The following is a 56,190-nucleotide window of genomic DNA, read 5'->3' as shown; positions in this document are numbered from 1 at the left end:
CCACTCGGAGGCTAACCCAGCCGTCGGCGGCAGGCCAATTGCCGCCGTGCACGGTCTACAGTGATGCTTGTCGACAAGCCGCCCCGAGCCCGGACACACTCAACCCATGGATTTCAGCTACCTGCAAACCCTGCGCCGCACCCACCCCGCCTGGCGGCTGCTGCGCGCCGAGCACGCGCCCTTCGTCGGCGCCTTCCTGCACGAGTGCTTCATCGCCCCCAACCTGCGCAGCCTGCCCGAGGACGAGGCCGTGGCGCGGCTGGACGATCATCTGTTCACCTTGCGCGAGCAGCTCGGCGAGGAGGCCTACCCCCGGCGGGCACTGGAGTACCTCAACGAGTGGGCCGATGACGAGCACGGCTGGCTGCGCAAGTATTACCGGGACGGCAGCGATGAGCCGGTGTTCGACCTGACGCCCGCCGCCGAGCAGGCCATTCGCTGGCTGCAGGCGCTGGAGCGGCCGCGCTTCGTGGGCACCGAATCCCGGCTGATGACGGTGTTCGAGCTGCTGCGCCAGATCGCCGAGGGCACGGACACCGACCCGGCGCGGCGCATCGCCGAGCTGCAGCGACGCAAGGCCGAGCTGGAAGCGCAGATCGGGCGGATCCGCGGCGGCGAGCTGCCGCTGATGGACGCCACCCAGCTCAAGGAGCGTTATCTGCAGCTCGCCGGGGTGGCCCGTGAGCTGCTGGCGGATTTTCGCCAGGTGGAGCAGAACTTTCGCGGCCTGGACCGGGAGGTGCGCATGCGCATCGCCACCTGGGAGGGGAGCAAGGGCGAGTTGCTCGACGAGGTCTTCGGCGAGCAGGACGCCATCAGCGATTCCGACCAGGGCAAGAGCTTTCGCGCCTTCTGGGACTTTCTCATGTCGCCGGCCCGCCAGGAGGAGCTCACCGAGCGCCTGCAGGCCCTGCTCGAGCGGCCCGAGATCGCCGACCTGGAGCCCGACCGGCGCCTGGCCCGCGTGCACCACGACTGGCTGCAGGCCGGCGAGGCTACCCAGCGCACCGTGGCCCGGCTCTCCGAGCAGCTGCGCCGCTACCTGGATGACCAGGCCTGGCTGGAGAACCGCCGCATCATGGAGCTGCTGCGCGAGCTCGAGCAGCACGCCCTGGCCCTGCGCGACGAACCGCCGGACAATCTGGGCCTGAGCCTGGAAGAGAGCGCGCCGCGGCTGGAGATGCCCATGGAGCGTCCGCTCTATGCGCCGCCGGTGAAACCGCGCATCGAGCAGCAGGTATTGGAACAGGGCACGGCCGATACCGACGCCGATGCGCTCTTCGAGCAGGTGTACGTGGACAAGCAGCGGCTGCGCGCCCATATCCGCCGCGCCCTGCAGGCCCGTGCCCAGGTGTCGCTGCCGGAGCTGGTGGAAGCCGAGCCGCTGCGCCAGGGGCTGGCCGAGCTGGTGGCCTATCTCAGCCTGGCGGCCGAGGAGCCCGGTGGGGTGATCGACGAGGACCGCCCTCAGCGGATCGCCTGGGTGGATGCCGAAGGGCGCCACCGCCGGGCCACCCTGCCCACCGTGATCTACACCCGCTAATGCGGCACAATCCGGCCATGACCGAAGAGACCACCGACGATCGGCTTTCCACCGTGCTGATCGCGCTTTTCAAGGGCGTGCTCTACCAGGACCAGGCCCCCGAGACCTGGCAGGGGCTGCTGGACTTGCAGGCCCGCGTGCGTGATTACGTGGCGGTGCTCGGCCTGGAGCTGAACCTGGACGAGGCCGAGGGCTACGCCTACCTGGGCCAGCGCCGCGAAGACGCGGACGGCGCCGCGCTGCCGCGGCTGGTGCCGCGCCGGGCGCTGAGCTACCCGGTGAGCCTGCTGCTGGCGCTGCTGCGCAAGAAGCTCGCCGAGCATGACGCCGGCGGCGGCGACCCGCGGCTGATCCTGGCCCGTGAGCAGATCGTCGAGCTGATGCGGGTGTTCCTGCCCGAGAGCGCCAACGAGGCGAAGCTGGTGGACCGCATCGACAGCCACATCAACAAGGCCGTCGAGCTGGGTTTTCTGCGCCGCCTGCGCGGCCAGCCCGACCAGCTGGAAGTGCGCCGCATTCTCAAGGCCTATGTGGACGCCCAGTGGCTGTCGGAGTTCCAGGACCGGCTGGCGGAGTATCGCGCCCATGCCGGGGAGGGCGGCTGATGCAGGAAGAGCTGCTGGATTTCGCCGCCTCCAACGCCCGCGCCGGCTTTCGCCTGCAGCGCTTCGAGCTGTTCAACTGGGGCACCTTCCACCAACGGGTCTGGCGCCTGCCGCCGGGGGGCGAGAACGCCCTGCTCACCGGCGACATCGGCTCGGGCAAATCCACCGTGGTGGACGCGCTCACCACCCTGCTGGTGCCCGCCCAGCGCATCACCTACAACAAGGCGGCCGGCGCCGAGGCGAAGGAGCGCTCGCTGCGCTCCTACGTGCTCGGCTACTACAAGACCGAGCGCGAGGCCGCCGGCGCCGCGGCCCGGGCCGTGGCCCTGCGGGATCACAACAGTTATTCGGTGATCCTGGGGCACTTCTACAACGAGGGCTTCGACCGCCACGTCACCTTGGCCCAGGTGTTCTGGATGAAGGACACCCAGGGCCAGCCGGCGCGCTTTTACGTGGTGGCCGACCGGGCGCTGAGCATCGCCGAGGATTTCGCCGGTTTCGGCACCGACATCAACGACCTGCGCAAGCGCCTGCGTGCCGCCGAGGGGATGGAGCTACACGATGCCTTCCCGCCCTACGGCGCCGCCTTCCGCCGCCGCTTCGGGCTGGACAACGAGCAGGCCCTGGAGCTGTTCAATCAGACGGTGTCCATGAAGTCGGTGGGTAACCTCACCGAGTTCGTGCGCAGCCACATGCTCGAGGCCTTCCCCGTGGAGCAGCGCATCGAGGCCCTGATCGGGCATTTCGATGATCTGAACCGGGCCCACGCCGCGGTGGCCAAGGCCCGCGCCCAGATCGAGTTGCTGGAGCCGCTGGTGGCCGACGCCGAGCGCCACGCCGAGCTGGCCGCCGAGGCGGCGCTGCTGCGCGCCTGCCGCGAGGCGCTGCGGCCCTGGTTTGCCCGGCTCAAGGGCGAGTTGCTGGAGGCGCGGCTGGAAAAGCTCGCCCGGGAGCTGGAGCGGGCCCAGGCGCGCATCGACGAGCAGAGCCGGCTGCGCCGTGAGCGCCAGGCCCGGCGCGACGAGCTCAAGCGGGCCATCGCCGATAACGGCGGCGACCGTCTGGAACGCATTCGCACCGAACTCGCCACCCGGGCCGAGCAGCAACAGGCGCGCCGGCAGAAGGCGCAGGACTACGCGCGGCTGGCCGAGCGGCTGGAGCTGCCCGCCGCCAGCATGGCCGACACCTTCCTCGCCAACCGCCGCGCGCTGGAAGCGCAGCGCGAGAGCATCGCGCCGCGCCGTGACGCGGCCCAGAACGCGATCACCGAGACCGGCTTCGAGCTGCGCGAGCTGAAAAAACGCCACGATGAACTGCAGGAGGAGCTGGATTCGCTGCGCCGGCGCCGCTCCAATCTGCCCGCCCACATGCTGGCCCTGCGCGAGCGCCTGTGCGCGGACCTGGCGCTGGACGAGCAGGCCCTGCCCTTCGCCGGCGAGCTCATCCAGGTGCGCGAGGACCAAGGCGACTGGGAGGGGGCGGCCGAGCGGCTGCTGCACGGCTTCGGGCTCTCGCTGCTGGTGCCCGACGAGCACTACGCCCGGGTGGCCGACTGGGTGGAGCGCACCCACCTGCGCGGGCGATTGGTGTATTTCCGGATACGCCCGCCGCGCCGGCAGGAGCCCGCGGAGCGGCATCCGGCCTCATTGGTGCGCAAGCTCGTCATCCGCCCGGACTCGGCCTTCTACCCCTGGCTGGAGGCGGAGCTGGCCCGGCGCTTCGACTACGCCTGCTGCGAGGAGATGGCGGATTTCCGCCGCGAGCGCCGTGCCATCACCCGGGCCGGGCAGATCAAGACCGAGGGCGGCCGCCACGAGAAGGACGACCGCCACCGCATCGACGATCGCAGCCGCTACGTGCTCGGCTGGAGCAACGAGGCCAAGATCGCCGTGCTGGCGCGTCAGGCGCAGGACCTGCAGCGGCGCATGGGCGAACTGGCCGAGGCCATCGCCCGGCATCAGGCGGAGCAGAAGCGCTTGCAGGCGCGGCTGGAGGATCTGGGCCGGCTGGAGATGTTCGCCGACTATCAGGAGCTGGACTGGCGGGCGCTGGCCGTGGAGATCGAGCGGCTGGAGCGGGAGCGCCGGGAGCTGGAGGCCGAGTCGGACCTGCTGCGCGCCCTGGGAGCGCAGCTCGCCGAACTGGAGCGCGACATTGACACCGGCGAACAGGCGCTGGCCGCCGCCCAGCGCGAACAGGCCACCGCCCAGGCCAAGCAGGAAGACGCCGAGCGCGCCCGCGACGAGGCCGACGCACTGCTGGCCGCCGCCACCGACGCGCAGCGCGAGCGCTGCTTCCCGCGCCTGGCCGCCATGCGCGAAGAGGCCCTGGGCGATGCCCGCCTGACGGTGGAGTCCTGCGACAACCGCCAGCAGGACCTGCGCGACTGGCTGCAAAAGCGCCTGGACGCCGAGGAAAAGCGCATCCAGCGGCTGCGCGAGCGCATCATCGACGCCATGCGGGTGTACAAGGACCGTTACCCGCTGGACGCCCAGGACGTGGATGTGGACATCGCCGCCGCCGAGGAATTCGCACGGATGCTCCAGGCCCTGCGCGACGACGGCCTGCCGCGCTTCGAGGCGCGCTTCAAGGCTCTCCTCAACGAGAACACCATCCGCGAGGTGGCCGGCTTCCAGGCCCAGCTCAACCGTCAGCGCGAGGTGATCCGCGAGCGGATGGAATCCATCAACCGCTCGCTGCACCAGATCGACTACAACCCGGGCCGCTACATCGCCCTGCTGGCCGAGCCGGCCGGCGATGCGGATGTGCGCGACTTCCAGCAGGAACTGCGGGCCTGCACCGAGGGCGCGCTCACCGGCTCCGAGGACGAGCAGTACTCCGAGGCCAAGTTCCTGCAGGTGCAGCGCGTCATCGAACGCTTCCGCGGCCGGGAGGGGACGGCGGAGCTGGACCGGCGCTGGACCCGCAAGGTCACCGATGTGCGCAACTGGTTCAGCTTCTCCGCCTCCGAGCGCTGGCGCGAGGACGACGCCGAGCACGAGCACTACACCGACTCCGGCGGCAAGTCCGGCGGCCAGAAGGAAAAGCTCGCCTACACCGTGCTGGCGGCGAGCCTCGCCTATCAGTTCGGTCTGGAGTGGGGCGAGACCCGCTCGCGCTCCTTCCGCTTCGTGGTCATCGACGAGGCCTTCGGCCGCGGCTCCGACGAATCCGCCCGCTACGGGCTGGAGCTGTTCCGGCGGCTGGACCTGCAGCTGCTCATCGTCACCCCGCTGCAGAAAATCCACATCATCGAACCCTTCGTGGCCAACGTGGGCTTCGTGCACAACGTGGACGGGCGCGAATCACGGCTGCGCAACTTGAGCATCGAGGAATACCGGGCCGAGAAGGCGGCGCGGGGGCTGGTCCACGCGGAGAGCGAGCAGCCGTGAGCTGGAGCGGCCCCGCGGAGCTGCGCCGCCAGGTGCAGCGGCTGTGGGATTCGGGCGAGCTGCTGCGCGCCCGGCTGCTGGGCGAGCCCCTGTTCCCCCGCGCGCTGCGTCTCAAGCGGCCGAACTCGGCCGAGATCGCCGAGCATTTCACCGAAGTGCGCGACTGGATTCGCGCGCTGCAAGCCGGCGAACGCGCCGAGGGCGGCCTGGGCTACGAACTGCAATGGCAGCAGGTTCGCCACCGGGTGCACGGCGCCAACCACCTGCCGGTGGCCGCCCGGGTGCCCGCCGAGGCCGACGCCCTGGCGCTGATCGGCCGGCGCAAGGACGCGGCGCGTTTCGATGCGCTGGCGGAGGACACCTTGAGGCGCTTTCCGATGCTCCGCGACTGGCTCGCCCGGCGCCCGCTGTGGGTACTGGAGCAGGCGGATGCCTGGTCGCGGGTGCTTGCGGTGCTGGACTGGTTCGTCGCCCACCCGCGCCCCGGCGTGTACCTGCGGCAACTGGAGGTGCCGGGGGTGGACACCAAGTTCATCGAGGCGCGGCGGAAATTGTTCACCGAGCTGCTGGACGGCGTGCTGCCGGCAAGCGCGGTGAACAGGGCCCACAGCGGTGCCCGGGGCTTCGAGGCCCGTTACGGCCTGCGCGGCAAACCGCCGCTGCTGCGTTTTCGGCTGCTGGACCCGGCGCTCTATCTGCATGGCCTGAGTGACCTGGCCGTGCCAGCCGCCGACTTTGCCCGGCTCGACCTCCCGGTCCAGCGCGTCTTCATCACCGAAAACGAGATCAACGGCCTGGCCTTTCCGGACCTGCCGGGCAGCCTGGTGATCTTCGGGCTGGGCTACACCGTGGAACGGCTGGCCGAGATCGGTCGGTTGCGGGACGTGGAGGTCTATTACTGGGGCGATGTGGATACCCACGGCTTCGCCATTCTCGACCGGGTGCGCGGCCTCCTGCCCCGGACCCGCTCCCTGCTCATGGACCGGGACACGCTGCTGGCGCATCGCCTGCTGTGGGGCGAGGAGCCAGCCGGGCAGCGCCATCGGGGTGAGCTCGACCGGCTCACCGCGGACGAGCAGGCCCTTTACCGGGACCTGTGTGAGGATCGGCTGGCCGAACGCCTGCGGCTGGAGCAGGAGCGCATCGGCTATGCGCATCTGCGGCGAGCGCTGAAGGGCGTGTTGTAAGGCCTGAGTGCTCCGCGGCGGTTGTTTTTCGACCGCCGTTTGCCGCGCTGCTCGAAGCGCCCCCGCGCCTGCCCCAATGGCCCCTGTGGTAATCTGCGCCACACAAGACCAACAACTGCCTGCCCCGAGGAGTGGCCGCCATGGAGGCCTCGGTAAATCAGACCGCTGAACAGCGTGCCCGCGACCGCATCGACGCCATGCTTGTCGCCGCCGGCTGGGCGGTGCAGTCGCTGAAGACCCTAAACCCCGTCGCCACGCGGGGTGTCGCGGTGCGCGAATACCCCACCGACACCGGCCCCATGGATTACCTGCTCATGGTCGACGGCGAGCCTGCGGGCGTGCTGGAGGCCAAGCGCGAGGAAGAAGGCCACCGCATCTCCAGCGTGGAGGAGCAATCCGCCCGCTACGCTCAGGCCGCCCTCAAACACCTGGGCGTGCGCCCGCTGCGCTTCGTCTACGAGAGCACCGGCGTCATCACCCGCTTCACCGACCTGCACGACCCGCAGCCCCGCGCCCGGGAGGTGTTCAGCTTCCATCGCCCCGAGACCCTCGCCGAATGGCTCGCCCAGGGGGCATCCCAGCGTGCTCGCTTTGCCGACTTGCCGGTGCTGCAGCCTGACGGCCTGCGCGAGTGTCAGTTCCGCGCCATCGGTAATCTAGAGGCTTCATTGAAGGAGAACCGCCCCCGCGCCCTGATCCAGATGGCGACCGGCGCCGGCAAGACCTTCACCGCCATCACCGCCATCTACCGGTTGCTGCGCCACGGGGGTGCCCGGCGCGTGCTGTTCCTGGTGGACACCCGCAACCTCGGCGAACAGGCTGAAGGCGAGTTTCACCAGTACGTCCCCCAGGACGACAACCGCAAGTTCACCGAGCTCTACACCGTCCAGCGCCTGCGCTCGCCCCACGTGCCCAAGGATGGCCAGGTCTGCATCAGCACCATCCAGCGCCTGTACTCCATCCTCAAGGGCGAGCCCCTGGAGGAGGGCGCGGAAGACTCCCCACCCGCCGGGCTCAAGCGCCGCGAGCCCCTGCCGGTGGTCTACAACCCGGCGATCCCGCCGGAGTTCTTCGACGTCATCGTCATCGACGAATGCCACCGCTCCATCTACAATCTCTGGCGCCAGGTCATCGAGTATTTCGACAGCTTCCTGGTCGGCCTGACCGCCACCCCGGACAAGCGCACCTACGCCTTCTTCAAGGAGAACGTGGTCAGCGAATACCCGCTGGAGCAGTCCGTGGTGGACGGGGTGAACGTGGACCACCTGATCTGGCGCATCGACACCGAGCTCAGCCGCAAGGGCGGACGTATCGAGGCCCGGGAGACCGTCGAGCGGCGCGAGCGCCTGTCCCGGCGCAAGCGCTGGGAGCAGCTCGACGAACCCTTCGAGTACGAGGCCGCCAGGCTCGACCGCAGCGTGGTCAACCCCAGCCAGATCCGCACCGTGATCCGCGCCTTCCGCGACGCCCTGCCGCAGATGTTCCCCGAGCGGCGCATTGACGAGGAAGGCGGCCGCCAGGAAGTGCCCAAGACCCTGATCTTCGCCAAGACCGACAGCCACGCCGACGACATCATCCACACCGTCCGCGAGGAGTTCGGCACCGGCAACGCCTTCTGCAAGAAGGTCACCTTCCGCACCGAGGAAGACCCGCAGAGCGTGCTCAACAGCTTCCGCAACGACTACAACCCTAGAGTCGCAGTCACCGTCGACATGATCGCCACCGGCACCGACGTCAAACCCATCGAGTGCCTGCTGTTCATGCGCGACGTCAAAAGCCGCAACTACTACATGCAGATGGTCGGTCGCGGCACCCGCAGCCTGGACGCCGACGGCCTCAAGCTGGTCAACCGTAGCGCCACCGGCCCCAAGACCCACTTCGTGCTGGTGGACGCCGTCGGCGTCACCGAGTCCGAAAAAATGGACACCGGCAGCCTGGAGCGCAAACCCAGCGAGCCCATGAAAAACCTCATGCAGGCGGTGGCCATGGGCGTGCGGGACGAGGCCACGCTCTCCACCCTGGCCGCCCGCCTGTCGCGCTTCGCGAAAAGGCTCTCCCGCGAAGAACAGACCCGGGTGAGGGAGCTCACCGGCGGCGCCGACCTGAACCAGCTCGCCTCCCAACTGCTGGGGGTGGACGACCCGGACGCCATCGAGGCCCAGGCCCGGGAGTGCTTCGACGTGGCGCCGGGGCTCAACGTGGAGCCGGCCCAGTTCGAGCAGATCCGCGCCGAGCGCGCCAAGGCCGCCGCCGCCCCCATCACAGGTGCGCTCAACACCTTCCTGGAGCAGATCCGCGAGCGCCAGGAACAGGTGGTGGACCATGTGAACCTCGACACGCTCACCGGCAGTGATTGGGAGCAGGATGCCGAGGCCCGGCGCGCCGCCCTGGTGGAGGATTTTCGCGACTGGCTGCAGGCCCACCGGGACGAGTTCACCGCCCTGACCATTTTCTACAGCCAGCCCCATCGCCGCCGGGAGCTCACCCAGCGTATGATTCGGGAGCTGCTGGAAGCGCTGAAAGCGGACAAGCCCGCCTTGGCCCCGGCCCAGGTGTGGGAGGCCTACGCCCGGCTGGACGCGGTGCAGGTGAGCCGGCCGGAGAGCGAACTGGCCCTGCTCATTGCCCTGGTGCGCCGGGCCAGCGGCTGGGATGAGCGGCTAACGCCCTACAAGAGCACCGTGGAGCGCAACTTCCAACGCTGGGTGCTGCGCAAGCATCAGGGCAATGCCCCCAAATTCAGCGAGGACCAGATGAACTGGCTGCGCATGATCCGCGACCACATCGCCGCCAGCTTCCATTTCACACCGGATGACCTGGATTACACCCCCTTCGACGCCCAGGGCGGGCGTGGACGGATGTGGCAGTTGTTCGGTGAGGAGATGGATGCGGTGATTGATGAGATGAATGACGAGATGGCGGCGTGATCCCGCGAGCTAAAATGGCCTCCATGCTGGTGCCTGACTTGAATGAAGAATACCCGGAAGGCTGGATTCAAGCTCCGCTTGGCGAGTTCATTGAGCGCATTGATGCTGGCAAGAGCTTCAAGTGTGAGGAACGGCCGCCTGAAGAGGATGAGGTAGGCGTTACGAAGGTCAGTAGTGTCAGCTGGGGCGACTATCAGGAAGACCAAAGCAAGACCTGTCGAAACGACAGCTTCGTCGAGCCGCGCCTTTTCGTTCGAGACGGCGATTTTTTGTTCAGCCGGGCTAATACGGTCGATCTGGTTGGAGCATGTGTAATCGCTAGGGGCGTGACCAAGAACGTCATGCTCAGTGACAAGATTCTACGAATCGTCTTCGGCGATATCATGCCGACTTACGTGCTTTACTTTCTGCGCTCGCGCCAGGGAAGGCAGCAGATTGAGGCGCTGTGCACCGGCAATCAGGAATCGATGCGTAATATCGGCCAGGACCGGATAAGGCGCATCAGCATTGCATTGCCTCCAATCGCCGAACAACGCCGCATCGTCACCAAGATCGAGGCCCTGTTCTCCGAGCTGGACAAGGGCGTGGAGAGCCTCACCACCGCCCGCGCTCAGCTCAAGACCTACCGCCAGGCCCTGCTCAAGCACGCCTTCGAGGGCAAGCTGACCGAACAATGGCGCAAGGACCACGCCGACGAGCTGACGCCGGTCGAGCATGTGCTCGAAAACATGCCAGCGGTTCCTCGGCCCAACCGCTGGAAAACTCGCAGTAAGGATTTGATCGTCGGCCATTCGGCCCTCGCGGTTGGAAACCCAGGAACCCAGTTGCCCGACGGCTGGTGCTGGGTGCCTGTCGTTGATGTTGCGCGGATGGAGAGCGGCCACACGCCCAGCCGTCGCCATCCCGAATGGTGGGATGGAGATATCCCATGGATCGGTATCGCTGACGCACGCCTAAACGACGGCAAAGTCATTCGCGCTACAGCTCAGCAGACGAATGAAGAGGGTCTCGCGAATTCAGCTGCGCGGCTGCTGCCGCCCGGTACCGTGTGTGTGAGTAGGACTGCGTCGGTGGGCTACGTCGTCGAAATGGGTAGCGCCATGGCGACCAGCCAGGATTTCGTCAACTGGGTACCGACGGGTGCTGTCACCGCAGCTTGGCTGCGGTTGGTGTTCGGTGCTGACCGTGACGCGCTCCGCCGGTTCGGTAAGGGCTCCACTCACACGACGATCTATTTCCCCGAGTGGTTGTCGGTGCATATTGCACTCCCGCCGGTCGAGGAGCAGTGTCAGATCGTTCAGGAAGTGGAAGCGCACCTCTCCCGGTTGGAGCAAATGGAGCAGACGGTCATGAACGCACTCCAACGAACAGAAGCCCTCCGCCAATCCATCCTCAAACGCGCCTTCGAGGGCCGCCTGGTGCCCCAGGACCCCAACGACGAACCCGCCGCCGAGCTGCTGGCCCGCATTCGCCAGGAAACGGCGAAACAGCCCCGCAGCAACCGTCACAAGCCCAAGGCCGAGGCATCCCCATGAGCATGCCGACGGCCCGCGCGCTTCTCGAGCAGCTCCGGCAACTCGATGAGTCCGACCGCATCGAGGCGAAGCGGGGCTCGGCCGTTGGTGGTTCCGCACTGGAAACCGTGTGCGCCTTCGCCAATGAACCCGGCCTCGGCGGTGGCTACCTGTTGCTGGGCGTCGAGAAGCGCTCTGATGCGCCCGGTGACTATGGGGTGACAGGCATAGAGGATCCGGACAAGCTGCTCAATGACCTGCATTCCCGCTGTGCCAGCGTCTTCAATGTGCCGGTGCGCATACAGGCACGAGCGGAGGTGCTGGAAGGGCGCACGGTCATCGTCGTGGATGTGCCGGAGGCTGATCCCGCGTCTCGGCCGGTTCATTTCGCGAAGAGCCCGCTACCGCGCTCGGCCTGGCGACGCGGGCCCAGTGGCGATTATCGGTGCAATCAGGACGATGTGGCCGCGCTGTTTTTGGGGCGGGCCGGTCAAAGTCACGATGCCTCGGTCATGCCCGGCGCCGGGCTGGATGATCTGGATCCCGATGCCTTGGAGCACTACCGTGACGCTCGCCGTGCGGTGAGCCCGGGCGCCGAAGAGCTGAATTTCTCCGATGAGGAGTTGCTGGAGGCGCTGGGCGCTGTGGCGCGGAAGTCAAACCGCCTGCATCCCACGGTAGCCGGTGTGTTGCTTTTTGGCCGTCGCGGTGCCTTGCGCCGTCTGTTCCCCGCCAACCGGGTCGATTACATCCGAATTCCGGGCAAGGAATGGATAGAGGATCCCCACGAGCGCTTCACCACGCTGGATATGCGCGATACCTTGCCCCGGCTGATACAGCGGGCTACGGCAGCGGTGCTGGACGACCTGCCGCGGGCCTTTCAGCTGCCGGAAGGTGAAATCCGGCGCGGCGAGAAGACGGTCCTGCCGGACAAGGTGGTTCGGGAAGCGGTGGTGAATGCCGTGATGCACCGGAACTACCAACGCCAGCAGCCGATCCAGTTGCTGCGCTACAGCAACCGCCTGGAGGTGCAGAACCCGGGGTATTCCCTGAAGGCGCTGGAGAACCTGGGCGAGCCCGGCTCGCAATGGCGTAACCCGGTGATCGCGTCAGTGCTGCATGAGATGGGCCTGGCGGAAACCAAGGGCAGCGGCATCCGTGTTATGCGCCGATTGATGGACGAGGCCGGGCTGTCGCCACCGAGCTTCGATTCGAACCGGCACACGGACCAGTTCGCGGCGACCTATCTGTTCCACCACTTCCTGAGCGAGGCAGATATTGCCTGGCTGGGCCAGTTCCGGCATCTGGGCCTGGGTGAGGACGAGCAGCGGGCGCTGATCTTCATCCGTGAGACCGGCCGGATCACCAACGCCGATTATCGCGACCTGAACCGGGTCGACCCGCTGGCGGCAAGCCAGCGTCTGGCGCACCTGCGGGGGCTGGGGTTGGTGGAGCAGGTGCCACGGGGGTCGGCGACCTACTATGTGCCCGCCGAGTGGCTGGAACTGCCGATGGGTGGAGTGGGCGGCGACCTCTTTGCCAACTTGTCCGGGTCCGGAGGCTTACCTGCGGAGTCCGGAGGCTTACCTGCGGAGTCCGGAGGCTTACCTGCGGAGTCCGGAGGCTTACCTGCGGAGTCCGGAGGCTTACCTGCGGAGTCCGGAGGCTTACCTGCGGAGTCCGGAGGCCTACCTGCGGAGTTGCTGTTGGCGGAATTGCCTGAGCCAATACGTCGGCAGTTGGAGAGCCTGGGCCAGCGGAGCCGAGACACCGGTCAAGTGGAAGAGGCCATACTGGCGCTATGTGCTCTGCGCCCCTGGTCGTTGCGAGAACTCGCCGTACTGACGAAACGCAATTCTGCCTATCTGCGTCAACGCTATCTTGTTCCCATGGTGGCGCAAGGCCAATTGCAGCGCACCTTCCCGAACGAGCCCAACCGCCCTGATCAAGCCTATGTCGTGCCCACCAAGAAAGGCGGGTGAGCGATCGGCGCATAGAAACGCATAGAACGAGACGAGCAAGCAGCCATGAACGCCCAATCCCTGATCTCCAAGGTCTGGAGTTTCTGCCACACCCTGCGCGACGACGGCGTGGGCTATGGTGACTACCTGGAACAGCTCACCTACCTGATTTTCCTCAAGCTCGCCGATGAATACTCACAGCCGCCCTGGAACCGCGCCGTGGGAATCCCGCCCCTGTATGACTGGGACAGCTTGAAGCGGCTGAAGGGCGCGGAGCTGGAGGCGCACTACATCACGTTGCTGCGTGAATTGGGCAAGCAGGACGGCATGCTAGGGCAGATCTTCGTCAAGTCCCAGAACAAGATCCAGGACCCGGCCAAGTTGGCGCGCATCATCGAGATGATCGATGCGGAAACCTGGGCCATGCTCGAGGCGGACGTGAAGGGCGATATTTACGAAGGGCTGCTGGAGAAGAACGCCGAGGACACCCGCTCCGGCGCCGGGCAATACTTCACGCCTCGCTCATTGATTCGCGCCATGGTGGAATGCGTGCGCCCGCGGCCGGGCAAGACCGTCGCGGACCCGGCCTGCGGCACCGGCGGTTTCTTCCTGGCCGCCTACGACTTCATCACCGAGCACCACGGCCGGGAGATGGACGCCGCCGAGAAGCGCTTTCTCAAGCACGACACCTTCCACGGCAACGAGATCGTCGCCAACACCCGCCGCCTGTGCCTGATGAACCTGTTCCTGCACAACATCGGCGAGATCGACGACACCCCCACCATCCTCTCCACCGACGCCCTGCTGGGCCCGGCGCCGCAGCGCTACGACTACGTGCTGGCCAACCCGCCCTTCGGCAAGAAGAGCAGCATGACGGTGAGCAACGCGGCGGGGGAGCAGGAGAAAGAAAATTTCGTCTACAGCCGCCAGGACTTCTGGGCCAGCACCTCGAACAAGCAGCTCAACTTCGTCCAGCACATCCGCACCATGTTGAAGGAAACCGGCCAGGCGGCGGTGGTAGTGCCCGATAACGTGCTGTTCGAAGGCGGAGCGGGCGAAACCGTGCGTCGCAAGCTGCTGGAGACCACCGATCTGCACACCATCCTGCGTCTGCCCACGGGTATCTTCTACGCCCAGGGCGTCAAGGCGAACGTGCTGTTCTTCGACAACCGCCCGGGGCGCGCGGAGCCCTGGACCCGGGAGGTCTGGTTCTACGACTACCGCACCAACGTCCACCACACCCTCAAGCGCAAGCCCATGCGCTACGAGGACCTGCACGACTTCATCGAGTGCTACAAGCCGCAGCAGGACCGCCACACCCGGGAAGAAACCTGGACCGAGGACAATCCGGAGGGCCGCTGGCGGCGCTATTCCCGCGACGAGATTATGAAACGCGACAAGGTCAGCCTCGACATCTTCTGGCTGAAGGACAAGTCGCTGGGGGATCTGGACAACCTGCCCGAGCCCGATGAGTTGGCCGAGGAAATCATCGAGAATGTGGAGGCGGGCTTGGAGAGCTTTCGGCAGGTGTTGGCGGGGCTGGACGCGCAACTCTGAAATTGACGCCTAATTCATGTTGCCTTAGTGTCGCTCTTCCGCCTCGCCACAACAAGGAAGGTCGAATCGGATACCTGATGCTTCGATAAACAAGAAACCGCAAGGGAATGCGAATGAAACCAGAAGAACAGCTGCACAGGCAGTTCCGCGCCAACCATGCCGAACTCCATGTCATGGCCTTGGACGATTTCGTCGAAGTGGCCGAGCGAGTATCCGGTGCCGTCAAATCCGGTAAAGCCAAGAGCACGGTGGGTAATGCGCTATTGGCGCTGGATGTCGTTGCGGCCGGGCGCCTCATCAAGGAATTTGGTTTCACGGGGCGAGCCGTAGCCAAGACCGTCCACGGCAAGACGTACATCATACTGAAGGGCGACCGGCGTCTGCGTAGCCGTTTGCCCGGAACCCGTTACAGCGCTAAGCATCCCAAGCTCGTAAATCTCGGTGTAGGTCATCGAGGCCGATTGGCGTCCTCTGTAAAGGGCTTTCGGTTAACCGTGTTCGCCGCTGTGGGCATGACCGTATTGAGCGAGTGTCTTGCTGACGAGTTCGTCGTCACCCGCTTGCTCATCGGCGTGACGGGCGATGTAGTCAAAGCGGGTATGGCGGCGGCAGCCGGGCTTATCGCCGGCGCCTTGGTCGGGATGGTGACGACAATCGTTGTAGGACCGGTTTTCGTCGCGGTTCTTGTGGGTGCGATGGTTGGCGCGGGTTTGCAGGCACTCGATTCGCGCCTGGGTATAACGGAAACCCTGGTGCAGGGACTCCTGGCGGCGTACGAGCGGGGCACCGGAAAGCTCGAGCAGGATTGGTGGCAGATGGAAAGCACCATTCGGGAGCGATTGCTTCAGGGCAAGGATGTTGGCCGCGGGCTTTTCTACTGATGACTCATTCAAGGCTTTTGTTGTTGGTCACACCGCTGTATCTGATCTGTTTTGCCAGTCTGGGGCTGTTGGCCTGGCTGGTTCAGGATGTTCACGCTGCCATGGCAAGCGGTGACGCGGCCATTCGAACGAGCACCGGGTGGCACTATATGCTGCTGCCAGCAGTGTTGCCGCTGATACATCTGATGGCGGTCATGGAGCATTTCGGCGCCAGGCGCGGCAAGGCCCTGATAAAACGCTATGGCGGGGGAGCTTTGGCGGTGGCTCTGTTGGTTCTGTACGGGGTGGGGTGGGGGCTGGAGTCGCGCCTGGTGACCACGGCGCTGAATGATGCGGGTTATTCGGCCTGCCCGGCGTCGGGCGGCGGCCTTCGCAGTGTAAACATCGAGTACGTACAGCCGGGGACCGCATGCGGAGGACGCTGAGAAAAACGCTGCTGGCGGTCGTCGTGACGGTCATCGCCTCGGCCTGCGCGCTGGCCTCTGATCCGCGCTTTTTTGACCTGGTCGTACCGCACGCCGACCCGGATTTTCCCGACACGTATGACATGACGGCTCTGTTTGACGCAGTGGCTTATTGTGATGAAGAGCGAGTCGGTGTTTTGCTGGCCAAGGGCGCCGACAGGCGTGCCGAGACACGCGACGGCAAGCGCCCCGAGGATTTCGCCAAACGTCTGGGCCGGGAGGCGATGGCGCGCCGTTTGGGCGCGGCCGAATGACCGAAGCGGCCGGAGAACCGCCCCTGGAAACGCTCGGTCATTCACCCTGGCTGGAGCGATGCCTCAATGGCCCGGCCGCCCAGGTGCGCGTGCACTACGCCCTGGCTGCGCTCAGGGCAGCCGATTCAGGGCTTCCATCATTTCCGCCGCCCCGTTCGTACCCCCGGGGATACTGGCGGCCCCCCGTGTGGGAAGCGTCAGCTTCATAGCGCGTTTCAGTCGGCATGACTGGTATGTCTATGCCGCCCTCCTGCTGGTTGCCAGCGACACAAGCCGTCGCGCATGCCCCGCACAATGCCGAAAAAATCGGAGGTACCCCATGCCTACAGCGCAACAAAAATACCGCGGCCCCGACGCCGAGGGCCGTAACGCCGTCATTGCCCTGGCCGCCTATGGCTCCCGCGTCCAGCAATGCCTGGCCCGCGCCCTGGATGACGCCAGCCCCACGTTCTACGCCCAGCCCCGTCCGGGGGCGCCGGTGGACCCCGCCCTGAGCGCGGTGGATCTGCTCTGCCTGGTGGTGGGCGACGACCCCGCCGCCATCGAGCAGGCCCGCGCCCAGCTCCAGGCCCTGCGCGCCGCCGACCGGCTGAGCCTGGTCCTCGCCCCCCGCGATGTGCAGCCGCGGCTGGCGCCCTGGGCCGATGCCCTGGGCGGTTGGCCCGATGGCGCGGGCGAGGAGGATCTGGTCGCCGCCCGCCGCCAGCGTCGGGCCGCCAGCAGCCTGACCGGCTGGATCGCCGGGCTGGAAAGGCTGCTCCGCGATCAGGGTCTGGTCTGCGTGGATTTCGCCGATGTCCGCTGCATCATCCACCGGGCCGGCCCCGCCGCCCTAGCCATCGGCCTGGGCCACGGCCGGCGCCGGCTGGATGACGCCCTGGCGCAGTTGCGCGCCTCGCTCTCCGCCCAGGGGGTGGACCGTCATGCCTACAGCCGGGCCATCCTGAGCATACGCGGTTCGGCGGAACTGTCGGTGGGGGATTTCGACTACATCGCCGGCGCCCTGCGCGAACTGCTGCCCACGGTGGGAACCCAGTGTCTGGGGCTGCGTGTCGATGAAGGCTCGGAGGGGGTGGAGCTGGGTTTGTTGCTGGCGGGGCAGGTGCAAGGCGAGCCGGATCACGACACAAGCCGTCGCCAGGGGAGCTATCGTGTGCCGAAAATCCTGAAGGAGAGCCAATGCTAGGCGCGATTGCAGGCGACATCATCGGCTCGGTCTACGAGTTCGACAACATCAAGACCAAGGACTTCCCGCTGTTCCGCGAAGACAGCGTCTTCACCGACGACACCGTGCTCACGGTGGCGCTGGCGGACAGCATCCTCAGCGGCCGCCCTTACGTGGATCTGCTGCACGAGTACTACCACCGCTACCCGGATGTCAGCTACGGCGGGCGTTTTCGCGCCTGGGCCGAGTCCGGCAGCCGTGAGCCCTACAACAGCTTCGGCAATGGCGCGGCGATGCGGGTCAGCCCGGTGGGCTGGGCCTGCGATGATCTGGACACGGTGCTGCTGGAGGCCGAACGGGCGGCGGCGGTGACCCATGATCACCCGGAAGGGATCAAGGGCGCGCAGGCGACGGCGGCGGCGATATTCCTGGCGCGCACGGGGAGCAGCAAACAGGATATCCAGAGCTGGATCGAACAGCGCTTCGGCTATGACTTGAGCACGCCACTGGATCAGATACGGCCGCATTACCGTTTTGACGAGACCTGCCAGGGGACGGTGCCGCAGGCGATCCGGGCGTTTCTGGAGTCTGAGGACTACGAGGATGCGGTGCGTAATGCCATTTCGCTGGGCGGGGATAGCGATACGCTAGCCTGTATTACCGGGGGCATTGCCGAGGCATGTTTCACTGTGCCCCGCACGGTCGAGGCCGTGGTTTCGCGGTTGCTGGGCGATGAGTTGGCCCGGGTTGTTCGCGGTTTTGAGGCTCGATATATCTCCTCCGCGCTCCAAGGCGGGCTCTCGTAACCTCCACGCCCCCTCCATCGCGACGACAAGGAATGCCGAATCGAATCACCCGCCGCTTTTCTACACCAGTCTGCGGTGCAGCGAGGGGCGGCTTTATTTAACCCGCCGTATAACGATCCCGCCCTTCGGCCTTGGACGCGTACAGGGCGGCATCCGCCCGGGCGACCAACTCATCCAGGGCCTCTCCGGGCCGGTGCTGGGCCATGCCTTGGCTGACCGTGATGGCCAGGGTATCGCGCCCGTAGCTGATCGGTTGCTCGTTTACCGCCTTGCGGATTTTCCCAGCCAGTTGCTCAGCGCCTTCAATCCTGCAGTCGCTCAACAGCACCACGAATTCATCGCCACCCCAGCGGCACAGTACATCGGTCTCGCGTATGCAGCCGCGGACGATCCGGGCGAATTCGCGGATCGCCACGTCGCCGCCCCGGTGGCCGTAGGTGTCGTTGATCGCCTTGAAATGGTCCAGGTCGATGGTGATCACCGAGACCGGCTCGCCCCGGCGCTGGGCGGCTTTCACCGTGCGCTCGAAGATCATGCCGAACACCTGCCGATTGGCGGCGCCGGTCAGCGGGTCGAGCATCGCCATGTCCTCGAGCCGGCGCTGATAACCGCGGATGGTAAAGCGCGCCAGCAGCAGCACGATCACGGTGGCGGTCAGGGCGAACAATACATTGATCAGCAGGGTGTTGAGGATGCGGGTTTCGGTCTGCGAGGAGGTCTGCTCGACGATCAGGTGCCAGTCCAGTTCGGGGATCAGGCGGCTGTTGACGTAGGCCGTCTCGCCGTTGGCTCGCTCATAGCTCAGCGAGGCGCTGGGGGTGGCGAGGATATAGGTGGCCAGGCGCTTGAGTCCGGGCACTTCCTGGATGCGTTCGGCCTCGGCATAGGCGCCGCCTCGCAGGGTGATGCGCCCGGCGCGGTCGATGAAGTAGATGTGCCGCCCGTAGCGCTCCTGGTAGGTCTGGACCAGTTCGGTGACGCGATTCACCGCCAGGCCGATGCCGATGGCGCCCAGGTAGTCGCCCTGGTAATCCAGCACCCGGTAGTTGACGAAGATGCTCACCCGGCTGCGATCGGCGGTGTCCTGGTCGATGTTGACCTCGTAGGGCTCGCGCAGCGCCCGGACCCGGAAGTACCAGGCGTCGGCCGGGTCGTCCTCGTCGATGGTCTTCAGCATGCCGTCCGGGTGGTAATAGCGCCGGGTCCGCTCGGAGACGAAAAAGGCGGTGGTGGTGGCGTACTTGTGCTGGATCGTGTCCAGGTAGCGGATGATGCGTTCGGGCTGCTCTTCGCCGGCCAGCGTCCAGTCGCGCACGAAGGTGTCGTGGGCCATCAGTGACGAGATGAGCGTGGAGCGCAGCAGATCGCGCTCGATCTCCGAGTAGATGTTGTCGCTGGTCAGCGGCAGGGTTTCGTCGGCGATGCGCTCGGTGAGCGAATCCTGGGCCACGAAGTAGCTGATCAGGCTGGTGGCCAGGAAGCCCAGCAACAACAGTGCGGCAAGGCCTAGCGACGCATAGAGTTTTTGTTGCTGCACGGGATGATTCACTCCGGCCGGCTCCACCGCCTCGGCCCCGGCCTCGGCAGGGTCAGGCGCAGAGGGTAAAGGATCGGAGGAATAAAGCCCATCCCGTATGAACCCGGCTTCGAAAGATTGCTTCAGGCCCCTGTCTCGGTAACCCCCGCCGCGAAGCGCGCGCCGCGCAGCCGGTTCAGCGCGGCCATCACCTCCGCCGCCCGGGGCCGGGCCAGATCCCCATCGGGGCGATCAGGGAGTGTCGTCAGGTCCTCGGCCAGCAGCGCCTCGATGGCCGCCACCGGGTCCGCCAGCGTCCCGCCCCGCTCGGCCAACCGCGCCAGCAGCAGGCCGATGGCGCGCAGCTGCGAGGGGTCCACCAGTTGCTCCACCGCCCGCAGGTCGATGTCCTCACGGCCGAACACCAGCGTGTCCAGGCCGCGTACCTTGATCCGGCGTTTGCCGGGCCGGGTGCAGGGGTCCAGGCTGTCGGCCAGCAGGGCTCGCCGGGCCGGGCGCTGCAGGGGGGATTCGGCCTCGGCGCGGCGCCCGGTGTGGTGGCGGGCGGCCACGGCCCGGGCCTCGTCGGTCACATCCAGCGGCAGATAATCCTGCATCTGGATCACCTGATCGGCGCAGTCGAAGTAGTCCCCCGAGCCGCCCATCACCAGCAGGGTTGAGACCCCCAGCCGGTCCCGCAGCTCGGCGATGCGGTCCACGAAGGGAGTGATCGGTTCCTGCGCCTTGGCCACCAGGGCCTGCATGCGCTGGTCGCGGATCATGAAGTTGGTGGCCGAGGTGTCCTCGTCCACCAGCAGGGCGCTGGCGCCGAGCTCCAGCGCTTCCTGCAGGGCGGCGGCCTGGCTGGTGGAGCCGGAGGCCAGTTCGGTGACGAAGGCGCGGGTGGATTTGCCGTAGGGCAGGTGGTTGATGAACGGTGAAAGATCCACCTGCTGCACGGCGCGGCCATCCTCGGCGCGTAGTTTGACGGCGCCGGGGTCGGTGACCACCTGCTCGCGACCGTCGCCGGGGAGGTGGTCGTAAACCCCCTGCTCCAGGGCGTTGAGCAGGGTGGACTTGCCGTGAAAGCCGCCGCCGACGATCAGTGTGATGCCCCGGGGGATGGCCATGCCGGTGAGTGGGCCGGCGTTGGGGGTGTGCAGTGTGATGCGCCGGCTCTCGGGGGATTGAAACGCGATGGCGTCTTTCAGTGGCCGGTCGTCCACGCCGGAGCGCCGCGGCAGCACGGCGCCGTCGCCGACGAAGGCCACCAGGCCGCGCTCGGCGAGTTGGGCGCGCAGGGCGGTCTGGTCTTCCACCGCCGCGCAATGGGCCTCCAGGGCATCCAGATCCAGCGCGTCGGCCTCGGCGCATTGGCGTATCACCTCCGGCAGCACCTCGCAGAGCACCTGCCGGGCGCGCTGGCCGTCGATACTGCGCCCGCGACCGGGCAGCTCCACGGTGTAGCGCAGCTCCACGCCCTCCGGGCGGAACAGCACCGCGGTGCGATCCAGCACGGTCTGGTGGCCGGCGTCCATGGCCAGCTCCCGGCAGTCGCGGGCGGCCTGGCGAAAGCGGCGGGCGATGAAATCCCGGGCGGCGCGCTCCCGTGCGCCGCCGCGGCGGGCGCTGTCCGGCAGCCGTGCCTGTTCCCAGGGCACCAGCGCGCGCAGCCGTGAGGGCGCGGCGTAGGGGTCGGCCTGTACGTGGTCGATGTACAGGCGGCAGCGGGGGTAGGCGTATTCGCCGGTGAGGGATTTGTAGGCCTTGTAGCCCCGGCCGTGCAGGGCGGCGAGTTGGCGTTCCAGTGCTTTCATGGGGCGGAGACCTTAGCAAAGAGGGGTTTGGCGCGACCAGCAAGGTGGTGGCCCGGGAGGCGCCGTCTCGCGGCGTGACACGGAGTGCCGGCACGTATCGTGCGATGATGCCCCGGTGGAGCTTGACGATTCTTCAGGGCCGATCTTCGCCAATGACCGATTTTTACACCCACAACGCCCACCGCCTCTTCGAGCAGTACCAGTCCCTGGCCTTCGAGGATGTGCATCGTGACTGGCTCGCGTACTTGCCGGCGCAACCCGGCTTTGCTCTGGATGTGGGGGCGGGCAGTGGGCGTGATGCCGCTGCGCTGGCGGCGCGGGGCTGGGAGGTGCTGGCTGTGGAGCCCTCCCGCGGTTTGCGAGCGCTGGGCGAGCAGGCTACCGCCGGGCAGACCGTGCAGTGGCTGGATGACGCCTTGGTGGAGCTTGCCCGGGTGTGCGCGACCAGTCAGCGCTTCAATCTCATCCTCGTCTCGGCGGTGTGGATGCATCTGGCCCCCGGGCAACGGGAGCGGGCTTTTCGCATCCTCACCGAACTGCTTGCCCCCGGCGGGCTGCTGGTAATCAGTCTGCGTCACGGCCCCAGCGACGACGAGCGCCGCTTCTATCCTTGCGAGCGCGGCGAGTTGGAGGCCTATGCCCGCAAGCGTGCCCTGCTCACCGCGGCGGTTTGTGACGCTGACGACCGTCTCGGCCGTGAAACGGTGCGCTGGGAGACGCTGGTCTTCCGCCTTCCCGACGATGGCACGGGCAGTTTGCCGCTGTTGCGGCATATCATCGTCAACGATCAGAAATCGTCCACCTACAAGCTCGGCCTGTTGCGCGCGATCACCCGCATTGCCGATAGCGTTCCGGGGCTGGTTCTCAGCCGCGATGACGATTGGGTGGAGATCCCCTTCGGCCTGGTGGGCCTGTACTGGATCAAGCTCTACCAGCCGCTCATCCTGCGTCATGGTTTGCGCCAGCTGCGCGAGGGTGCGGGTTATGGCTTTGCCAAGGACGCCTTCTATGCGCTGGAGACGGTTTCGCCACTGGACTTGCGGGTGGGGCAGAGCCTGCATGGGGACCTGGCCGCGACGGTGCTGCAGGCGATTCGGGATGCCTGCGCCACCATCGCCGGCATGCCGGTGCGTCATACCACCTGGCCGGGGGGTTCGACCCCGGTCTTCGCGGTGGAGCGTGGACGTGGCTTTCGTATACGCCCGGAGCCGATACGGCTGGACCGGGCACGGCTGGCCCGTTTTGGCCGCTTTCGCATCCCCGCGGCGCTGTGGGATTGCTGCAGCCGTTATGCCTGCTGGCTGGAGCCGGCCATCGTCAACGAGTGGGCGGACCTGATGGCCGGCTACCAGACCCGCTACGACAGGGACACCTTCGCCCGGGCCCTGCGCTGGGAGGAGGGGCGCCGCGACACCGGCGCGGTGCGCCGCCTGATCGATGCGCGGCTCGCGTCCGGGCAGGGTACGGCCTGCGTATGGACAGCGCGCGCCCTGCGCCCGCAGCGCTATGAGGTGGATCACTGCCTGCCCTGGTCGCGCTGGGAAAACAACGATCTGTGGAACCTGCTGCCCGCGAGCATCACGGCCAACAGCGCCAAGAGCGAGAAGCTGCCTGCCGCGGCGCTGTTGCAGGATGCCCGGTCGCGTATCGTGGACTGGTGGGAGGCGGCCTACCTGGGAGGGGAGCGAGAGTGCCAGTTTTATGCGGAGGCCCAGGCCGCACTGCCCATGATCGGCGAGCGCCGTGATCTGCCGGCGGTGTTCGAGGGCCTTGCCCAGCAGCGCATGCGCTTGAAGATGAACCAGCAACTGGCGGAGTGGCAGGGGCTGATCTGACGCCGTAACCGGATTATCCCGATGCGGGCGGTCACCGCCGACCGAACAACAAGCCCAGCAGGAAGGCCACGGCGCCGGCGATCAGGACGGTTTGCCAAGGGTTCCGGCGTACGTAGCGATCGGTGCTGCTGGCGGCATGACGCGCCCGGGTGGCGGCGCGGTCTTCGATGGCAGCGGCCTTGCTCATGGCATCGGAAAGCCGGCCCTTCAGGCGCCAGCGCACGGCGTCGGCGCGCCGGCGGGCATGGGCCCCGGCGGGCCTGAGCAAATCTTCCGCGTCGGCCACCAGCGATCTGAGTTCCGCCACCACCTTGTCGGCAAGGGGGTCTGCATTGCTGCGCATGTTCGTTCTCATGAGGCGCTCCTGCTCCGAAGTCGGCGATCTCGCGTAACCCTGTGATCTGCCCCGGCCGTGCTCAGGGCCTGACCTCCAGCCGGTTGTGCACCGCATGCACGCCCGCCACGTACCAGCAGTCCTGCGCCGCGAGTCGGCGGTTGACCTCGCTGCGCACGGCGCCTTCCAGGGTCACCTCCTGGTTGCGGGTACGCACGTGGATCTGCTCGCCGTCGAAGCTGGGGTCCTTGTCCAGCACGAGTTGAATGGCGTCGCTGAGTTCGTCGTCGGTGTCCTGCTCCGCGGGCTGGACATGCAGGCGGTTATCCACGTCCGCGGTACCGGCGGTCCACCAGGTGAGCACCTCGGCCAGGCGCCGGTGGGAGAGGCTGTTCACCTGGCCGTCCAGGCGCACCGTCGAGCTGCCCTGAGGGACGGTCACGCGTATCCAGTCGCTGCCGTCATCGGGGGGTGGCAGGTGCTCGTCGAGCAGCGCGCAGCCATGGAAGACCGGTTCCTGTGTGAGGCTGTCCAGCACGGCACCGCGCAGCCCGTCTCCGTCGCGGTGTCGGCTGGTGCGGAGCAGCAGCCGGTCCAGCACCGGCTGGTCGCCACTGTGTTCACGGGCGATGCGCAGGGCCTTGCGCTTGGCGCTGATGTGCTCCACTTCGCCGGCCAGCACCAGGGCGCCCTCCCGCAGCTGAAGTTCGATCGGGAAGGTATGCAGGTTGATGTCCGGATCATGCTCCATAGCCGCCCGGACCTGGCTGATCACTTCCTGACCCATCATGGGGTTCCTCCCTGGGCTGGGTGTGCCCGCTGAGGAAAAGCATAAGCACTCTTCAGTATTGATAGTGGGGCGGGAGGGGGTAGGTGCAAGGGAGGACGGGGCAATGCCCGCACGCAGCCGGATGGCCTTGTGAATCGCGCCACCTCTTGAACATCGCCCGCCTCGCCGCTCACACTCAACGAAGGCCATCGGCGCAGGAGGCACCATGACCCGGCGCGAGGCATCGCCCACCATTCCGGCGCTGTTCACTGACCTCTACGAACTCACCATGGCCCAGGCCTGCCTGGCCGAGGGGCTGACCGGGCAGGCCGTGTTCAGCCTGTTCGTGCGCCGCCTGCCACCCTCGCGCAATTATCTGCTCGCCTGCGGGCTGGAGACCGTGCTCGATTATCTGCAGCGGTTGCGTTTCACCGAGCCGGAACTGGCCTACCTGGCCTCCCTCGGGCGCTTCTCCGATGCCTTCCTCGATTGGCTGCGCGGTTTTCGCTTCACCGGCACCGTGCATGCCGTGGCCGAGGGCACCCCGGTGTTCGCCAACGAACCGATCCTGGAGCTCAGCGCGGCGCTGCCCCAGGCGCAGCTGGTCGAGACCTGCGTGATGAACCAGATCCACGTCCAGACCGTGCTGGGCAGCAAGGCGCAGCGCATGGTCAGCGCGGCGCGGGGTCGGCCGGTGATCGATTTCGGTGCGCGCCGCACCCACGGCGTGGACGCCGCGCTCAAGGCCGCCCGCGCCTTCCACATCGCCGGGGTGTCGGCCACCTCCAATCTGCTCGCCGGCGAGCGCTACGGCGTGCCGGTGGCGGGCACCATGGCGCACAGCTACATCCAGGCCCACGATGACGAGGCAGCCGCCTTTCGGGCCTTTACCCGCCGGTACCCGGATACGGTGCTGCTGGTGGATACCTACGACACGCTGGCCGGCGTGGACCGGGTGATCGCGCTCGCCCGGGAGCTGAGCGAGGATTTTCGGGTAAGCGGTGTGCGCCTGGACTCCGGCGAGCTGGACGCCCTCGCCCGCGAGACCCGGGCGCGGCTGGACCGGGCGGGCCTGGGCCGGGTGAAGGTGATCGTCAGCGGCGGGCTGGACGAATGGGCCATCGCCGAGCTGCGGGCGGCGGGCGCGCCCATCGACGGCTACGGGGTGGGCACGAGCATGGGGGTGGCGCCGGATGCGCCGGATCTGGACATCGTCTACAAGCTTTGCGAATACGCCGGTGAAGGCCGCTTGAAGCTCAGCCCGGGCAAACCCATCTTGCCCGGACGCAAGCAGGTTTTCCGCCAGCTCGAAGCGGACGAGGCGGCGCGGGATGTGATCGCCCGCGCCGATGAAACCCTCCCAGGCGAGCCCCTGCTGGCCCCGGTGATGCGGGATGGCGAACGTCTGGCCGCCGGGCGGGTGTCGCTGGAGGCCGCCCGCGAGCACGCCCGGGAAGCCTTGGCGCGGTTGCCGGCGCCCGTGCGGGGCATCGCGCCGGCCGAAAGCCCCTACCCGGTAGCGGTGAGTGAGCGACTGGCCGCGTATCACCAGGCGGTGGAGGAAAAACTGCGGGGGAGCTGACCGAGCGGAGGTGAACCATGGCAAAAGCCGTGCCGAAACTTCAGGCGGGCGATGCCCTGTTATTGGTCGATGTGCAGAACGATTTCTGCCCCGGCGGCTCCCTGCCCATTCCCGGGGGTGACGCGGTGGTGCCCGTGCTCAACCGCTGGATCGACGCCGCCCGTCAGGCCGGGGTGCCGATCTACGCCTCGCGCTGCTGGCACCCGGCCGAGCATGTGAGCTTCGAGTCGCGGGAAGGCCCCTGGCCGAGCCATTGTCTGCAGAACAGCCCCGGCGCCGACTTTCATCCCGATCTGCGCCTGCCCGAGGACGCGGTGCTGATCACCAAGGGGGAGCGCTTCGACCGCGACCAGAATTCCGCCTTCGACGACACGGGGCTCGCCCAGCGGTTGCGCGATGATGGCGTGCATCGGCTGTACCTGGGTGGCCTGGCGGAGGATGTCTGCGTGCTGGCCAGTGCGCTGGATGCCCGCCGGGAGGGCTTCGAGGTGGTGCTCATCGATGAGGCTACCCGGCCGATCACCCCCGAAGGGGGCTTGCAGGCGAGAAGGCGGATGCGCGAGGCGGGTGTGGTGATGGGCGAATGAGGCCGTGTGCGTGTTGACACGAATGGCCGATCTTGCGGGTGGGCCTGCACGGCCCTGATCGAGAGCTTGCGTCCCGACACAAAGGGCTTGGTCATGCGAAGAATGATGCTGTTTGTCAGCCTGTTGCTCGCGGCCGCCCCGCTCATGGCGGCCGGTGATGGCTTGGTGAGGACGCAAAGCCGGTATTCCGTGGAGCGTACGGCGCAGCGTCTGGTGCAGGCGCTGGAGGAGAAGGGCATGACCGTGATGGCGCAGGTCGATCATGCCGCCAACGCGCGTCGGGTCGGCAAGGAGCTGCGCCCGACGCGCCTGGTGATCTTCGGCAACCCCCGGGTGGGCACGCCGTTGATGCGGTGCAGTCAGACGGTTGCCATCGACCTGCCCCAGAAGGCCTTGATCTGGGAGGACGCCGAGGGCGTGGTCTGGCTGGCCTACAACGAGCCGGAGTATCTGGCGTATCGCCATGGTGTGGCGGGCTGCGCAGACGCACTGGCCAAGGTGGAGGCGGCTCTGGCGGGCTTTGCCCGCGCCGCGACTCGCTAAGGCGGGTCTGGATTCTCCGGAGCAGAAGGGGCTTTACCGCCGAGGTTAGGTCATCGCCGGGGGTTCGTCATTGCCGGCTTCTTGGTGGTCTTGGCTCAAGCCTTGGGCCAGTCGGTCCTGATTGTGCCGAAAGATGTCAGGCCAGATTGCGCAACAGGTGCCGGGCCAGCGTTTGTGCGCGAGCCCGGTCGACGCCGCTCTTGATCAAGGTGCGCAGCCCGCTCATGCCCGCCACCAGGTAATCCGCCAGCGCTTCGGGATCTTCGGCGGGGTCCACGCTGCCTTCGGCCTGGGCTCGCTCCACGGCGGCGCGGAACACCCCAAGCATGCGCTTCATGCCCTGATCCACCAGCCTCGAAACGGCGGGGTCGAGTTGGCCGAACTCGCTCGCGGCATTCAACAGCAGGCAGCCGCGCTGGCCCTGCGGGTCACCGGCGGTGGCGGCGACGCCGAGGAAGGTCTGCTCGAGAAAATCCCGGGCGCTGGCGGCTTCGGCCAGGCGCCATTTCAGCTCGCCCGCCGAGGAGCGGGTGTAGTCGTCCAGGCAGCGGGCGAACAAGCCCTGCTTGCTGCCAAAGGCTTGATAAAAACTGCTCTTGGACAGGCCCGTCTGCCGCAACAGGGTCTGCAGGGAGCTCGCCTCGTAGCCCAGCTGCCAGAACACATTCGTGGCGGCTTGCAGGGCGCGCTCGGTGTCGAAGGCTCTTGGTCTTCCAGCGCTCATGCGTGCATTATTGGAGCGATCGGTCCACAATGCAAACCACAACGAATAACGAGGAGGCCGAACAATGGCCAAGACAGCCGTGTCATCACCGCGCCTGGCCGGGTTGCGCAAGGCGCTGGTGGTTGCGTTGGTCGTGGGCCCTTTGCTCACCTTGATCAACCAATGGGATGCGCTCTTCGGTGACCAGCCCTGGAGTTCCTGGCAGTTCATGCTGACCATGCTGGTGCCCTTCGCGGTGGCCAGCTTCGCCGCGGGTTCCGCGACCCGCCATAGCGCCGCGCTGGCGGCGGCGTATGAGCGGGACTTGGAGGCCACCCGACGGTCCCAGGTGGGGGGGCGCGCCGGCGGCGGGTCAGCGCAATTGCTGGATCTGGCTACCGAGGTGCGTGAGAACGCCAGCCAGGTCAACCACGCCTCGCGGGAGCGGGTGACCTTTCTGGAGGATTTCGCCGGCCATACGCGCGAGAGCGCGGAGCGGGCAAGGCGGTTGTGCCTGCAAGCCACCGATAGCGTTGAGCACCTGCGAGAGGGGCAGTCCATTCTCTCGGCGCTGGGCCAGCGCAGCACGGAAACCGCCGAGGGGCTGAACGGAGGGCGACGGCAGAGCGCCGAGGCGGCCCGCGCCGTGGAGGACTTCCAGGCCGAGTTCGGCCGCATCCACGATCTGGCCGGCAGCATTCGGGAGATCTCCGGGCAGACCAATCTGCTGGCCCTGAATGCGCGCATCGAGGCGGCACGGGCGGGGGATGCGGGCCGTGGGTTCGCGGTGGTGGCCAATGAAGTGAATGACCTGGCCGCGCGGACCGACGAGGCCGTGGAGGAAATCGCCGGCGTATTGGACAAGGTTGCGCAGAGTGCGGGGGACGTGGTCGCGCGGGTGGCCCATCTGGGCGAGAGTCTGGAGACCTGGGCCGACGGGGCCGCGGAGGCCGAGCGGGAGATACGCGCGGTGCGCGAGATGATTGGCGGTGCGGAGGGTGCCGCGGCGGCGTCCCTGGAGCATGCGGAAGGCCAGGAGCAGGACATGGAGCGCATGCTGGCGCAGGTCGAACAACTGCTGCTGGACACCCAACGCGCGGTGGAAGGTTCCGCCACCAATATGCGGCTTGCTGGGGAGCTGGCCGAGGCGGCACGGCGAACCTAGCCCGCTGCAGAGCGGCAGCGCCCCGGCGCGGGCTCGCAGCCCGCGTGCAGCCGCCGGTTGATCGCCCGGTCCAGGTTCTGTATCCAGCCGTTGTAGTTGCGGTGGATATCGGTGCCGTCGTAGCGCAGCTTGCGGCTGTCCCGGTAGCGGATGCTGTAGGCCTCGCGGTCATAATGAATGTCCACCTCGGCCAGGTGCCCGCGCAGCTGCAGCCGGCCGAGCAGCTGCCCCGGAGCGACGGCTTGTATGTGCCAGCCCAGTTCGGCGCCGGCCTGTATTACCGCCCGGGCTATCTGCTCATCACTCAGGTCCGTGCGGTTGATCGGCGCTTGCTGCACGTTGTAGACCGGTGCCGTGCGACAAGCGGCGAGGGACGCGGCCAACAGCGCCAGGCCCAACAGAAACAGCTTTCGGCGATCCATCGCACTTCCCCCTTGGTTGCGGTATTCGATCGATGCCTCTGTCATGACGGCAGGCGTTCCGCAATGATTGCCGCCGAGCGAGCCAGCGCCTCGGCCTCCGCCGCGTCAAGCCGCGGCTCGAGGACTCGTGTAGCCCCATCCCTGCCCACCACGGCCGGCAGCGACAGCGGCACCCCGTCCACGCCGGCCACGCCCTGCTGCAAACGCGAGACGGTCAACACCCGATCTTCGTTGTGCAGCACCGCGGCCAGTACCGAGGCGGTGACCAGGCCGATGGCCTGGTTGGTGGCGCCCTTGCGGCGGATGATCTCGTAGGCCGCGCCGCGCACTCGGGCGGCGATCTCGGCTTCCAGCTCCTCGTTCCAGCCCCGCCAGTCGCGCAGCGTCCGCCCGCCGGCCTGGGCGGCGGACCAGTTCACCAGTTCCGAATCGCCGTGCTCGCCCAGCACCTGGGCATGCACGGAATGGGGGTGCACGCCCAGCTGTTCACCCAGCTCGAAGCGCAGCCGGGCGCTGTCCAGGGTGGTGCCGGTGCCGATGACCCGCTCGGCGGGTAGTTCGGCGGCGCGGCGCAGTACTTCGGTGAAGATATCCACCGGGTTGGAGACGGCGATGATCACGCCGGCGAAACCGCGCAGCGCCTGGCCCAGGCTCTCCGCCACGGCGAGGTTGTCGCGCAGCAGCGCCAGGCGGGATTCGTCGGGCTTGCCGCCGCGCCCGGCGCTGACCACGACAGCATCCAGCGTGGTGAAATCCGACAAGGGCGCGGCACGCACCCGGGCGCGCGGATAGAGCAGGGCGCCGTGGGCGAAATCCAGCGCCTCACCCTCGGCGATCTCGCCGCGCACATCGTGCAGCAGCAGCTCCTGGGCGAGGCCCCGCTGCAGTACGGCGGCGGCGACACTGGCGCCCACCCAGCCCAGGCCGATGATCCCCACACGTGCCATGTCGTTTACCTCCCCGACGTTGGCTCTTGTGTCACGGTCCGCGAACAGCTCAGGAGCCGCCGGGGTAGGGCGCCTGGCGCAGCAGTTTCGCCAGGTGCGCGGTGTTGCGCGCGAGGGTGGCGGTGGTGCCGGCCACGGTGTCCGGCACCTGCTCCAGGTCCTTGTAGTCAATGCCCTGCATGGCCTCACCCACCCAGTAGCTCATGGCGCCCGCGGCCAGGGTGAAGCCCACATCGTTCAGCCCCTGGAAGAGTTCCGCGCCCGCGTGGTGGGCGCCGTCCTCATTGCCCACCACCGCCACCGCCGCGACCCGCCCGAAGGTCACCATGCGGCCTTCCTCGTCGGTTTCGCCGAGAAAGGCATCCAGCCGCTCCAGCACCCGCTGACACACACTGGAGGGGTGCCCCAGCCAGATCGGCGTGCCCAGCACCAGAATGTCCGCGTCCAGCACCTGGCGCCGTATTGCCGGCCAGTCGTCATCGGCGCCTTCGTCGGCGCTCACCCCGGGTTTGATGTTGTGGTCCACGGCGCGCAGCAGCTCGCCCGTGACGCCCTCACCGGCCAGGGCGTCCAGTATCTGGCGCAACAACAGCTCGCAGGAAGAATCCGCCGGCGAGGGCTTCAGGGTGCAGTTGAGGGCGATGGCGGTCAGGCTCACGGCGGCACCTCGGCTGACGTCGGGCGATGTATTCACATCTCGGCGCCCGGAGGCCGGAGTTCAAGGAGACCGCCAGGGAAATCTGCGGCGGGCGAGTCAGCACTGGAGGGGGCGGGGAGTGCTCAGCTCTCGGGCGGTGCGGCGCCGGTCAGCGCCTCGTGCAGCCAGCGCACGTGCTGCGCCACCCGCTCCTCCAGGTTGGGGGCAGGGGCGGTGCCGCGTCGGGCGGCCTGCTGTCGCACGTGGTTTTCCAGATCCAGCAGGTCCAGGGGTTCGAAGCCCGCGTCGGCGGTGCTCTCGTCGTCTTCCTGCGCCTCGGCCAGTTGCAGATACAGCCGGTAGTAATGGTCGGCGGCCGCCATGTAGGGGGCCGCGCCCTGCTGCGCCAGATACTCCGCCACCGTTCCATCCTGCCCGTAGCGCCCCTCGGTCTGCGGATGGGGCGTGACCTCGACGAAGTATTCCTCGTCGCGGCTGACAATGCGCCCCAGCGGATAGACCCGGCAGACCAGCGGCCGAAGTAGCAGGACGAGGAGGGAGAAGATTGTGGTGTGTGGGAGTTGATGGTTTATCGCTAAGCCTGCTGTCGGAGCCCGGCCGACCATGAGTATTCCCGCGTCCCGAAGATGGGGGGCTGAGGGGATACTCAAGGGGCGCGCGGCGGTCATCTTGTGATGCCGCCCACCCGATCACAGCTTGTGGATTTGCTCGTTGATGGCCCGATCGAGATTCTGGCCCAAGCCGTTGTGGTTTCTGTGGATATCCACGCCGTCGTACTTGAGGTTGATGCTGTAGCTCTCGGCGTCATAGTGCACATCCACCTCGGCCACGTGGCTGCGTAGCGCCAACCGACCGAGGATCTGCCCCGGTGCCAACCGGGTGCATTCGCCAGCCGAGCTTGGCGCCGGCGAGCATGATCGCGCGTTCCACCTGCTCTTCACTCAAGGCCTTGCGGGTAATCGGTGCCCCATGGGCGTTGTACACCGGCGCGGTGCTTCACGCTAATGTGTGGTGTAATCATCGCGGGTATCAGTCGACCGCCGTGACACTCGAACCCCCGCCAGCGTACCCAGCCCGCCCAACGTCATCGCCGCACTGAGCAGAAACACCAGCGACGGGTATCCCCGATCAACCACGGCCCCCAGCAGCATCGGGGAGATCACCATGCCGACGCTGAAGCCGGTGGTGACGATGCCGAAAGCGGTGCCGATGCTGCCCGCCGGCGTTGCGTTGCGTACCATGACGTCGCGCAGCGGCGAGACCACGGCGAGGAAGAAGCCGGCCAGCGCTATCATCCCGCCGACCAGCGCCAGTGGCAGTGCGCCGAGGCCGAGCAGCACCAGGAACAGCGCGGAGATGATGAAGGCGATGCCGGTGGCCCGTTCGTGGTGCACCACCCGGTCGGCCAGCCAACCGCCGAGCAGGGTGCCGAGGGCGCCGGCGACGAAGTAGAGCGTCAGCGCGAAGTTGGCCTGGGACATCTCGATCTGGTGCAGCTCGACCATGGCCACCACCGAAAAGCCCTGTATGCCACTGCTGGCCATGGACACGACCACGTAGAAGAGGAACAGTGCCGCGATGGTGGGGGTGAGCAGCAGCGCCAGACCGTTGCGGCGGCCTTCGGCGCGTGCCCGGACCTTGCTGGCATGGGCCTCGCGGCGCTGATCGGCATCCGATAAATGCTCGCCGGGCAGGGTTAGCAGGGCGGCGTAGGCCAACCCCGTGAGGCCCAGCACGATGAGCGCTATCCGCCAATTGAAGAGTGCTGTCAGTCCCAGCACGGCGGGCGGGGCGAGCATCCAGCCCATGTAGCCGGCGAAAAGATGCAGGCTGAAGGCGCGGCCCATGCGGGGCGAGCCGACGCGGGCGGAGAGTATGGCGTAGTCTGCCGGGTGGAATACGGCGTTGCCGGTGCCGGCCAGAGCCATGAAGATCAGCATCCCCCAGTAGGCCGGATACAGTCCCACCAGCAGGATGGCCGCGGCATTGAGCGCGAGCCCCAGTGCGAGCACCGCACGGCCGCCGATGCGGTCTACCAGCAGGCCCATGGGGATTTGCATCAGGCCGGTGACGCCGGCATACACCGCGAGCAGTAGGCCCAGCTCGGCGTAGCTCAGCCCCAGATCACCGTGCAGCAGCGGAAAGATCGGCGGCAGCACCAGCATGTAGAAGTGGCTGAAGGCGTGCGCTGTGGATACCAGCCCGAGGGTCTTCAGCTCCGGGCGGGGAAACAGGTTGAGCAGGGCAGTGGCGGCGGAGGTCACAGGGTGTCCTCAGCGGTGCGGTGGCCGAGGCGGACGGGAGGCAATGGCCGTCGCGGCGCTCGTTGCGTGCGGCCGCTTGGCGTGGGCTGCGGGCAGGCCGAGGGCGGCTCCCAGGCATACCTGGTTCTCTTGTTGATAGCGGCTCTCCCAGTGTCCCGCGCCGCACAATAGCATAAGGATCAGCGTGAATCTGTCGTGCTCCAGCGGACGCAGAAGGACGAGAAAATGACTTGCCCGGACGTGCGGTGTCCGGGCAAGTCAGCTGTGCACCTTGCGTTAGAACACGGCCTTGAAGCCCGCGCTTTCGAGGGCCGTGGCGCGCGCCTTCATCCAGCCGCTCTTGAAGGCATCACCTTCCGCGTCGGTTGACCCAACGTAGTCCTTCCAGGCCTGTTGCAGCACGGTTTCGCGCTCCAGCAGGTGATCCTGGTTGGCCTGCATTTCGTCGGTCCAGGCGCCGCGCTCTTTGTAGTAGTCGACGACCGCCTGGTGGAAGGGCATCACCCACGTAAGGTTCTGGTTCTCAAGCGCATAGCCCGAGGTGCCCGGCGCCGAGTCCTTGTACAGGTCATAATCCTCTATCAGCACCCGAATCATGCTCGAGGCGAGTTCATAGTCGAGACTGTCCGAGCCGAGAATGATGGGATAAGGGTAGGAGGAGCCGTGCCACGGCTCTTCCTTGCTGATACCCGCGCCCAGCGTCACTTTCTTCGGCTGCAGATACGGCGCCACGTCCTGTGCACGGGCCCAGGCTTCCTCATCATTGGGATCCATGTAGGGCCACTTGATGCCTCTGGAACTCGAGGCGATCTGTTGGGTGGTAGACGTGATGGTCATCACAAAGGCTGCGTCGACCTGATCGTTGAGGATGCCCTCGAGCGTCTTGATGTAGCTGGGGAACTCAACCCGCTCGACATCGTCCCAGGTCAGACCGCCGAAGGCCAAAACTGCTTCTGCACCCAGGTTCTGGGAGTCGCCGCCGCGGATGGACGCCACGCGCTTGCCTTTTAGATCGGCCGGTTCGGTGATGCCGACATCTCCGGCAGCCACCATGCCCATGCCCACGTTCGCCACGGACATAGCAAGCACACGAAGCTGCTGCGGACCCCATTCGGGGCCGGAGAACATCAGCACGCCCTCTTGCGCGAAGTAGGCCGCTGACGGACAGGTGCACAACTCCACGCGGCCGGATCGCACCAGGTTCATGAAGGCGACATCGTTCGAGCTGGGCATGATTCGTACGGACGTGCCGTATTCGTTCTGTAGCAGATTGCCGATGGCAACCGTTTGCGAATGCCCCGCAGAGCCCGGCGCGTGAGACGTGCTGGTTATGGTTTTGGGCAGGTTGACGTTGTCGGCGGCGAACGCCATCAACGGCATGCTGAGGGCGGCTATCGCGAGCCATCCAGTGAGTAAACGAGCCATATGCTTTCTCCTCCAGGTTGTTCCCTGATTTCGTAAACCAGGTTTGTAACTATGCTTCCCATCGCGAGGGGAGCTGGACCAAGATCGCGAGGGGAGCTGGACCAAGTGCAGCAGGGGCCAAGACCCATGATCGATCCAGATTCAGCTTAGGTTTGGGTGCTTCCGAGGGGCAAAGCCTTTCGGCTCGGCGTGCACATGGTGCACGCTCCGCAGTATCCTTGGGGTGTGCGCCTGGCAATGACGGACATTACGGCAACAAGGGTGTGCCCGACTGATGACTACAAAGACCACCCGCAGCGGTTACAAGAGCTGCCAGTCCCTGGTTAAGGGCTTGAAGCTGCTTCAGGAGTTGAACAGAAGCTCCAACGGGGCTGCCACGGTTACCGAGCTATCCAGCCGCCTGGGCATGCATCGCACGACGGTCAAACGCATGTTGGAGACGTTGGTGGAAGAGGACTTCGTCTACACAGACCATCTGTCCAACTTCTATCGCCTGTCCCATCAGGTGCAGAGTTTGAGCTACGGTTTTCGTGACAGCATCAAGATCGTGGATATCGTTTGGCCTCACATGATGGCGCTGACGAAGGAACTGGTTTGGCCCTGCTCCTATCAAAGCCTGGAGGGTCATCAGTTGGTCGTCCGCGCCTCCACCCACGCCTACAGCGTCTTCTCCTTCCACACGGGCATGCCGGGGCGGAAGCTGGGCCTGATGAATACGGCGGCTGGCAGAGCCTATCTGGCCTATTGCTCGGACGCGGAGCGCGAAGCCCTGATCAGCATGATCAGCCGGGATGATCCCACGGCTCGTACAAACATTCCCCAGTTGGTCGAGGAAACACGACGCCTGGGGTATGGGCGTAACCGCGCGGAATGGGCGGAGGAGCCAAAGTTCGCCGGTGTGGCGAGGCCCATCGTTCAGGGCGATACGGTGCTCGGCTGCATCAACATGATCATCTTGAATCATGCGATTAGCGACCAGGACGTCGCGCGTTTTGCGGCAAGACTGGGAGAGGTGGTCGCCACCATCCAGAAAGAGATAGCGTAGCCCCCGCGACCGTGTGCACTATGTGCACGGTGAGCCGGCTGTTCGTTGTTTGCCTCCTGACCCGGCCGTAGGCTCGGGTTCATCGGACACAGGAGGAGAGCGATGAGCGCCGGATCTAACAGCCCGCATTATCCCGATTATATCGTTGACCGGGAGAATGAATTTACCGTTTCCACAGATGCCTATCGCGGCCAGAAGGTGTTCGAGGACGAGATCGACCGGATCTTCCACTGCACCTGGATCTTCCTGTGCCACGAGAGTGAATTGCCGGAGGCCGGTAGTTACAAGTCCACGCTACTGGGTCTGCAGCCCGTGATCGTGACGCGGGACCGCGCCGGTGACATCCACGCACTGCTCAACGTCTGCACGCATCGCGGTGCGACCTTGTGTCGCAGCGAAAAGGGCAAGACGCGGACCTTCGTTTGTCCCTACCACGGCTGGTCCTTCGACACTCAGGGCAAGCTGGTAGGAGTTCCGGACGCCGAGCGCTATCCGGAATGCTTCGACAAGGCTTCGCGCAACCTGCACAAGGTGCCGCGTGTGGCGTCCTACGCGGGCCTGGTATTCGGGTCAATGAACCCTGATGTGGAGCCGCTGGAGGACTTCCTCGGTGGTGCGCGCAAGCATATTGATATCTGGGCACGGCGTGCTGCCGGATCCCGCTACGTCATGGGCACACCCCATCGCTACATGTTCAACGGCAACTGGAAGTTCCAGTCCGAGAACGTCTATGACGGTTATCACCCGGGCTTCGTGCATCGCTCGGCGTTCAACACCATCAAGAAATACTCCGGGTCGTTCGTCAATCGCGAGCTGAACAACCCCGTGCGCCAGCAGGGCTACACCCGCGGGTATGAAGAAGGGCACGGAACACTGGAAGCCGGCGCGCCACTTGAATCGGGCGGCGTTGACGATGATGTGCGGGCGGCTTACGAGGGCCGGCTCACCGAGCTTTATGGTGAGGAAGGGGCCGCAGAGGTGCTTACCAACCGTCAGTTCCTGATCTTCCCGAACCTGACAATCTTCGATTTCAACATTCGGGTGATTCAGCCGATCGCCCAGGACCGCACGGAGGTCTATTCCTATCCGGTGCTGATCGAGGACGCCCATCCGCAGATCAACAACAACCGTATGTTGGATGCTCAGACGCGCATAGGCACCGCCGGCATTCTTTCCGCCGACGATATCGATGTGTTCGCCGGCAACCAGAACGCGCTCAAGGGCGTGGGCGCGGATACCGTCGTTCTCTCCCGCGGCCTGGGCAAGGAGACAGAGGAAGAGGGTGGCGGCAAGGTCGGCGTGTACAGCGACGAGACCCCGCAGCGTGCATTCTGGCGCAAGTGGGTACGTCTGATGAAACAGGCGGGGAACTGAGGTGGCCCAAATGGATGAACTCAAGGCATTGATCGAACTGGAAGCTGACCTGCTTGATCGCGGTGATCTGCTCGAGTGGGTGGAGCTCTACGCCGAAGAGGCAACCTACTGGGTGCCCATCGATGAGCACGCGGACCCAGAGGTGGACTCCTCGATCATCTACGACAACCGTCAGCGCCTGGTGATGCGGGTGGACCAAATCGTCCATCAGAATCGCGTGGCCCAGCAGCCTGCCTCCGAGACTTGGCGGATGATCAGCAATCTGAAGCTCAGCGAAGAAGGCGGTCGCTTGCGGGCGCGCTACAAGATGCTGCTGGCTGAAGCACGTCGCGGCGATTGGCGCCAGAACGGCCTGGATGAAACCCGCTTGTACCCGGCATGGGTGGAGTTGGAAGCCGCACCGAAGGACGGGCAGCTGCGTATCGTTTCGAAGAAGATAGTGCTGCTCGGTCGTCACCGGCCCTTCACAGGGCTTTCCTTCATCATCTGACGGCGGGGCTTACCCATGCTGGGACTGGCGAAAGTCGAAGCGGGTCGGGACGGCCTCGCGTTGGGGGAATACCCGATCCGCGAGCCCGGCGCCCATGAGGTACTGATCAAGGTACTGGTCAGTGGTGTCTGCGGCACCGACATGCAGATCTACCACGGCCAGGGTGCCTTTGGTGAGCGCGTGAAGTTGCCCACCATCCTCGGCCACGAGATGTGTGGCCGGGTGGAGGCCGTGGGGGAGGCCGTGAGCCGCACCCAGGCGGGCGATCTGGTCAGCCTGGAAAGCCATGTGCCGTGCGGCGAATGCCGCAGCTGCCGCACCGGGCGCAGTCATGTCTGTGCCGCCACCCGCTATCCCGGTATCGACTTCAACGGTTGCTTTGCCGAGTACGTGACCGTGCCGGAGTCGATCGTCTGGGTGAACCCTGCGGATGTGGACCCGGAACGCGCGGCATTGCTGGAACCGTTGGGCATTGCCGTGCACGCCACCCTCGAGGGTCAGGGTGTGGCCGGGCGCACGGTAGTGGTCAATGGTTGCGGCCCGATCGGCCTGATGAACGTGGCGGTTGCCCGTCATTACGGGGCCGCGAGCATCGTCGCGGTGGACGTCAATCCCTACCGCCTGGGCATCGCCCGGCAGATGGGGGCGGACCTGGCGGTGAATGCCGCCGAGAAAGACGTGGTGTCGACCGTGCGTCGCCACTTCGGGGGCGAGGGCGCCGAGGTGGTGTTCGAGTACACCGGCAGTGCGGCTGGTGCGCGCAACACCTTCCAGCTGGTTGCGCCGCTGGGCGAGGTGAAGTGGTGCGCCACCCCCGCCGGGCCCATCGAGTTCGACTTCGGCCTGTGGCGCCGGGGCCGACCGACCATCCACAACATTCACGGCCGCCGGCTGTGGGATACCTGGTACGCCTGCGCCCCGCTGGTCTACGAAGGGGCGTTGGATCTGGCGCCCATCGCCAGCCACCGGGTGCCGCTGCGCGAGGGCCGCGAGGCCTTCGAGCTGATCCTCGCCGGGCAGGCGGTCAAGCCGCTGATCCTCTGCGATTAGCGCGCCGGAGGAGAACGCATGAGTACACAGGTACGAGTCAAGAGCATCATCGAGGAGTGCGAGGGGGTGAAGACCTTCGTGCTGGAGGCGCCCAGGGGCGTGGATACGGCCTTCGCCGCCGGTGCACATCTGGACGTGGCGCTGGGGGCGGAGCTCAGCCGCAGCTACTCCCTGGTGCCGGTGCCCGGCGAGACCGGCTGCTACGCCTTCTCGGTGCGGCTGGCACCGGACAGCCGGGGCGGTTCGCGCCATTTGCACGAGGCCGTGCGGCAGGGGGATACCCTGTGGGTGTCCGAGACCCGCAACAACTTCGCGCTGGCCGAAGAGGCCCCCTACAGCTATTTCTTCGCCGGCGGCATCGGTATCACGCCGTTCCTCTCTATGCTCGAACGCCTGGTGGTGCTGGATCGCCCATGGGAACTGCACTACGCCAGCCGTGATCGTACCAGCGCGCCCTTCCTGGAGCGCCTGCAGCGCCTCGCCAAGGCCTCGGGCAACAAGGTGGTGTTGTACTTCGATGATCAGGGTGGGCGCGAGCGGTGGAGCGTGGCGCGAATTGTGGCCGATGCCGCGCCCCAGGCGCACTTCTATTGTTGCGGGCCGGAAGGAATGCTGGCGGATTTTCGCGAGCGGACCGCCGGGTGCACCGAGCGGGCGCACTACGAGTACTTCGCCGCCGACACCGAAGCCGCCACCGAGTCCGGCGGCGAGCTGGAGCTTGCCCGCTCGGGCAAGGTGGTCAAGGTGGCGCCGGGGCAGACCATTCTTGAAGCGCTGCAGGGCGCCGGGCTGGATGTGCCCTTCTCCTGTCGCGAGGGCACCTGCGGCACTTGTGAGGTGGGTCTGCTGGAAGGCGAGGCGGATCATCGCGACATGCTGCTCAGCGAAGAGGAGCAGGCCGAGAACCAGAGCCTGATGGTGTGCTGTTCCGGCTTCAAGTCGCCGCGCCTGGTGCTGGATCTGTAGCGCCGTGCGCGCCCAAGGAGAACCCATGACGGCTTTACTGCAATGTCTTTCCCATACGCCGCTGCTGGGCCTGCACGACCCCGCACCGACGGTGGTGGACGAGGTCGAGCGGTATCTGGACGGTGCCCGCGAGCGGGTGCGGGCCTTCGACCCGGAGCTGGTCGTGCTGTTCGCGCCGGACCACTTCAACGGTTTCTTCCATGACCTGATGCCCCCCTTCTGCCTGGGAGTCGAGGTAAAGGCCATCGGCGACTTCGGCAGCCCCGAAGGGGTGCTGTCGGTGCCCGAGGACGAGGCCATGGCATGCGCCGAGCATTGCCTGGAGGCCGGTGTGGACCTGGCCGTTTCCCACCGCATGCAGGTGGATCATGGCTTCGCCCAGCCGCTGGGACTGTTGCTCGGTGGCCTGGACCGCTGCCCGGTGATACCCGTGTTCATCAACTCGGTCGCGCCGCCCATGCCGGGTTTTCAGCGGGTGCGCCGGCTGGGCGAGGCCATTGGCGGCTACGCCCGTCGGCGCGGCCTGCGCACCCTGTTCATAGGCTCCGGCGGACTCTCCCACGAGCCACCCGTGCCGGAGCTTGCCAGCGCCCCCCTGCCGGTGCGCGAGCGCCTGCTGGGCAGCGGCCGCAATCTGCCTCCGGCGGAGCGTGAAGCCCGCACCCAGCGGGTGATCGACGCGGCCCGGGACTTCACCCGCGACCCCGGCGCGCTGCATCCTCTCAACGCCGACTGGGACCAGCAGTTCATGGCCAGCATCATCCAGGGGCGGCTGGACGCCTGGGACGAGCTGAGCAATGCGCAACTCTCGGCGCTGGCCGGCAAGTCCGCCCACGAGAGCAAGACCTGGCTGGCCGCCGCCGCGGCCATGGCGGCCTTCGGTCCTTACACCGTGCAGGACACCTACTACCGAGAGATCCCCGAGTGGATCGCCGGCTTCGGTCTGCTCTCGGCGCATCCCACATCCGCGTCCGGATCTTCCAACACACCAATGAGGTAACCTAACCATGACCAACGCACAATGGACCGAGGCGGGCACCAGCCGCTTCATCGACATCAAGGCCGCCGGCGAGGATCTGAAGATCCACTACAACGACGCCGGCAAAGGCGAACAGGTCGTGGTCATGCTCCACGGCTCCGGCCCGGGTGCGACCGGCTGGGCGAACTTCAATCGCAACGTCCAGCCGCTCACCGACGCTGGTTACCGGGTGTTGCTGGTGGACTGCCCGGGCTGGGGCAAGAGCGACAGCATCGTCTGCACCGGCTCGCGCTCGGATCTCAATGCGGAGGTGCTGGCCGGGGTGGTGGAGGGGCTGAACCTGCCCAAGGTGCACATCATCGGCAATTCCATGGGTGGCCACAGCGCCGTGGCCTTTGCCCTGCAGCACCCGGAGCGGGTCGCCAAGCTGATTCTCATGGGCGGCGGTACGGGCGGCGGCAGCCTCTTCACCCCCATGCCCACCGAGGGCATCAAGCGGCTGCAGAAGCTCTACCGTGAGCCCACCTTGGATAACCTCAACGCCATGATGGAGATCTTCGTCTTCGATCCGAGCGGGATCACCGAGGAGATGATGAAGACCCGGCTGGACAACATCCTTGCCCGGGAAGATCACCTGCAGAACTTCGTCAAGAGCGTACAGGCCAACCCGCTGCAGTTTCCCGACTACGCCTACCGTTTGCGGGAAGTCCAGGCCGATACCCTGGTCGTCTGGGGGCGGGATGACCGCTTCGTGCCCATGGATACCGGTCTGCGGCTGCTCGCAGGTCTGCCCAAGGCCCAGCTGCATGTCTTCAACCGTTGCGGGCATTGGGTCCAGTGGGAGCATGCGGAGACCTTCAACCGCATGGTGCTGGATTTCCTTAGCCACTAAGCCGTCGGGCATGTCTTGCGGGCGGTGTGGTACGCCGCCCGCAGGGCGGTCGTCCCATGGCAGTACGCGTTTCAGAATAATAATGAATGGTCGTTGAGCAAAGTGCTTGCCGTTGCTTCCCGAGTGACTGGAGGAGTTTGAGTATGAGTTGTTTTATCAACCGCTTGCTGGTGCCGAGCCCGCTGGTAGCTTGCTTATGAACGCTGAAAGCGCCGTGCCGGCCAAAACCCGCCAATCGTTCAGACTTAACAGCAGGGCCTGCGTGCTTGTCTTGAGTCTGGCTACGGTTGCTTTGTTGCTACTGTCGCTGGATTACCTTTTCAACACCAAAGTGCTGGCGTTCCTTACCAGCGTGCAGCATCAGTTTTTCTACTCGATCCTTCTTTTCTCCCTGCCCGTTACCTTTCTGGTATGGCCACTCCGCGGGTACGCCGGAAGCCGCCTGGATCTGCTGGTGGATAGCAGCTTGGCTCTCGTGGCGGCGGGGGTTTGCCTGTTCTTTGTATGGAATGGGGAAACCATCATTTACCAGGGCTGGGAGTACATGGCGCCGGATCACGCGGTTTACGTGAGCTTTCTGCTGTGGGGCTTATTGCTGGAAGCGTTGCGGCGCGTGGCGGGGTTGTCCATTACGTTGATCGCCGGTGTCGTAAGTGTCTACCCGCTTTGGGCCGACGTGATGCCCGGCCCGATCCAGGGCGTTGCGTCCAGTTCGGGCGAGACGGCGGCTTTTCATGCCATGAGCCTCGAAAGCATCCTGGGTATTCCCTTTCAAGCGTTTGCCAACCTGGTGGTTGGTTTCATGATCTTTGGGGTTGCCCTGCAGAAGACAGGGGGTGGCAAATTCTTCATCGATTTTGCCTTTGCCCTGCTGGGCCATGTGCGTGGTGGTCCGGCCAAGGTGGCGGTGCTTTCCAGCGGCATGATGGGTTCGTTGAGCGGCAGCGTGATAACGAATGTAGTCACAACTGGTTCACTGACCATTCCCGCCATGAAGAGCGCCGGCTTTTCGCCGCGCTACGCCGGAGGCATCGAGGCCTGTGCGTCCACCGGCGGAACCATGATGCCGCCGGTCATGGGGGCTACAGCCTTCGTTATGGCCAGTTTTCTGAACGTTTCCTACAGCGTCATCGTGCTGGCCGCGATCGTGCCCTCTGTGCTCTATTTTCTGGGGCTTTTCCTGCAGGTGGACGGCTACGCGGCGCGCAGCGGCATCAAGGGATTGCGCAAGGAAGATTTGCCCTCACTGCGCCGGACATTGAAGGAAGGTTGGTACTACCTGTTCGCTTTCGGCACGCTCGTGTGGATGTTGTTCTTCCTGGGCCGGGAGGCGCATGCGCCCTACTACGCGTCGGTGGTGGTGATTGCTCTGAATCAGATACTGCCCTATAGCCGATGGCGCTGGGCGCAGTTGGTGGATTTCGTTGTAAGTCTCGGAAAAACGATCATTGAACTCACGATCATACTTGCCAGCGTAGGTTTGCTGGTGGGTGCCATGACGGTTACCGGCCTGGCTGGAACGATTGCCAATGACTTGATGTTCATCGCCGGCAATAACGCCTATGTGCTCTTGTTAATGGGCGCGGTGATCAGCTTCATCCTCGGCATCGGCATGACCGCCACATCGGCCTACATCTTCCTTGCTGTAGCGCTGGCCCCGGCGCTGGTGAACGGCGCCGGCATGAACCCGATTGCGGTTCATCTGTTCATCATGTACTGGGGCATGTTGAGCTTCATCACGCCGCCGGTGGCGCTGGGCGCCTTCGCCGCCGCCTCCATCGCTGGCGCGCGGCCCATGGAGACCGGTTTGGCGGCGCTGCGGCTGGGCGCAGTGATTTACGTGATCCCCTTCCTGTTCGTCTTGAACCCGGCGCTGATCCTGCAAGGCGAGCCGCCGGCCGTGGCGCTGGCCGTGGGCAAGGCCGTGGTGGGTGTGGTGTTCATTTCCGCCGCCATTCAGGGGTACCTGCTGGGGCTGGGCGACCTCACCGGCCGTGGTGCGGTGGGCATGGCTTCGCGCATCGCCCTGGCCGTGGGCGGGCTGGTCATCGCCATGCCGGCCGAGGCGATTCAGGCGGCGGTCTCCGCGCCGTATCTGGCCCTGCTCGTGGGGAGCGTGTTGCTGTTCGTCGCCAGTCAGGGGTATCTGCGTCGTGGCCTGTTGCGCTGAGTGAACTGCTGGCCGGTCCGCGGGATGCCTTCCCGGGCCGGCCTGGCGGGCAGCGCCGCTTCTGCTTCGCCACCCAGGCGAAATGGCGGGCGAGATCCGGGTCCGCCCGCAGCGCCTCCAGGGTGTTCAGCCGCGTGGCCAGGGTCATCTCGTCATAGCGCCGGTGTATGCCGTCGTGGCAGCGCCGGCAAACGAGGACACCCTGGTTGAGCTCCTCACGCCGGTAGCGCTTGGCGAAGCGCGCCCGCCGGTGCACCTTGCGCGGAATCAGGTGATGCAGGGTCAGCGGCTCCCGGCGGCCACACAGGGCGCAGTGGTTCGCGGCGTTGTCGGGCTGTGCGGCCATGGTCGCGCGCTCGGCTTTCGGCATCCTCAGTCGTGATGTTAACCGCGCTATGATGGGCGCGAACAGAGCGACCCGGAACGCCCATGGATCCCACCCAGTCTCCCGTCACCCTGCTGTTGCTGCTCGCCAACGTGCTGGTGAGCGTGTACGCCTTCCAGGGAGGCGAGCTGCGCGTCGACCGCTTTGCACTACGGCCCTGGCGCGTGCTGCGCCGACGCGAGTACTACCGGCTGTTCACCGCCGGCTTCGTGCACGCCAGCGGCAGCCATCTGCTGTTCAACATGATCACCCTGTTCTTCTTCGGTCCCTGGCTGGAGGCGGCGCTGGGGCCGGTGCGTTTCCTGGTGCTGTACTTCGGCTCGGACCTGGCCGCCCAGGGCCTGACGCTGTTCATGCACCGAGCCAATCCGCGCTATGCCGCCGTGGGAGCGTCCGGGGCCATCAGCGGGGTGCTGTTCGGTTTCTGCCTGTACGAGCCGCTGCGGCTGCTGTATCTGTTCTTCGCCATCCCCATCCCGGCGCTGCTCTTCGCCGTGGGGTTCGTGGCGATCTCCATCTACGCCATGCGCAGCCGCGCCCCGGACCAGGTGGGCGGCCTGGCCCATGAAGCGCATCTGGGCGGCGCGGCTGGCGGAGTACTGCTGACCATGCTGCTGGATCCGCGGGCGCTGTGGATCTTTCTGGCACAGCTCGGCATTTAGGAAGACTTCAGGGGAGATTGAAGAGCAGTAGTGTGACGGTTCCGTGAAGAGCGAGCAGAGCCACAAGCAAGCCGGTATTGGCCAGTATCCGGTGACTCAAACGTGTCACGCGGCGTTCCTTCCAGAGGGAGCCGATCAGTATGGCCAGTATTAGAACAAGCAGGTTGGGCCCGATCAGCTGCTCCGCCACGTTTGACCCCATCAAGGGAGCCTCCTGCCCATACAGATGCTTGCTCAGTTCACGGTAATCCGGTGCGGAAAAAACGAACGTGCTCAGCACCAGGGCAGCGAAACACTGAAAAACAGCAGGGTGCCGTTACCGAAAGCGGCGACGCGCCGAAGCTTGCCCCATGTTTTCCACGCATGTTCGACACGGTCATCTCGTCGGCTCGGTGGTTTTCTTATTGGGTAAGAGGCGTATAGGCCCCCTTATCTGGGTCGAATCAAGCTGAGCGCCTATGGCGTCTATGCTGTAGCGCTTTAGAATGGTCTCGCCAATGCCGTTCTTGTCTATCAGCATGATGTCGATGTCGACCTTCCCGCTTTTGACCAGGGTTCCTTTTAAGCTGATGTGCATGGTTTTGCCGCTCAGGTATTCGGCCTGCAACAAAGGGCTGCCATCGCCGCCGAGTTGGAATCAATCGGTTTTGACGTGCCCAACGAGCAATGTGGAGGATTCGTTCCCGACCGAGAGCGTGTCTGCGATACCGTATACGCGAGCAGTCATCGTGGGCCTTCCTGCCGGAAGGATTTCGAGGTAGGCGAAAGTCGCGAGGTTAACGCCGAAACCGGTCTTAGGGACGCCGGCGGCCAAGCCGGAAATATAGATGCGGGCCTTCATCGAGTCGTCCTTGTTATTGCTCTGTAGAGAGCGTTTCCTTGTACCGCCGTGTTGCACGGCAAGGGGTACTTGGGGGTAAAAATACGGGAACAAACCATGGGCGGCAATATTCCGGCGTTCGCGCAGCCGCTTTCGCGTCGTAAAAGAATAATCATCATAAGGACATACAGTTCATGCGCCTCACCCGACAGGATCTCTCCGCCGCCACCGAAGAGGGCGTTCTGGACGCCGACACCGCCGAGCGGCTCTGGCGCTTTCTCGCCCAGCGCGACGAGGCGCGCCCCCAGTTTCGGGCCGCCCACATCCTTTATTACCTGGGCGGTTTCGTCGCCATGGCTGCCTTCGCGCTCTTTCTCGGGCAGGCCTGGGAGAGCTGGGCGGGTTGGCCCATGTTGGTGCTGGTGGGTTCCCAGTTCGTGCTGGGCCTGGCGCTGACCCACTGGTTTCTGCGCCGAAACCTCGCCATTCCGGCGGGGGTGATGCTCACCTTTGCCCTGTCCATGGTGCCGCTGGCCATCTACAGCCTGCAGCAGGGCATGGGCTGGTGGCCGGAAGGCGGCGGCCGGGTGGCGGATTACCATCGCTACATCCGCTGGCACTGGTTGTTCATGGAGCTGGGCACTATCGCCGCCGCCACGGTGGCGCTCTGGCGTTACCGCATGCCCTTCACCGTGTTCCTGCTGGCGCTGTCCATCTGGTATCTGCAGATGGATCTGGTGCCTTTCCTGTTCGACACCTGGCAGGAGCGCTGGGAGATGCGCAAGCTGGTCTCCATGGTGGCCGGCGCGCTCACCCTGGGGCTCGCCTTCTGGGTGGATGTGCGCAGTGGGCGACGCAAGGATTATGCCTTCTGGCTGTACCTGGCCGGTGCGGCGGCCTTCTGGGGCGGGCTCACGGCGATGAATTCGGACAGCGAGCTGGGCAAGCTGCTCTACTGCGGCATCAACCTGTTGCTGATCGCCTGTGGGGCCGCCCTGCGCCGGCGGGTGCTGGCGCTGTTCGGCGCGCTGGGGGTGGCGGCCTACCTGGGGCATCTGGCGGATCTGTTCACCAACAGCCTGCTCTTCCCGGTGGCGCTGGGCGCGCTGGGGATCGGCATCGTGTTCGCGGGCCTGGCCTGGCAGCGCAACGAGGCGCGGATCACGGCGGCGATGCTGAGCGTGTTGCCGGCGCCGCTGCGGGCGTTGATCGAGCGGGCGCAGGCCTGAGCCCGCGCGCCCGCCCAGGAGGCGCGCTCAGGCGGCGTCCGCGGCCCGGGGCGTGTGCTCGGGGACGTCCTCCAGGCCCGTGGCAGGCAGCTCGTCCATCAGTTCGTCGGCGGCCAGCCACTCGCGCACCGCGGCAGGCAGGGCCGGGCTGGGAGTGCCGGGGATGACGGCGCCGGCCATCTCGGCGGTATCCACCCACTGGCCCTTGCCGCGCAGCGCGGCTCGGGAGATCGCCACCGAGACCAGCTGCCCCTCGGCATTCTCGAAGCGGTGCTCGATGAAGAACCAGCGCTCGTCCCAGCCCAGCAGCCGGGTGTGTACGCTATAGGCCTGCAGGGGCTTCAAGGCGCGCCGGAAGCGGATCAACTGGCCGCCGAGCAGCGCGCCCCAGCGCCGCGAAACCGCCACGTCGGCCACACCGCAGCGGCGCATCCAGTCGACGCGGGCCAGATCCATGATCTGCAGGTAACGGCCATTGTTCATGTGGCCGAACAGGTCGATCTCCCAGGGGCGTACCCGGAACCGGGTGGTGGTGGGAATGAACGGATGCTGACGGCGGACGAAGGCGGTGCGCAGCCAGATCACCAGCAGTCTCAGATACAGATTCATGGGGTGGCTCCCTTGGGTGTTGCTTCGAGCTGACCTGTGATGGCGTTCAGGCTAGTCTGGTTCGGGCTGGGCTCGTATACCCCCTTCGGGGTATATGGCCACGGTGGCGTGCTGAGGCACAGTCGCTGCCGCCACCTTGACCTCGCCAACGGGACGGCTGCATGAAGACAAATGACAAGGACCGCCCGAGTTGCCGGGTGCTGCTGCTGGAAGACGATGGCCCGGTGCGTGAGCGCCTGGCGAGGATCCTGAACGACTGGCCGGGGGGCGAGCTGCTCGCCGCCTGTGCCACCCTGGCACAAGCCATGGAGCACCTGGCCGAGCCGGTGGTGGATCTGCTGATCACCGACCTGCAGTTGCCCGACGGTCATGGCGTGCAAGCCATACACCGGCTGCGCGAGGTCAACCCGGCCGCGGAAGCGATGGTGATCTCGGTGCTGGCCGACGATGAGACCGTGGTGGAAGTCATCGAAGCCGGCGCCACGGGGTATCTGTTGAAGGACGCCGATTCGCTGGAGCTCATTGAAGCCATAGAGGATCTGCTGGCGGGCTGCTCGCCCATTTCTCCCTCCATCGCCCGGGTGATCGTCAAGCGGATCAGTAAGCCCCGCCAAGCGCCGCCGGCCGCCCCGGTGGTGACGCTCACCCCGCGTGAGACGGATATCCTCTGGGGCATCGCCAAGGGATTCACCTACGCGGAACTGGCCGAGCAACTGGGAATTTCCCGTCAGACCGTGCCGGTGCACGTGAAGAATATCTATCGCAAGCTGGAAGCGGGGAACCGCTCTGAAGCGGTGTTCGAAGCCTCCAGGCTGGGACTGATCCGCCTATGAGCTCTGTGCTGCGCCGTGTGCTGGTGGTAGCGCCGTTGCTGCTGCTGGCGCTATGGCCGTTCTGGGCCGAATTGCCGACTCCGACCCAGGCCACGCGGCTGGGTAGTGCCGAATTCCTCGGGCCCAATGGTGAGCGCGACACGGTCAGCCTTCCCCATCGCTGGTCGGCGCGGGCTCGGCAGGACGAGGGCGAGGCTCGCTACCGTTTTACCCTGAGGCTGGACGAAGCACCCGCCGAGGCGCTCTATGTGTTCGTGCCGCTGCTCAGCCAGCATGCCGAGCTGTGGCTCGATGGCGAGGCGCTGCGCAACCCCGAGCCGCGCACCTACGCCTTCGGGGCGCGTTCCGGCCTGACGCGTCTGGTGTCCCTGCCGCCCTCGCGCTTGCGGGCCGGCGAGCACACGCTGGAGCTGCGGCTTCGTAGTCGACGCCTGATGCGCGGCTATCTCTCGGCGCTGTATGTGGGCAGCGAGCAGGCGCTGATGCCCCATTACCGCTTGCGCCTCTTTCTGCTGGAGCATCTGCGGCTGATGGTCTTCGCGGTGCAGTTGCTGATGTCCGGCGCGGTGCTGGTGGCCTTCCTCTACCGCCCCGGCGAGAGGCTGTTCCGCTGGCTGCTGGCGCTGCTCGCGGCCAGCGGCTTCTACCATATCGGCTCGCTCGCCACGGTGATGCCGGCGCTCAGCGCGGTCGCCCCCTACGGCTACATGCTGGCCTCGGCGGTGGGGCCCATACTGCCCATCCTGGCGCTGCTGTTCGTCGGCCGGCCTGTGCCCCGCGGCTTGCCTTGGGCCGTGCCGGCGCTGCCAGCGGTGAGCGTTCTGCTGGGCCTGTCGGGACTTCTCCCCGAGCCGGCACTGGTGCTGTTCCTGTGCGTGCCCGCGATGCTGCTGGGGCTGTTTGGCGCGACCGCCATCGCCGCCCGGGGGGCCTTTCTGGACGGCAACCGGGAAGCGCTGTTGTTCTTCCTGCCGCTGCTGCTGCTGTGCCTGGCCGCGCTGCGCGACATGCTGGCGATTCAGGGGGCGATTGCCGGGCCAATCATGTTCTCCGGCTATTACCGGCCCCTGATACTGGCGGCGGTGAGTGTGATCCTGATGCGCCGTCTGGCGATCAGCCTGCAACGGGTGGACGAGGCCAATGTGCACCTGAACCGGCGCCTGGCCGAGCGGGAGGCGGAGCTGGCCCTGGTCCATGAGCGAGAGCGGCTCGAGGCGACACAGCGCGTGCGCCTGACGGAGCGGCAGCGGCTGACGGCGGATCTGCACGATGGCCTCTCGGGGCATCTGGCGTCCATCATCGCCCTGGCCGAGCGCGAGCGCACGGGCGGCATCGAGCAGGCGGCGCGGGAGGCGCTCGATGATCTGCGCCTGGTGATCCACTCGCTGGATATCGGCGACCGGGACCTGACGCTGGCATTGTCGAAGTTTCACGAACGGCTACAGCGGCAGCTGAAGCGCCTGGGCGTGGAACTGCAATGGTCCATTGCCCGTCTGCCCGAGGTCGCCGGGGTGACTCCGGCCCATGCCTTGAACCTGCTGCGGATTCTCCAGGAAGCGGTGACCAATGCCTTGAAGCACGGGCCGGCTGCCAGCATCAGCCTGCGCGGCATGGCGGGCGAGCAAGGGCGGGCGGTGATCGCGGTGGAGAACGACGGTGCGCCGTTCGTCGCGCGCGAGGGTGGCGCGGGTCTGGGGAACATGCACCGCCGGGCCGCGCAGCTGGGCGCCGAGCTGGCCATCGAAGCCCTGCCCAGGGGGGCCAGGCTGCTGATCACCCTGCCGGCGACGCTGCCCTCCATCGGGGCTGCGCCTGACACGGATAACGGGTAACGATTCGCCGACAGGGCATGTCACACTGAGCGCTCCCCGGACCCGCACGGTGCCCCATGCCCGAAAGCCCCATCCTGGTCTGGTTGCGGCGCGATCTGCGCCTCACCGACAATCCCGCGCTCAATGCCGCCGCCCGGCGTGGCCCGGTGCTGCCGGTGTACATCCATGCGCTGGCGGAAGAGGCCCCCTGGGCGCCGGGGGCGGCGAGCCGCTGGTGGCTGCACCACAGTCTTGCCGCGCTCACCGAGGCGCTGGCCGCGCGGGGCCTGCCGCTGGTGCTGCGCCAGGGGCCGTCGCTGCAGACCCTGCAGGCCCTGGTCCGTGAGACCGGCGCCCGGGAGCTGCACTGGAACCGGCTCTACGAGCCCGCCATCATCGCCCGGGACAAGACCATCAAGGCCGCCCTGCGCGCGCAGGGGCTGCGGGTGACAAGCCACCAGGCGGCGTTGCTGCGCGAACCCTGGGAGCTGCGCAACCGGCAGGGCAAGCCCTATCGGGTCTATACCCCCTTCTGGCGCGAGGCGCGGCGGGGACTTTCCGTCGGCGATCCGGAGCCGCTCCCGGACGATTGCCGCGGCGCCGAGGCCCCGGCCTCCGAGCCGCTGCAGGCGCTGGCGCTGTTGCCGCGCATTCGCTGGGAGGCGGGGCTGGCCGAGCGTTGGCGACCGGGCGAGGCGGCGGCGTTGGCGCGCCTGCGGCGCTTCGCCGCCCGGGGGCTGCGCGGCTATGCCGAACGCCGGGAGCTGCCCGCCGAGGCGGGTACCTCCGGGCTCTCGCCGGCGCTGCATTTTGGTGAGTTGGGGCCGCGGCAGATTCTGGCCGAATTGCAGGGCTTGCCGGAAGGCGAGGACCGACAACGCTTCATCGCGGAACTGGGTTGGCGGGAGTTCGCCCACCATCTGCTGTTCCATTTCCCCCGCCTGCCCGACGAGCCCATCAATGAGCGCTTCAAGGCTTTCCCCTGGCAGCCTGACGAGGCGCGCCTGCGGGCCTGGCAGCGCGGGCGCACCGGCATACCGCTGGTGGACGCGGGTCTGCGCGAGCTTTGGCACAGCGGCTGGATGCACAACCGGGTGCGCATGGTGGTGGGCTCCCTGTTGGTGAAGAACCTGGGGCAACCCTGGCAGGCCGGCGCGCGCTGGTTCTGGGACACGCTGGTGGATGCGGATCTGGCCAACAACAGCATGGGCTGGCAGTGGGTGGCCGGCTGTGGCGCCGATGCCGCGCCCTTCTTTCGCATCTTCAACCCGGTGCGCCAGGGCGAACGCTTTGACCCCGAAGGGGCGTATCTGCGCCATTGGCTGCCGGAGCTCGCCCGCCTGCCCACGCGCTGGCTGCACCAGCCCTGGGCCGCGCCGGGCTCGGTGCTCGCCGAGGCCGGCGTGCGCCTGGGCCGGGAGTACCCGGAGCCCATGGTGGACCTGGGCGAATCCCGCCGCGCGGCGCTGGAAGCCTATCGGCGTCTGCCCTGAGCCTTCCGCGGTGTTGCGTTGGCCGGCATCGCGGCCCCATATCGGCAGCATGCGGCCGCGCAGGCCGTGCCGTTTGGTGGGCGCGGCGTGCCCGCCCGGACAGGGAGGTTCGCGCATGGGTGCCTGCGCACTGAGACGGTGGCGCGGCGGCGTCTCGGCCCGGCATTGATGGAGCCGCGGGGCGAGTGGCTTGACCACTTGGCGGCGACGCCGCCTTCGTTTCGGTGCCCACCCTGTGCCATGCTTTGGGCCGTGATCCTATGGAGGCGGCCATGAGCCGAACGCAGCGACCCCACAACCCGTTTTGGCAGGCGGCCAAAGTCGCGCTCGCTTACTGCGTGACGGCGTTTCTGTGGATCGCCTTCTCCGATGATCTGCTGGGCCGGTGGCTGGGTGTGTCCGGCGAGGTTACCCGCTATCAGACCATCAAGGGCTGGGGCTTCGTGCTGGTTTCGGGCCTGGTGCTGTACGTCGTGGTGCTGCGCTACCTGCGCTTGAGCGCCGGCTATGCCGAGGAAATCGCCGCCCAGCGCGTCGAGATCCAGGCGCTGAGCCAGTTCCGGGCGAACATCATCGACAACGCCAGCATCTGGCTCAATGTGCTGGATCCGCAAGCCAATATCCTGGTCTGGAACAAGGCGGCCGAGCAGATTACCGGCTATTCCCGGGACGAGGTGCGGGGCAATGCGCGGATCTGGGACTGGCTCTACCCGGACCCGCAATATCGGGGCTTCGTTCGACGCAAGGCCACCGAGCTCCTGGAGCAGGGCGCCTCGCTCAGTGACTTCCATACCCGCATCACCGCCCGCGACGGCACGGAAAAGGTCATCGCCTGGGAGGCCCAGCGCCTCTATGGCAGTGAAGGGGAGCTGGTCGGCGCCATTGCCCTGGGCCAGGACATCACCGAGCGTCTCGCCATGGAGCAGGCGCTGGTGGAGAACGAGCGCTACCTCACCACGCTGCTCGGCAATCTGCCGGGCATGGCCTATCGCTGCCTGCACGACCAGCACTGGACCATGAAGTTCGTCTCCGCCGGCTGCGAACCGCTCACCGGCTATCCGCCCCAGGCCCTGCTGGACAATGCGGTGGTCTCCTACGCGAGCCTGATCCACCCGGAGGACATGCCGCGGGTGGCGCGGGAGGCGTACGAGGCGGAAACCGAGTTGCGCCCCTTCGCGCTGGAATATCGGCTGCGGCGCCGGGACGGTCGGGAGATCTGGGTCTGGGAGCAGGGGCGGGTGCTGGAGGAAGAGTCGGGGCTGGTGGAAGGTTTCATCATGGAGATCACCGAGCGCAAGCTGCTGGAGCAGGAGCTGGCGCAGCTGGCCATCCGCGACCCGCTCACCGGCCTGTTCAATCGCCGCGAGCTCGAGCGCCGGCTGTGCGAGGAGCTGGAGCGCAGTCGGCGTTATGGCCATGCGCTGAGCCTGCTCATGATCGACGTGGACCACTTCAAGGCCATCAACGATGCCCTGGGCCATGAGCGGGGCGATGAGGTGCTCTGCGCCTTGAGCCGCCAGTTGCAGCGCAGCGTGCGGCCCATGGACTATGTGGCCCGTTACGGCGGCGAGGAGCTGCTGATCGTGCTGCCGGAGTTGAGCGCGGAGCAGGCGCGGGGGCTCGCCGAGCGCATACGCAGCGAAACCGAGGCGGCCTATCCGGGTTCGCACCCCGCGGGTGGGCCGCTGACCCTGAGCATCGGTGTCGCCGCCTACCCCGCCCACGGTGCGAGCGTGGCGGGGTTGCTTCGCGCCGCCGATCAGGCCATGTACAGCGCCAAGCGCGCGGGGCGCAACTGCGTGCGGTTGGCGCCGGAGGCCTCGGCGGCGGGATGAGCGGGCCGAACCTGTGGCAACTGCTGCTCTATGGCCTGTGTGCCGGTGGCACCGTGCCCCTGGGTGCGGCCCTGGCGGGTTCGCGGCTGCTCTTGCCCCGCTGGCTGGAGCAGGAGCTGCGCCACGGGGTGATCGCCTTCGGCGGTGGCCTGCTGCTGGCGGCGGTGGCCCTGGTGCTGGTGCCCGAGGGCCTGGCACGCCTGTCGGTCACCTGGGCGGCGCTGGTGTTTCTTGCCGGCGGTCTGTGCTTTTTCGTGCTGGACGCCTGGCTGGAGCGCCGGGGTGGGTCCGCCGCCCAGCTCATGGCGCTATTGCTGGATTTCGTCCCCGAGGCCCTGGCCATGGGCGCCATGGCGGCCCATGGCCAGGGTGCGTTGCTGCTGGCGCTGCTGATTGCCCTGCAGAATCTGCCCGAAGGTTTCAATGCCGCCCGTGAAATGCGCTGCGATGATGGTCTGGGGCAGAGGCCGCTGTTGCTGACCTTCTCGGCCATCGCCCTGCTGGGGCCCTTGGCCGCCGCGCTGGGCTTTCTGGTGTTGGCCCCCTACCAGGCATTGACCGGCGGCCTGATGCTCTTCGCCGCCGCCGGCATTCTCTACCTGACCTTCCAGGACATTGCCCCGGAGGCCCGGTTGCGCCGCCACTGGGCGCCTCCCCTGGGGGCGGTGCTGGGCTTCTGCGTGGCCATGGTGGGCGTGGTGCTGCTGCGCTGAGCGTGCCCCACCAAGGCCGCCATGGCCGGCGAGACGCGCCTGGTCCGCGAAAGCGCCAGGCGGGCGGAGGGCCAGGAGGATTCGCCGGTATCGCCGGAATGCGCATTGACCGTTGGGGGTGCGCCAGATTACAAAGTGTCCCCCGAGGAGGAGGCCCGCCAAGCGTGAACAGGCAGAATGCAACGGCGCTGCCAAGGCCCTGGCGTCGCGATGAGGTGCTGCGCAAGCGATGCGGCGCGGTACACGACGCGCCGCTGGCACGCTGGCGCGTGCGCCCGGAACAGCCCGGCGTATGAGCGATGTGTCCCTGGCCCCCATTGGGGTGATTCATTCGGCCTTCGACGAGAAGTTCGGCACCCCCCGGCAACCGGGCCTGGTGCCCGCCGCCGAGGCGGAGCTGATCCTGCACCCGCCCTACGACGCCCCCGAGGCTCTGCGCGGGCTGGCGCAATACTCCCATGTGCACCTGCTGTTCTGGTTTCACCGCAGCGCCGAACAGGGCTGGTCGCCCACCGTGCGTCCGCCGCGGTTGGGCGGCAATGAGCGTCTGGGCGTCTTCGCCACCCGCTCGCCCTTTCGCCCCAACCCGGTGGGCTTGTCCGTCGTGGAGCTGGCCGGTTTGATCGATGAGCCGGGCCGTCGGGGTTTGCGTCTGCGCGGCCATGATCTGGTGGACGGCACGCCGGTGCTGGATATCAAGCCCTATGTGCCCTATGCGGATGCGCACCCGCAAGCGCGCGCGCCGGCGGCCTTCAGTGGGCCCCCGCCGCGGCTGTCGGTGGGTTTTGCGGAATCGGCCCGCGCGGCCCTGGCCGGCCTGCCGCCGGCCACCGTCGCGCTCATCGAGCAGACACTGGCGCTGGATCCGCGCCCGGCCTACCGGCGCGGGGACGAGGGCCGGGAGTATGGCGTGAGCCTCGCGGGCTACAACCTGCGCTTTCGCGTGGCGGCTGATCGCGTAACCGTGCTGTCGCTGGGGCCCCTGGCGGCCCCGCCCGGGGCGGGCCGGCCTTGAGGCTGCCACGCTCCGGCGTATGGTCTATAGTGTTCCCCTTCCCCCCAACACTTAACACAAGGAGTGTCCGACATGGGTTTGCATCTAGGTGATATAGCCCCGGATTTCGAGATCGACACCACCAAGGGCAAGATCAGCTTCCACGAGTGGTTGGGCGACTCCTGGGGCTTCTTCTTCAGCCACCCGGCGGATTTCACCCCCGTGTGCACCACGGAGATGGGCAAGACCGCCAAGCTGGCCGGCGAGTTCGCCGCGCGCAACACCAAGCCGCTGGGGCTGTCCACCGACACCGTGGATGAGCACAACAAGTGGATCACCGACATCAACGACACCCAGGGCTGCAGCCTGGAGTTCCCTATCGTCGCCGACCCGGACCACAAGGTCGCCCAGCTCTATGACATGATCCACCCGGGCGAGAGCGACACCGCCGCCGTGCGCACGGTGTTCATCATCGATCCGGCGAAGAAGATCCGGCTGACCCTGACCTACCCCATGCAGGTGGGCCGCAACTTCGACGAGATCCTGCGGGTGATCGACGCCCTGCAGCTGGGTGACAAGCACAAGATCGCCACCCCCGCGGATTGGCAGAAGGGCCAGAAGGTCATCATCCCGCCGAGCATCAGCAACGAGGAAGCCGAGAAGATCTTCCCCCAGGGCTGGGACGAGCAGCGCTCCTACCTGCGCCTGACCGAGATCAAGTAAGCCTCCCCGGCTGGCGGCGGCCCCCTGCCGTCGCGAAACCCCAACCCCGCCCGGCTCGGCCCGGCGGGGTTTTTTGTGCTTCTTCGCGGGATAGCGGGAAACTCTGCAATGAAAACGGAAGTTCGCGCAGAGGCTCCCGGCCGATGGTGGAGCGCCCACCGAAGCGTGAAGGTCCTGGGGCGGGTACGGCCGGCGGCGGCCCACGATTTGGCACCGGGCTGCGCCCGGCGCTCCCCTGCGCTTCTCGCCGGAAGGGGGCGAGCAGCAAACTCGCTACGCTCAAACAAGCTGCTC

The 56,190-nt window shown here is 66.5% G+C and carries 51 protein-coding genes and 1 pseudogene; 36 read left to right on the top strand and 16 right to left on the bottom strand.

Annotated elements, in window-relative coordinates:
• The first annotated feature begins 106 nt into the window (after positions 1-106).
• The 13 genes from GBG68_RS06915 (at position 107) to GBG68_RS06855 (ending at position 18,256) form a co-directional block, all read left to right on the top strand.
• Entirely contained in the window at positions 107-1,543 is a 1,437-nt protein-coding gene (locus tag GBG68_RS06915; RefSeq protein WP_152146208.1) for a DUF3375 domain-containing protein, read from the top strand.
• A gap of 17 nt (positions 1,544-1,560) precedes the next feature.
• Complete coding sequence (locus tag GBG68_RS06910) at positions 1,561-2,148, top strand: DUF4194 domain-containing protein (protein ID WP_152146207.1); 588 nt, start codon at positions 1,561-1,563, stop codon at positions 2,146-2,148.
• The gene (locus tag GBG68_RS06905; protein WP_152146206.1) at positions 2,148-5,540 is read left to right on the top strand and encodes an ATP-binding protein; all 3,393 of its coding nucleotides are present in this window, start codon (positions 2,148-2,150) and stop codon (positions 5,538-5,540) included. The genes GBG68_RS06910 and GBG68_RS06905 overlap by 1 nt, the downstream gene beginning before the upstream one ends.
• Complete coding sequence (locus GBG68_RS06900; protein ID WP_152146205.1) at positions 5,537-6,727, top strand: DUF3322 domain-containing protein; 1,191 nt, start codon at positions 5,537-5,539, stop codon at positions 6,725-6,727. The genes GBG68_RS06905 and GBG68_RS06900 overlap by 4 nt, the downstream gene beginning before the upstream one ends.
• A 140-nt stretch (positions 6,728-6,867) precedes the next feature.
• On the top strand, positions 6,868-9,654 hold the full coding sequence (locus GBG68_RS06895) for a type I restriction-modification enzyme R subunit C-terminal domain-containing protein (RefSeq protein WP_193222251.1): 2,787 nt from the start codon (positions 6,868-6,870) through the stop codon (positions 9,652-9,654).
• 14 nt (positions 9,655-9,668) lie between these two features.
• On the top strand, positions 9,669-11,189 hold the full coding sequence (locus GBG68_RS06890; protein ID WP_152146204.1) for a restriction endonuclease subunit S: 1,521 nt from the start codon (positions 9,669-9,671) through the stop codon (positions 11,187-11,189).
• The gene (locus tag GBG68_RS06885; RefSeq protein ID WP_152146203.1) at positions 11,186-13,150 is read left to right on the top strand and encodes an ATP-binding protein; all 1,965 of its coding nucleotides are present in this window, start codon (positions 11,186-11,188) and stop codon (positions 13,148-13,150) included. The genes GBG68_RS06890 and GBG68_RS06885 overlap by 4 nt, the downstream gene beginning before the upstream one ends.
• 45 nt (positions 13,151-13,195) lie before the next feature.
• Positions 13,196-14,686 carry a class I SAM-dependent DNA methyltransferase gene (locus GBG68_RS06880; protein ID WP_152146202.1) on the top strand — a complete coding sequence of 497 codons (1,491 nt, stop codon included), beginning with the start codon at positions 13,196-13,198 and terminating at the stop codon, positions 14,684-14,686.
• 113 nt (positions 14,687-14,799) lie between these two features.
• The gene (locus GBG68_RS06875) at positions 14,800-15,567 is read left to right on the top strand and encodes a hypothetical protein (protein WP_152146201.1); all 768 of its coding nucleotides are present in this window, start codon (positions 14,800-14,802) and stop codon (positions 15,565-15,567) included.
• Positions 15,568-15,590: 23 nt separating this feature from the next.
• Entirely contained in the window at positions 15,591-15,992 is a 402-nt protein-coding gene (locus GBG68_RS06870) for a hypothetical protein (protein WP_152146200.1), read from the top strand.
• Complete coding sequence (locus GBG68_RS06865; RefSeq protein WP_152146199.1) at positions 15,977-16,285, top strand: hypothetical protein; 309 nt, start codon at positions 15,977-15,979, stop codon at positions 16,283-16,285. Before GBG68_RS06870 ends, GBG68_RS06865 begins: the two co-directional genes overlap by 16 nt.
• 319 nt (positions 16,286-16,604) lie before the next feature.
• Positions 16,605-17,471, top strand: a complete 867-nt coding sequence (locus GBG68_RS06860) for a hypothetical protein (RefSeq protein ID WP_152146198.1) — start codon at positions 16,605-16,607, stop codon at positions 17,469-17,471.
• Positions 17,465-18,256, top strand: coding sequence for an ADP-ribosylglycohydrolase family protein (locus GBG68_RS06855; RefSeq protein ID WP_152146197.1), 792 nt, complete (start codon positions 17,465-17,467; stop codon positions 18,254-18,256). The genes GBG68_RS06860 and GBG68_RS06855 overlap by 7 nt, the downstream gene beginning before the upstream one ends.
• 97 nt (positions 18,257-18,353) lie before the next feature.
• On the opposite strand, the gene GBG68_RS06850 is transcribed toward GBG68_RS06855, so the two are convergent.
• Both GBG68_RS06850 and GBG68_RS06845 read right to left on the bottom strand, forming a co-directional pair.
• Positions 18,354-19,793 (bottom strand): sensor domain-containing diguanylate cyclase, encoded by a 1,440-nt coding sequence (locus tag GBG68_RS06850; protein ID WP_152146196.1) that lies wholly within the window; start codon positions 19,791-19,793, stop codon positions 18,354-18,356.
• Between the two features lie 122 nt (positions 19,794-19,915).
• Positions 19,916-21,589 carry an ABC-ATPase domain-containing protein gene (locus tag GBG68_RS06845; protein ID WP_152146195.1) on the bottom strand — a complete coding sequence of 558 codons (1,674 nt, stop codon included), beginning with the start codon at positions 21,587-21,589 and terminating at the stop codon, positions 19,916-19,918.
• A 152-nt stretch (positions 21,590-21,741) separates the two neighbouring features.
• Here GBG68_RS06845 and GBG68_RS14545 point away from each other — a divergent pair, with 152 nt between their 5' ends.
• Positions 21,742-23,424 carry a methyltransferase domain-containing protein gene (locus GBG68_RS14545; RefSeq protein ID WP_152146194.1) on the top strand — a complete coding sequence of 561 codons (1,683 nt, stop codon included), beginning with the start codon at positions 21,742-21,744 and terminating at the stop codon, positions 23,422-23,424.
• Between the two features lie 31 nt (positions 23,425-23,455).
• Here the strand turns inward: GBG68_RS14545 and GBG68_RS06835 are convergent, their stop codons facing one another.
• Both GBG68_RS06835 and GBG68_RS06830 read right to left on the bottom strand, forming a co-directional pair.
• Positions 23,456-23,779, bottom strand: a complete 324-nt coding sequence (locus GBG68_RS06835) for a DUF883 family protein (protein ID WP_193222250.1) — start codon at positions 23,777-23,779, stop codon at positions 23,456-23,458.
• Positions 23,780-23,840: 61 nt separating this feature from the next.
• Positions 23,841-24,548 (bottom strand): BON domain-containing protein, encoded by a 708-nt coding sequence (locus tag GBG68_RS06830; protein WP_193222249.1) that lies wholly within the window; start codon positions 24,546-24,548, stop codon positions 23,841-23,843.
• A gap of 205 nt (positions 24,549-24,753) precedes the next feature.
• Here GBG68_RS06830 and GBG68_RS06825 point away from each other — a divergent pair, with 205 nt between their 5' ends.
• The 3 genes from GBG68_RS06825 (at position 24,754) to GBG68_RS06815 (ending at position 27,239) form a co-directional block, all read left to right on the top strand.
• Positions 24,754-26,109 (top strand): nicotinate phosphoribosyltransferase, encoded by a 1,356-nt coding sequence (locus GBG68_RS06825; RefSeq protein WP_152146191.1) that lies wholly within the window; start codon positions 24,754-24,756, stop codon positions 26,107-26,109.
• A 17-nt stretch (positions 26,110-26,126) separates the two neighbouring features.
• Positions 26,127-26,696, top strand: a complete 570-nt coding sequence (locus GBG68_RS06820; protein WP_152146190.1) for a nicotinamidase — start codon at positions 26,127-26,129, stop codon at positions 26,694-26,696.
• A gap of 93 nt (positions 26,697-26,789) precedes the next feature.
• On the top strand, positions 26,790-27,239 hold the full coding sequence (locus GBG68_RS06815; protein ID WP_152146189.1) for a DUF302 domain-containing protein: 450 nt from the start codon (positions 26,790-26,792) through the stop codon (positions 27,237-27,239).
• Positions 27,240-27,375: 136 nt separating this feature from the next.
• On the opposite strand, the gene GBG68_RS14160 is transcribed toward GBG68_RS06815, so the two are convergent.
• Positions 27,376-27,963: a TetR/AcrR family transcriptional regulator gene (locus tag GBG68_RS14160; RefSeq protein WP_193222248.1), complete on the bottom strand. Its 588-nt coding sequence runs from the start codon at positions 27,961-27,963 to the stop codon at positions 27,376-27,378.
• 64 nt (positions 27,964-28,027) lie between these two features.
• Between GBG68_RS14160 and GBG68_RS06805 the strand changes: the two genes are divergently transcribed.
• On the top strand, positions 28,028-29,107 hold the full coding sequence (locus GBG68_RS06805; protein ID WP_152146188.1) for a methyl-accepting chemotaxis protein: 1,080 nt from the start codon (positions 28,028-28,030) through the stop codon (positions 29,105-29,107).
• Here the strand turns inward: GBG68_RS06805 and GBG68_RS06800 are convergent.
• The 7 genes from GBG68_RS06800 to GBG68_RS06770 form a co-directional block, all read right to left on the bottom strand.
• Positions 29,104-29,529, bottom strand: coding sequence for a hypothetical protein (locus tag GBG68_RS06800; protein ID WP_152146187.1), 426 nt, complete (start codon positions 29,527-29,529; stop codon positions 29,104-29,106). The two genes, GBG68_RS06805 and GBG68_RS06800, sit on opposite strands and share 4 nt — an antisense overlap.
• Positions 29,530-29,570: 41 nt before the next feature.
• Positions 29,571-30,476 carry a lactate/malate family dehydrogenase gene (locus GBG68_RS06795; protein WP_152146186.1) on the bottom strand — a complete coding sequence of 302 codons (906 nt, stop codon included), beginning with the start codon at positions 30,474-30,476 and terminating at the stop codon, positions 29,571-29,573.
• Between the two features lie 49 nt (positions 30,477-30,525).
• The gene (locus tag GBG68_RS06790) at positions 30,526-31,134 is read right to left on the bottom strand and encodes a flavodoxin family protein (protein WP_152146185.1); all 609 of its coding nucleotides are present in this window, start codon (positions 31,132-31,134) and stop codon (positions 30,526-30,528) included.
• Between the two features lie 122 nt (positions 31,135-31,256).
• On the bottom strand, positions 31,257-31,739 hold the full coding sequence (locus tag GBG68_RS14155) for a hypothetical protein (protein ID WP_193222247.1): 483 nt from the start codon (positions 31,737-31,739) through the stop codon (positions 31,257-31,259).
• An 84-nt stretch (positions 31,740-31,823) separates the two neighbouring features.
• A complete protein-coding gene (locus tag GBG68_RS06780; protein WP_152146184.1) occupies positions 31,824-32,009 on the bottom strand; it encodes a hypothetical protein in 186 nt (61 codons plus the stop codon).
• 126 nt (positions 32,010-32,135) lie between these two features.
• On the bottom strand, positions 32,136-33,398 hold the full coding sequence (locus GBG68_RS06775; protein WP_152146183.1) for an MFS transporter: 1,263 nt from the start codon (positions 33,396-33,398) through the stop codon (positions 32,136-32,138).
• Positions 33,399-33,674: 276 nt separating this feature from the next.
• The gene (locus GBG68_RS06770; protein WP_152146182.1) at positions 33,675-34,823 is read right to left on the bottom strand and encodes a TAXI family TRAP transporter solute-binding subunit; all 1,149 of its coding nucleotides are present in this window, start codon (positions 34,821-34,823) and stop codon (positions 33,675-33,677) included.
• A gap of 274 nt (positions 34,824-35,097) precedes the next feature.
• Between GBG68_RS06770 and GBG68_RS06765 the strand changes: the two genes are divergently transcribed.
• From GBG68_RS06765 to GBG68_RS06730, 8 genes are all read left to right on the top strand, one after another.
• Positions 35,098-35,868: a helix-turn-helix domain-containing protein gene (locus GBG68_RS06765; RefSeq protein WP_152146181.1), complete on the top strand. Its 771-nt coding sequence runs from the start codon at positions 35,098-35,100 to the stop codon at positions 35,866-35,868.
• 102 nt (positions 35,869-35,970) lie between these two features.
• On the top strand, positions 35,971-37,242 hold the full coding sequence (locus GBG68_RS06760) for an aromatic ring-hydroxylating oxygenase subunit alpha (RefSeq protein WP_152146180.1): 1,272 nt from the start codon (positions 35,971-35,973) through the stop codon (positions 37,240-37,242).
• A gap of 10 nt (positions 37,243-37,252) precedes the next feature.
• Positions 37,253-37,732, top strand: coding sequence for an aromatic-ring-hydroxylating dioxygenase subunit beta (locus tag GBG68_RS06755; RefSeq protein ID WP_152146179.1), 480 nt, complete (start codon positions 37,253-37,255; stop codon positions 37,730-37,732).
• A 15-nt stretch (positions 37,733-37,747) separates the two neighbouring features.
• On the top strand, positions 37,748-38,782 hold the full coding sequence (locus tag GBG68_RS06750) for an alcohol dehydrogenase catalytic domain-containing protein (protein WP_152146178.1): 1,035 nt from the start codon (positions 37,748-37,750) through the stop codon (positions 38,780-38,782).
• 18 nt (positions 38,783-38,800) lie between these two features.
• Positions 38,801-39,748 carry a PDR/VanB family oxidoreductase gene (locus tag GBG68_RS06745; RefSeq protein WP_152146177.1) on the top strand — a complete coding sequence of 316 codons (948 nt, stop codon included), beginning with the start codon at positions 38,801-38,803 and terminating at the stop codon, positions 39,746-39,748.
• Positions 39,749-39,773: 25 nt separating this feature from the next.
• Positions 39,774-40,748: a 3-carboxyethylcatechol 2,3-dioxygenase gene (locus GBG68_RS06740; protein WP_152146176.1), complete on the top strand. Its 975-nt coding sequence runs from the start codon at positions 39,774-39,776 to the stop codon at positions 40,746-40,748.
• 7 nt (positions 40,749-40,755) lie between these two features.
• Complete coding sequence (locus GBG68_RS06735; protein WP_152146175.1) at positions 40,756-41,619, top strand: alpha/beta fold hydrolase; 864 nt, start codon at positions 40,756-40,758, stop codon at positions 41,617-41,619.
• Between the two features lie 196 nt (positions 41,620-41,815).
• Positions 41,816-43,789: a TRAP transporter permease gene (locus GBG68_RS06730; RefSeq protein ID WP_152146174.1), complete on the top strand. Its 1,974-nt coding sequence runs from the start codon at positions 41,816-41,818 to the stop codon at positions 43,787-43,789.
• A gap of 169 nt (positions 43,790-43,958) precedes the next feature.
• Here GBG68_RS06730 and GBG68_RS14340 read toward each other — a convergent pair.
• A pseudogene (locus tag GBG68_RS14340) lies at positions 43,959-44,135 on the bottom strand (HNH endonuclease); the annotation flags it as partial.
• A gap of 83 nt (positions 44,136-44,218) precedes the next feature.
• Here GBG68_RS14340 and GBG68_RS06720 point away from each other — a divergent pair.
• A complete protein-coding gene (locus GBG68_RS06720; protein WP_152146172.1) occupies positions 44,219-44,836 on the top strand; it encodes a rhomboid family intramembrane serine protease in 618 nt (205 codons plus the stop codon).
• A 376-nt stretch (positions 44,837-45,212) separates the two neighbouring features.
• Here GBG68_RS06720 and GBG68_RS06715 read toward each other — a convergent pair whose 3' ends face one another.
• Positions 45,213-45,446 carry a hypothetical protein gene (locus tag GBG68_RS06715; protein WP_152146171.1) on the bottom strand — a complete coding sequence of 78 codons (234 nt, stop codon included), beginning with the start codon at positions 45,444-45,446 and terminating at the stop codon, positions 45,213-45,215.
• A 27-nt stretch (positions 45,447-45,473) separates the two neighbouring features.
• A complete protein-coding gene (locus GBG68_RS06710; RefSeq protein WP_152146170.1) occupies positions 45,474-45,677 on the bottom strand; it encodes a hypothetical protein in 204 nt (67 codons plus the stop codon).
• 173 nt (positions 45,678-45,850) lie between these two features.
• Here GBG68_RS06710 and GBG68_RS06705 point away from each other — a divergent pair, with 173 nt between their 5' ends.
• Positions 45,851-46,885: a DUF2157 domain-containing protein gene (locus GBG68_RS06705; protein WP_152146169.1), complete on the top strand. Its 1,035-nt coding sequence runs from the start codon at positions 45,851-45,853 to the stop codon at positions 46,883-46,885.
• A gap of 27 nt (positions 46,886-46,912) precedes the next feature.
• On the opposite strand, the gene GBG68_RS06700 is transcribed toward GBG68_RS06705, so the two are convergent.
• A complete protein-coding gene (locus GBG68_RS06700) occupies positions 46,913-47,494 on the bottom strand; it encodes a thioesterase family protein (RefSeq protein WP_152146168.1) in 582 nt (193 codons plus the stop codon).
• Between the two features lie 161 nt (positions 47,495-47,655).
• Here GBG68_RS06700 and GBG68_RS06695 point away from each other — a divergent pair, with 161 nt between their 5' ends.
• The 8 genes from GBG68_RS06695 to GBG68_RS06665 all read left to right on the top strand — a co-directional run bounded on the left by GBG68_RS06695 (position 47,656) and on the right by GBG68_RS06665 (position 55,896).
• Positions 47,656-48,327, top strand: coding sequence for a response regulator (locus tag GBG68_RS06695; RefSeq protein ID WP_152146167.1), 672 nt, complete (start codon positions 47,656-47,658; stop codon positions 48,325-48,327).
• Positions 48,324-50,159 carry a sensor histidine kinase gene (locus GBG68_RS06690; RefSeq protein ID WP_152146166.1) on the top strand — a complete coding sequence of 612 codons (1,836 nt, stop codon included), beginning with the start codon at positions 48,324-48,326 and terminating at the stop codon, positions 50,157-50,159. Before GBG68_RS06695 ends, GBG68_RS06690 begins: the two co-directional genes overlap by 4 nt.
• A gap of 56 nt (positions 50,160-50,215) precedes the next feature.
• Positions 50,216-51,631: a cryptochrome/photolyase family protein gene (locus GBG68_RS06685; protein ID WP_152146165.1), complete on the top strand. Its 1,416-nt coding sequence runs from the start codon at positions 50,216-50,218 to the stop codon at positions 51,629-51,631.
• 272 nt (positions 51,632-51,903) lie between these two features.
• The gene (locus GBG68_RS06680) at positions 51,904-53,466 is read left to right on the top strand and encodes a diguanylate cyclase (protein ID WP_152146164.1); all 1,563 of its coding nucleotides are present in this window, start codon (positions 51,904-51,906) and stop codon (positions 53,464-53,466) included.
• Positions 53,463-54,179: a ZIP family metal transporter gene (locus GBG68_RS06675; RefSeq protein WP_152146163.1), complete on the top strand. Its 717-nt coding sequence runs from the start codon at positions 53,463-53,465 to the stop codon at positions 54,177-54,179. The genes GBG68_RS06680 and GBG68_RS06675 overlap by 4 nt, the downstream gene beginning before the upstream one ends.
• 164 nt (positions 54,180-54,343) lie before the next feature.
• On the top strand, positions 54,344-54,475 hold the full coding sequence (locus GBG68_RS14540; protein ID WP_264297981.1) for a hypothetical protein: 132 nt from the start codon (positions 54,344-54,346) through the stop codon (positions 54,473-54,475).
• On the top strand, positions 54,472-55,194 hold the full coding sequence (gene tsaA, locus GBG68_RS06670; RefSeq protein ID WP_152146162.1) for a tRNA (N6-threonylcarbamoyladenosine(37)-N6)-methyltransferase TrmO: 723 nt from the start codon (positions 54,472-54,474) through the stop codon (positions 55,192-55,194). The genes GBG68_RS14540 and tsaA overlap by 4 nt, the downstream gene beginning before the upstream one ends.
• Positions 55,195-55,266: 72 nt before the next feature.
• Positions 55,267-55,896, top strand: a complete 630-nt coding sequence (locus GBG68_RS06665; protein ID WP_152146161.1) for a peroxiredoxin — start codon at positions 55,267-55,269, stop codon at positions 55,894-55,896.
• Positions 55,897-56,190: the final 294 nt, after the last annotated feature.

Origin of the sequence: Alkalilimnicola sp. S0819 (genome assembly GCF_009295635.1) — a bacterium.
GTDB lineage: Bacteria > Pseudomonadota > Gammaproteobacteria > Nitrococcales > WHIW01 > S0819.
This window is presented reverse-complemented; position numbering and strand designations above follow the sequence as displayed.

Bases quoted from the DNA above. Each gene is read 5' to 3' on its own strand.
- GBG68_RS06830 (WP_193222249.1), bottom strand. From the start codon at position 24,548: ATGATGGGTCAGGAAGTGATCAGCCAGGTCCGGGCGGCTATGGAGCAT.
- GBG68_RS06825 (WP_152146191.1), top strand. From the start codon at position 24,754: ATGACCCGGCGCGAGGCATCGCCCACCATTCCGGCGCTGTTCACTGAC.
- GBG68_RS06735 (WP_152146175.1), top strand. From the start codon at position 40,756: ATGACCAACGCACAATGGACCGAGGCGGGCACCAGCCGCTTCATCGAC.
- GBG68_RS06800 (WP_152146187.1), bottom strand. From the start codon at position 29,529: ATGGATCGCCGAAAGCTGTTTCTGTTGGGCCTGGCGCTGTTGGCCGCG.
- GBG68_RS06705 (WP_152146169.1), top strand. From the start codon at position 45,851: ATGCGCCTCACCCGACAGGATCTCTCCGCCGCCACCGAAGAGGGCGTT.
- GBG68_RS06820 (WP_152146190.1), top strand. From the start codon at position 26,127: ATGGCAAAAGCCGTGCCGAAACTTCAGGCGGGCGATGCCCTGTTATTG.
- GBG68_RS06890 (WP_152146204.1), top strand. From the start codon at position 9,669: ATGGCCTCCATGCTGGTGCCTGACTTGAATGAAGAATACCCGGAAGGC.
- GBG68_RS06865 (WP_152146199.1), top strand. From the start codon at position 15,977: ATGCGGAGGACGCTGAGAAAAACGCTGCTGGCGGTCGTCGTGACGGTC.
- GBG68_RS06755 (WP_152146179.1), top strand. From the start codon at position 37,253: ATGGATGAACTCAAGGCATTGATCGAACTGGAAGCTGACCTGCTTGAT.
- GBG68_RS06915 (WP_152146208.1), top strand. From the start codon at position 107: ATGGATTTCAGCTACCTGCAAACCCTGCGCCGCACCCACCCCGCCTGG.
- GBG68_RS06885 (WP_152146203.1), top strand. From the start codon at position 11,186: ATGAGCATGCCGACGGCCCGCGCGCTTCTCGAGCAGCTCCGGCAACTC.
- GBG68_RS06745 (WP_152146177.1), top strand. From the start codon at position 38,801: ATGAGTACACAGGTACGAGTCAAGAGCATCATCGAGGAGTGCGAGGGG.
- tsaA (WP_152146162.1), top strand. From the start codon at position 54,472: ATGAGCGATGTGTCCCTGGCCCCCATTGGGGTGATTCATTCGGCCTTC.
- GBG68_RS14160 (WP_193222248.1), bottom strand. From the start codon at position 27,963: ATGAGCGCTGGAAGACCAAGAGCCTTCGACACCGAGCGCGCCCTGCAA.
- GBG68_RS06750 (WP_152146178.1), top strand. From the start codon at position 37,748: ATGCTGGGACTGGCGAAAGTCGAAGCGGGTCGGGACGGCCTCGCGTTG.
- GBG68_RS06700 (WP_152146168.1), bottom strand. From the start codon at position 47,494: ATGAATCTGTATCTGAGACTGCTGGTGATCTGGCTGCGCACCGCCTTC.
- GBG68_RS06720 (WP_152146172.1), top strand. From the start codon at position 44,219: ATGGATCCCACCCAGTCTCCCGTCACCCTGCTGTTGCTGCTCGCCAAC.
- GBG68_RS06695 (WP_152146167.1), top strand. From the start codon at position 47,656: ATGAAGACAAATGACAAGGACCGCCCGAGTTGCCGGGTGCTGCTGCTG.
- GBG68_RS06875 (WP_152146201.1), top strand. From the start codon at position 14,800: ATGAAACCAGAAGAACAGCTGCACAGGCAGTTCCGCGCCAACCATGCC.
- GBG68_RS14155 (WP_193222247.1), bottom strand. From the start codon at position 31,739: ATGGTCGGCCGGGCTCCGACAGCAGGCTTAGCGATAAACCATCAACTC.
- GBG68_RS06710 (WP_152146170.1), bottom strand. From the start codon at position 45,677: ATGAAGGCCCGCATCTATATTTCCGGCTTGGCCGCCGGCGTCCCTAAG.
- GBG68_RS06860 (WP_152146198.1), top strand. From the start codon at position 16,605: ATGCCTACAGCGCAACAAAAATACCGCGGCCCCGACGCCGAGGGCCGT.
- GBG68_RS06680 (WP_152146164.1), top strand. From the start codon at position 51,904: ATGAGCCGAACGCAGCGACCCCACAACCCGTTTTGGCAGGCGGCCAAA.
- GBG68_RS06795 (WP_152146186.1), bottom strand. From the start codon at position 30,476: ATGGCACGTGTGGGGATCATCGGCCTGGGCTGGGTGGGCGCCAGTGTC.
- GBG68_RS06815 (WP_152146189.1), top strand. From the start codon at position 26,790: ATGCGAAGAATGATGCTGTTTGTCAGCCTGTTGCTCGCGGCCGCCCCG.
- GBG68_RS06905 (WP_152146206.1), top strand. From the start codon at position 2,148: ATGCAGGAAGAGCTGCTGGATTTCGCCGCCTCCAACGCCCGCGCCGGC.
- GBG68_RS06770 (WP_152146182.1), bottom strand. From the start codon at position 34,823: ATGGCTCGTTTACTCACTGGATGGCTCGCGATAGCCGCCCTCAGCATG.
- GBG68_RS06855 (WP_152146197.1), top strand. From the start codon at position 17,465: ATGCTAGGCGCGATTGCAGGCGACATCATCGGCTCGGTCTACGAGTTC.
- GBG68_RS06685 (WP_152146165.1), top strand. From the start codon at position 50,216: ATGCCCGAAAGCCCCATCCTGGTCTGGTTGCGGCGCGATCTGCGCCTC.
- GBG68_RS06740 (WP_152146176.1), top strand. From the start codon at position 39,774: ATGACGGCTTTACTGCAATGTCTTTCCCATACGCCGCTGCTGGGCCTG.
- GBG68_RS06895 (WP_193222251.1), top strand. From the start codon at position 6,868: ATGGAGGCCTCGGTAAATCAGACCGCTGAACAGCGTGCCCGCGACCGC.
- GBG68_RS06765 (WP_152146181.1), top strand. From the start codon at position 35,098: ATGACTACAAAGACCACCCGCAGCGGTTACAAGAGCTGCCAGTCCCTG.
- GBG68_RS06845 (WP_152146195.1), bottom strand. From the start codon at position 21,589: ATGAAAGCACTGGAACGCCAACTCGCCGCCCTGCACGGCCGGGGCTAC.
- GBG68_RS06805 (WP_152146188.1), top strand. From the start codon at position 28,028: ATGGCCAAGACAGCCGTGTCATCACCGCGCCTGGCCGGGTTGCGCAAG.
- GBG68_RS06760 (WP_152146180.1), top strand. From the start codon at position 35,971: ATGAGCGCCGGATCTAACAGCCCGCATTATCCCGATTATATCGTTGAC.
- GBG68_RS06730 (WP_152146174.1), top strand. From the start codon at position 41,816: ATGAACGCTGAAAGCGCCGTGCCGGCCAAAACCCGCCAATCGTTCAGA.
- GBG68_RS06910 (WP_152146207.1), top strand. From the start codon at position 1,561: ATGACCGAAGAGACCACCGACGATCGGCTTTCCACCGTGCTGATCGCG.
- GBG68_RS14545 (WP_152146194.1), top strand. From the start codon at position 21,742: ATGACCGATTTTTACACCCACAACGCCCACCGCCTCTTCGAGCAGTAC.
- GBG68_RS06665 (WP_152146161.1), top strand. From the start codon at position 55,267: ATGGGTTTGCATCTAGGTGATATAGCCCCGGATTTCGAGATCGACACC.
- GBG68_RS06690 (WP_152146166.1), top strand. From the start codon at position 48,324: ATGAGCTCTGTGCTGCGCCGTGTGCTGGTGGTAGCGCCGTTGCTGCTG.
- GBG68_RS06675 (WP_152146163.1), top strand. From the start codon at position 53,463: ATGAGCGGGCCGAACCTGTGGCAACTGCTGCTCTATGGCCTGTGTGCC.
- GBG68_RS06835 (WP_193222250.1), bottom strand. From the start codon at position 23,779: ATGAGAACGAACATGCGCAGCAATGCAGACCCCCTTGCCGACAAGGTG.
- GBG68_RS06880 (WP_152146202.1), top strand. From the start codon at position 13,196: ATGAACGCCCAATCCCTGATCTCCAAGGTCTGGAGTTTCTGCCACACC.